Raw genomic sequence first — 55,800 nt, 5'->3', positions numbered from 1 at the left:
GAAGGTCTCGGCCGAGGCGCAGGTGAAAAAGACCCAGCCGTACGTGGCGAACACGCTGTCCTTGATCAGACCGGGCAAGGAGCGGCACGAGGTGGTCGCGCTGGCCGCGAACCGCGACTACGGCCAGAACCAGGACGAAGGCCAGACGACGTACGCACTGCCCACCGGCGTCTACAACACCGGTGGCGCGGGGTCGACGTACAAGATCTTCACGTCGGCCGCGGCGCTCGAAAAGGGCGTGGCGGGGATCTACTCTCCGGTGCAGGTGCCCGACTCCTACACCTCGCACGTTTTCCTCGGAGGTGCGAAGACCTGTCCGAAGGCCGGCAACTCGAACTGGTATTGCGTCGGGAACGCCGGTGACTACAGCCGGATCGCCCAGGGCGCAACCTTGCAGACCGCCCTGGCAACCTCGCCCAACACGGCGTTCGTGGAACTCGAGGACCGGCTGGGAAGCACGGCCCCCGGCATCGACATGGCCAAGCGGCTCGGCATGCGCGACACGATGGCGAGCAACATCGGCGGCGGCACGGTCGACCCGAAGTCGGACAAGGCGGAGAAGAGCCAGAGCCAGGCCGAGTACTACGGCCCGCGCCCGGGCTGGGCGGGCTTCGGCGCGTTCACCCTGGGCTTCAGCCCGCTGAGTGGCCTGGAGCTGGGCAACGTCGCCGCGACGATCCTGTCCGGCGGCGTCTGGTGCCCGCCGACGCCGATCGCGGGCGTGACCGACCGCAACGGCGCGCCGGTGCCGGTCAAGGAAGCTCCGTGCGAACAGGCGGTGCCCGAAGGCCTGGCGAACACCCTCGCCGTCGGCATGAGCAAGGACGACCAGCCCGGCGGCGGCACATCGGCCGGCGCGGCGAGCGCCGTCGGCTGGAACCGGCCGATCATCGGCAAGACGGGGACGACCCAGGGCAACGTCTCGGCGACGTTCGTCGGCGGCACCCCGCAGATGGCGGGAGCGGCGATGACGTTCAAGTTCGGCGGCGGCCAGGGTGGTATCTGCGACTACGGTCCCGGCAACGTCCGAGTTTGCGGCAGCGGCGGCAACATCTTCGGCGGCAAGGCGCCGGCGCGCACGTGGTTCGGGGCGATGAAGAACATCATGGACGCCAGTCAGCCGGTGTTGCCCCTGCCACAACCGGATCCCCAGTACATGGGTGGTCCCGGGCGCTAACGGTCATGACGTCGAAGGAGGGCCCGCGCGAAACGCGCGGGCCCTCCTTCGGTCAGTACCAGCCGGTGAGGATCTGCTGGCCGTTGTGGTAGCCGCCCGCCCGGAACACCCAGCTCGTGCTCGGGTTCGTCAGCTGCGCCGCGGAAGTGATGCTGGCCTTGTTCTTCGGGTTGCCGAAAGGACCGCACTGGAGCCAGGTCCGCCCACCGTCGCGTGACCAGTCCATCCACACCGTGCCGGTTACCGGTATGTCCCAGGTGCCGGTCCACAACTCGGCGTACCCGCGCGTCCGCCCGCCGAAGGTGCCGAAGAACAGGTTCACCCGGGTCCCGTCGGACCAATAGAGCTCGGGTCCGACCGGCCGGTAGTCGGCAGCCCCGTCGTCCGAAATGTCGACGAAACCGTTGGCGCCGCCGGCGCAGTCACCAGCACTCGCCGACGCCGTGCCGGCCGGCACGACCACGGCCGCCATCGCCGCGATCGCGGCAGCAAGAAAAGCAACTCTGACGGAGACGATTCCCATAAGTAGCCTCGATTCAACAATTGCTATACAATGCCGGAATTCGACCAAGGAGAGCACACCGAGCCACCTTTTATTCGAGGGTGACTCAACACCAGGGAATAGGAAGCACACTTCCTGGGTAGTCGATGTAGTAGCTGGCCATCCACCCGGTCGTCCACAGGCCGCTGCTGCCGGGGTAATAGACATCAACGGCGAGCCAATTCGGATTGCCGCCGACGGTCTGACCGGCCTTTTGACAGCGCGGCACCAAGCCCCAGTCCGGGTTGATCACCTGCTGGACCAGGTTGCAGTTCGTGGTCGACGGATACCGGTCGCAGTCCGCCCAGCGCACTTCATCGCCGTTGCGGACGTTCACGCCATACGCCCAGGTGTGATACCTGGCCGCGGCGGTCACCTTGACGGCCGGTTGTGCCGCGTCGGCCACAGGAACACCAACCACAGCAGCGGACGCCATCAGCACGCCGACGATTGACGAAGCTCGCAGGAACCCGAGGATCTTCATTCTCACCTCATCGGTTGTCGAAATACGGAAAATTTGGGCGATCAATACACCGCTCAGGCGAATGAGCAAAAAGAATGAAATACAGATCCGGTCAGCCGACACGGCAGTCGCAATCAATTCAGAATTTCGGGCAACCAGGCAAACGACTGTAGGGGACAGAAATTGCGGCGCCGGCCGTCGACAAGTCGAAGGCATAGCAGACTTGGTTCGAATCCTGGGGATTCAGCTGGACAGTCACGTTGATCCCAGCTTCGTCCCGCCCGATCCGCAACGCCGTCGCACCGGTGGCCATCACCGCACGGCGAATCGGGTCGTCGGTGGCTCGTTCGGCTTCGGTCAGCCCGCCGAGCCGCCCCGCGATCTTCGCGGGCTCGGAACCGTCCCCGGGCACCACCGGGAGATGGTCCTGCACGCTTTCCTCCGAACCGCCTGAAACTGCGGCGAAGAGGTACACGAATCCGACCACCCCGCCCACGACGACTGCGAAACCCAGCCAGAGAGCAGCGACCAGCAGCGGACTCATCGGCCGTCGAGGTGTGGTCACCGGATCAGCTCGGGTAGTGGATTTCGACAAACCGCTTCTCCATCAGGTGAGCATAGCCCGTCGTACCGTCCGAATTGGGGTGGAACATCTCGCGGCTCAGACAAGCTCCGGCGACCGCGATGCAGGCCTGCGAGGGCTTGTCGCCAACGTGGAAGTCTCCCTCCCCGTTGGGGCCCACGACGATCTTGTTGATCCATTCGGGGTCGTCGCACCCACTGTGCCCGACAAAATCGTTGATCGGATCGGCCGTGTCGACCGTGATGCTCTCCCCTCTCAGCTGGTTGACGACCTCGGCTTCCTTGTCTCGGACGTAGCTGGTCAACTCCGCGATCGCGTGGACCTCGGTCAGATCGAAGTACAGAGAACCGGCGCACTTGACCGTACGGCTGAGCGGTTCCGGGTACGCCACCAGCACGATGCGCGCGTTCGGAGCTTCGGTGTGGATGGCACGGATGGTGTCAGCGATCCGCGTCTTCGTCCGATCGAAGATCGTCTTGTACTTCGGCAGGTAACCGCTGTCATCGGCGCAGTTGCCGAGGCCGGCGCAATCCATGAGGGCGTTCGTGAACGCGCCTTCGTCGTTGCCGCCGATGGACAAGGTCACCAGGGTCGTTTCCGGGGTGAGAACACCGGACTTGACCTGGTTGATCTCGTGGAACTGACCCTCACCCGTCTCGTACTTCTCCGGCTGTTGCCAGGACGTCGGCACCGTCCCCGATCCGTTCCACCTCCCGGAGACGTTCCACGTCCAAGCCCCGGAACAAGCGACGAACCCGAGTTCGTTGTTCGTGTTCCACTGGTCCGCGAGAGTGCCCAGCGCGCCGCCCGAGCCGGGGATCACCATCTTGCGTGGCCAGGCGTTGGCGCTGCGGCGGCAGGCGTTCCACTCCGCGTTGCCGTGGTTGGCGTCGCTCTCCTTCGCGTAGTTGCCGGCGCCTTCCCCTGACGAGTAGGAGTCACCCAGCGCCGCGACGATGTTCGCCGGCTTGCCGGGCAGCGGCTGGAAAGCGATCGCGTCCCAGGCGACGTCCAGGTCGCCGGTGCCGTCCTCGGTCTGCGAGCTCATCGTGACGCTCGGCTGCCCGGCGAACGGGTATACCCCGACCGACACCCAGCCGTTGCGCTGGATCTGCTGGTTGACGTACCGGTGGCGGCTCTGCCCGTTGCCGAGGTTGATGTCGTAGCGCGCCTGCTGCGTCTGCGCGCCGACGTCCGGCAGGTGGACCATCAGCCTGGCCCACGCGTTCAGCGGGTTCGTGAGTGACCAGGTTCCGGTCGCCTTCAGCCTGCCGCCCTCGACCGCGGACGTGCGGGTGTGGCTGAAGTAGAAGTGGCCGCCGAATCCGCCGCCGAACTGGTGGGTGTCGACCTTCCCCGGGTAGTGCCCGGTGCCGTCGTCGGAATAGCTAAGCTGGAAACTGCCCGCGTTCGTCCAGTTCTGGGCACAGTTGTTCCGCACAGGTGGGGCGCCGTTGGCGTCGTCGATGATCAGCGCGTTCGACGGTAGGCCGGCAGTGCTGCAGTTCGGCGGATAGCTGTCGGCGTCGTCCTGGTAAGCGTAGCCGGGATCGAACCGCAGCACCTCGAAACCGCACGACGAGTTGCAGTCCGCCTTCCACGAGTTGGACTGGTGGTACCAGCACTTGAGGTCGAACTTCGTGCCCGTCTTGTGCGCACACGGGCCGGCCGGCTCGCCGACGACGTTGTCCGGGTCGTCCGGGCCGGTGCCGGCGTAGTCCGGCAGGTTCTTCTCACCCGGGTGGCAGTCGTTGCTGACGTCGCAGAACTGGTTCACCGGCGGCTTGACCGATGCCCGCAAGCTGTCGTTGAGCCACCACGAGGGCCGAAACCCGGCGACCATGGTGCCCGGTGTTTCGATCAGGTTGGGTGGGTGCCCGGCCCAGCCCAGCACCTTCTCCGGGTACGGCCAGTCCTGGGGGTGTGCCGCGTCGGCGTAGGTGGTCTCGAGAAACGGCTGCCTGCTGGCGGGGAAGTGCGGGTTCGCGGGGTTGTTGCCCCAGCCGAGGCCCCACGGCGCCGAACCCGACGCGGGGTGGAAGCCGGAGTTGTAGGCCCAGATGGCGAAGAACCAGTTCTCGATGTGGGAGACGTCGCCATTGTTGACGATCAGGTTCGCACCGCGGACCTCATTCCATTTGGCCGAGAGGATCTGGGCGCCCGCCGCAATGTTGGCGGCAAAGTCCAACGCCACGGCACGCTGCGTCTGGTACGGCCATGCGGTGTCGGCCGGCCCCTTCTCCCGGCCGGCCAGTCGCATGTGATCGGTCACCTGGGTGACGCCGTACCCGCAGTCGGCCTTCGCCCAGTCGATCGTCCAGTCGTCGGCCTCGGTGCCGTTGTAGTAGTTGATCCCGTAGTAGTTGCCGATCAGCGGATTGCCTGTGGTCCCCGGCACCGAGGACCGCGCAGCCTGCCACATGTTCGACTCCTGCGCCGTGATGCCCAGCATCACCTGCGCGGGCACGAACCCACCACCGGCCAGATCGACCTTCGGAAACAGGCCTTGAGGCGTGTAGGCCGGCATACCGAGGTTTTTCCAATTCGCCGGTCGCTGGACTGTCAAAGTGCCGTGGAGAGCCTGGTCGACAGCCCATTCGACCTGCCGGGGCTTCGGCTGCATCGCCTGGTTCCGCGGGTCGTTGCGGGGCACGCTGCAGTAACGATCAGCCAGATCGGACGGATCGGTGGGGCTGCCGTTGGTGGTCGCGCGAGCCGGCACCCCGGCACCGGGGCTGCTCTCCCGGCCGGCCGCGGGCGCGGCGCCCGTTTCGGCGGCGAGGGTGATCTGCTTGTTGTTCGCCAGCACCGTGGCGGTGATGTTGACGGCCTGGGCGGCCTCGGGGTCGGCCGGCGCCACCCGCGGATCAGGCACTCCCGGCCTGGCGACGTCGGTCACCGCCAGCCTGCCTTCGGTGGATACGGTCGCGTCCTTGGTGACGTCGAGCAGCGAGACGGCGGCGGGCAGCGTCGCCCCGGTCGCCTTCTTCTCGCCGGTCACGTAGACGCGTCCGCCGCGACCTGAGGTCACGCCCAGCGCCGTCCGCGCCCCGGTGGCGAGCGTCTGCGTGCGCACCGAACCGTCACCGCCGATCACGGCACGCCGCGCCTTCGCGTTCTCCGTCCCGTCGTGGTCGAGGTAGACGACACCGCCGTCGGCGTCGGCCGCCAGCGCGTAGGGCACGCCGGAAGCCGGCGCGACCCGTTGCAGCACACCCTGGTCGGTGACGCGGACGAGAGCGTCAGCAGTCGCGCCGATCAAGCCGTGCGTCGTGGGCACCGCCGAAGTCAGCTGTCCGGCGACGTCGACCGGCGCGGCGATCTTGCCGGAGGCCGCGTCCAAGCGCAGCAGCCTCGTCTTCCCGAGGTCTTCGTCGCCGGCCTGGGTGAGAACGGCCGTGTCGCCGACCCCGCACGACGGGTTGAAATAGGCGAGACTGGTCCGGATCGGCAGCTTCCGGACCGAGCCGGTGTCGAGGTCGACCACAGCGGTGAATGCACCGCGGTCGAAGAGTTCGGCCTTGTTGGTGAACGTGCGTGGCGCGTAGGCGACGACCGCGCGGTGGGCCGACCCGGTCACGCAGACGTTGCCGATCCACATGTCGGTGTCGAAGCCCGGCTCGGCGAGCGTGGCGACCGTTCGCCACTCGTAAGCCTTTGCTTCGTCGGCGATCAGGAGGTGGAAACCATCAGCGTCACCACTGGTCGTCCAGGCCCGGTCGGCGGAACGTTCCCAGCCGGCGGCAAGCGTGCCTGCCCGCTCGCTGGGCGCGACACTGCGAGCGGCAACCTTCGAAGGGGCCGCGACCTTGGTGTCGACGTCCGGGCCCGGCGTGTTCGGCGCGGCCGAGACCGGCCCGGCGGCGGCACCGGTGACCGAGAGCGCGACCGCGAGCGCGGCCGTCCATCTGAGTCGTGGCGAACGTGGGCGACTGAGTTTCACTGATCCCCCTATGCCGAGATACACCAACCAGGAAAGGACACAGCCGAATGGCGTCTGCTGGATTGTCAGCAGCAAGGATTGGTAACGGAAAACACACCCAAAAGGCCCGTTCGAGCGCTACAAAATAGCTACCGAAGAACATCGGCAGTCCATGATCCCCTCCTAGATGGTATTCAGCCAGTTCGCTGATCAACGTTCAATAGACCACCCGAGTGAGAGCAGCGTACGGACCAGCAGCGATGCTCCGATTGGCTCGCGAGGCCACGACTCGCGATGCCGCGAGCCAGGCTTCCCGGTGACCGGGATTCGAGGATCCGGCACGTCAGCTCTGCGGCATGTCCGACAGGATCTTGGTGTTCCACCACTGGTAGAGCTTGTCGAGCTCGTCGTTGTTCGTGACCTTTGTGGACAGCAGGGTGCCGGCGACCAACGTCGACTTCTCCGTCCACACCAGCTGGGCCGGGTCGCCCAGGAAGCACGTCAGGAACTCGCCCGGGATCGGGTTGCGGACCTCCGCGCGGTAGTACGTGCCCCAGATCTTCGGGTACGTCTTCGGGCGGCATGCGCCCTGGGCGTCGTTGCGGGTCAGGCCCTGGGTCTTCACGATGTTCTGGAAGAACGCGTCCATCGCCGCCGCGTCGGCGAAGCGTAGGAACTTCGCCCCGGTCGGCTGCTGGAACACGACGTTGCCGATCTTCACGTCGCCGACGTTCGAGTCCGTGCACTCGACCGCGGCCGCCGCGCCGGCCGGCACCGCCGCGTCTTGACACGTGTATTGCTTGTAGACGGCGGGAAGCGCGGCGTAGAGCTTCTCGTCGTGGGCCGGCTTCGTTTCCGAAGTGGACGGTGGTGGCGTCGACTTCTCCGTGCTCGTCCCGGGCGTCGACGACGTCGGCGGGTCGACGGTCACGGGCGTCGACGGGCCGCCGGTCTGCGTCGTCTTGTCCCTGGTCACCACGTACGTGATCACCAGCGCGACCACGACCACCCCGGCGAGCACGGCGCACAACGCGATCCACCGGTTCCGCTGGGACTTCGCCGCGCGAGGTGGCTGCCGCGGCGGGATCGGGGCGCTCCGCGGACCGGTGGGCGGACCGGCGTAGATCCCCGACGGCGGGCCGGCGTACGTCCCCGTCGGCGGGCCGGCGTACGTCCCCGTCGGCGGGCCGGCGTACGTCCCCGTCGGCGGGCCGCCGTAGGACGCGGTCGGCATCGGCGTGGCCCGCGGCGGGGTCGAGGGCGGGGACATGGGCGGGGTCATCGGTGCCGCGAGGGTGGGCGGGTTCACCGGCCCCGGCAGGGTCTTCTGCCACGTCGGGATCGGCGGTGCCGGCGCGGTCACCGCGGCCCGGACCGCGGCGGCGAACGCACCCGCTGTCGGGTACCGGTGGGCGGGGTCCTTCGCCATGCCGCGCGCCACCACCGCGTCCAGCGCCGGCGGGGTGCCCGGCCGCTCCTGCGAAAGCACCGGCGGCGGCGCGTTCAGGTGCGCGCCCATCTGCGCGGCCGCGCCCTCCGCCTGGAACGGGCGGTGCCCGGTGAGGCACTCGAAGAACACGCACGCGAGCGCGTAGACGTCGACGAGCCCGGTGATCGGCGCGTCGCCGAAGCGTTCCGGCGCCATGTAGTCGAGCGTGCCGATCACGTTGCCGGTGCCCGTGATCGACGTGCCCTCGGCCGTCATCGACCGCGCGATGCCGAAGTCCACGAGGTACACGAAGTCGCTGCTCGTCACTAGCACGTTGGACGGCTTGACGTCCCGGTGCACCAGGCCGTCCTCGTGGGCGGCGTCGAGCGCGCCCGCGACCTGCTCGACGAGCCCCACCGCCCGCTCGGGCGTCAGTGGGCCGTCCTCGAGCAGCTCCTTCAGGTCCTTGCCCTCGACGAGCCGCATGTCGAGGTACAGCTGCCCGTCGATTTCGCCGTACGCGTGGATCGGGATCACGTGCGGCTCGCGCAGCCGCGCGACGATCTGCGACTCGCGGCGGAACCGCGCGCGGAACGCCTCGTCGCCCGCGTTCGGCCCGGACAGCAGCTTCAGCGCGACGACCCGGTCGTGCGCCGTGTCGTACGCGCGGTGGACCTCGCCCATGCCCCCTCGGCCGAGCAGGCCCTCGATCCGGTACGGCCCGAACTGCTCCATCGTTCTCCCCAACCCCCCGGTTGGAAACCCTTCATCGGGCCGACGCAAATGCTAAGCCGCAGGTTCCCCGTAACGGCGGCGAAGTCACCCAACCGTTGAGCACGTATCCTGGACTCCGTGAGCACGCTCAGTAACAAATCCACGTCGGGGGTGAAGGCGGCCCGCCTCGCCGCGGGGACGCTGGCGCTCGGCGCCGCGACCCTCGGTTACGCCGTCGGCATCGAACGGCGCCACTGGACCCTGCGCACCGCCGAGCTCCCGGTGCTGGCGCCCGGGTCGCGGCCGTTCACCATCCTGCACGTCTCGGACCTGCACATGCTGCCGAGCCACCGCAGCAAGCAGCGCTGGGTCGCCGCGCTCGACGAGCTGAACCCCGACCTCGTCGTCAACACCGGCGACAACCTCTCGCACCGGCAGGCGGTCCCGTCCGTGCTGCGCGCGCTGGGCCCGCTGCTCGACCGTCCCGGGGTGTTCGTCTTCGGCAGCAACGACTACTACGCGCCGAAGCCCAAGAACCCAGCCCGCTACCTCATGCCGAAGGGCAAGAAGAAGCGCATCCACGGCGTCCAGCTGCCCTGGCGCGACCTGCGCGCGGCGTTCGTCGAGCACGGCTGGACCGACCTGACCCACGTCCGCCGGACGATCGACGTCGGCGGGCAGCCGGTGTTCGCGGCCGGCGTCGACGACCCCCACCTGCGCCGCGACCGCTACACCGACATCGCAGGCCCGGCCGACAGCGGCGCGGCGGTCCGCATCGGCGTCACGCACTCGCCGGAGCCCCGGGTGCTCGACACGTTCGCCACGGACGGTTACGACCTGGTGCTGGCGGGCCACACGCACGGCGGTCAGCTCCGGCTCCCGGGTTACGGCGCCTTGGTCACGAACTGTGAGCTGGATCGCACCCGCGCCCGCGGCGCCTCGCGCTGGGGCGCGCACATGTGGCTGCACGTTTCGGCCGGGCTGGGGACGTCGCCGTGGGCGCCGGCCCGGTTCGCGTGCCCGCCCGAGGCGAGCCTGTTGACCCTGGTCCCGCGCGGATCGGGCACGGCGAAACCCCGAAAGCTGGCCCCCCGGAAAGCCCGCGACACCGTCCGCTAGACTTCTCCACGACCCGTTAAGCAGTACCTCGGGGTGTGGCGCAGCTTGGTAGCGTGCCTCGTTCGGGTCGAGGAGGTCGTGGGTTCGAATCCCGCCACCCCGACGAGTAAGAGCCGGTGTCTTCGGACACCGGCTCTTCTGGTTTCAGCGCCGGTTCAGCGGGTCGCCGTCACTTCGACCCAGCATTGGCTGAAGTCGCCGTCGCCGCCGCGGGTCCAGACCCAGGCCGAGCGGGCCGCGCTCGCCAGCTGGTCCCGGTCGCGCCCCTCTTCCTTGAGCGCCGCCTCCAGCCGCGTCTCCACGTATCTCGCCAGGTCGCGGTAGCTCATGTCCGAGCGGTAGCGGGCTCTCGACACTATTTCCGTGAACCCCGCCGTCGCGCATTGCTCGGCGATCACGCGGCCCGCGAACGGGTTGCCGCCCGCCTGGCGGCGCAGCAGGTAATGGCCGCGAAGAGCCGCGTCGACGTTCGCCGTCTTCGGGCGCAACCGCGCTTTGCTCCAGTCCGAAGTGGACAACGCGAGCCGTCCGCCCGGCTTCAGGATCCGGTGCAGCTCGGCCAGCGCGTCCAAGGGTGCGGCCAGATGCTCGAACAAAGCGTGCGAGAACGCCACGTCCACGCTCGCGTCGGCGAAGGGCAGGTCGTACGCCGACGCCGCCACGAAGTCCACTGTGGACCTTCCGGCCCGGCGCGCGGCGGCCCGGGCGAGCGCGACCTGACCGGAGTCGAGGTCGATGCCCGTCACGCGCGACTCCGCCGCGAGACCGAGGGTGATCGAGCCGGGGCCGCAGCCGAGGTCGACCACCCACATTCCCGGCCCGAACAGCGGCTGGGCGAACGTCGCGCGCGCCGCCGCCGTGCGCGCGGACATCATCGAAACCGCGTCTCGCCCGTAGCCCGGCGCGTAACCCTCCAGCACCCCGCACACAGTACGGCCAGAAGGTGGCAGGATCGAGGGGTGAGCACGCAGTCAGCCAACCAATTCCCGCCCGCGGTGGTCCCGGACCGGCTGTTCGACGACGCCGAAGCCGAAGCCCGCTGGCGCGCCCGCTTCCACGCCCCCCGCATCTCCACGCCCGATTGGGCCCGCGACGCCCCCGATGCCAACATCTACGTCTCCAACTCCAGCGGTGTCTGGGAGGTCTACGCCTGGAACCGCGCGACCGGCGAGCACCGCCGCGTCACCGACCGGCCGAACGGCACGATGCACGCGACGCCGTCCCCGGACGGCCAGTGGCTCTGGTGGTTCGACGACACCGACGGCGACGAGTTCGGCTCCTGGGTGCGCGAGCCCTTCGCCGCGACCGAGGGCAGCGAGCCCGAGAAGGCCGTGCCGGACGTCCACGACGGCTACCCGGCCGGCCTCGAGATCGGCGCCGGGATCGTCGTGGTCGGCGTCTCGACCGACGACGGCAGCGAGCTGTTCGCCCGGGTCGGCGGCGAGACGCACCGCTTCTACAGCCATCCGGACGACGCCGGGATCGCGTCGATGTCCCGCGATGAGAGCCTGATCGCGATCTCCCACTCCGAGCACGGCGACTCGCGCCACCCCGCCCTGCGGGTGCTCGCGGCCGACGGGTTCGCCGCGGTCGCCGAGAAGTGGGACGGCGAAGGCAAGGGCCTGTCCGCCCTCGAGTTCTCCCCGCTGCCGGGTGACCAGCGCCTGCTGGTGCTGCACGAACGCCGCGGCCGCGAGGAGTTGCTCGTCTGGGACGTCCGGGACGACACCGAGGTCGAGCTCGAGCTCGACCTGCCCGGCGAGGTCGTCGCGGGCTGGTACCCGGACGCGCGCGCCCTGCTGGTCGTGCACTTCCACGAAGGCCGGAGCTCGTTGTACCGCTACGACCTCGACACGGCCGAACTGTCCTCCGTGGACACTCCGGCCGGCCGCATCGGCGGCGCCGGCGTCCGTCCGGACGGGACGGTCGAGTACTCGTGGTCCAGCGCCGCCGAGCCGGCCGCGGTCCGCGCGCGGACCACCGACGGCGCCGACTCGGTGCTGCTCGAACCGCCGGGCGAGCGCGCGCCGGGGTCGGAGCCGGTGACCGACGCGTTCGTCGAAGGCGTCGGCGGCCGGATCCACGCGCTGGTCTCGCGGCCCTCCGGTGCGCCCGAGGGGCCGCTGCCGACGGTGTTCTCGCTGCACGGCGGCCCGCACGCGGCGGACGAGGACCGGTTCTCCGCCTACCGCGCGACCTGGCTCGACGCCGGGTTCGCCGTCGTCGAGGTCAACTACCGCGGCTCGACCGGCTACGGCTCGGCCTGGCGTGACGCCATCGAGGGCCGGCCGGGGCTGACCGAGCTGGAAGACGTCGCGTCGGTGCACGACTGGGCCGTCCAAAGTGGACTCAGCGACCCGGCGAAGTGCGTCGTGAACGGTGCTTCGTGGGGCGGTTACCTGTCCCTGCTGGCGATCGGCACCCAGCCGACGCGGTGGGCGGCGGCCGTCGCCGGGGTGCCGGTGGCGGACTACGTCGCCGCGTACGAGGACGAGATGGAGCAGCTGCGCTCGTTCGACCGCGCGCTCTTCGGCGGTTCGCCGGAGGACGTCCCGGCGGTGTACGCGGAGTGCTCGCCGATCACGTACGTCGACGCCGTGACGGCGCCGGTGCTCGTGCTGGCGGGCGACAACGACCCGCGCTGCCCGATCCGCCAGATCGAGAACTACCTCGACCGGCTCGGCGGCCGCGACCTGCACCACGAGTTCTACCGCTACGACGCGGGCCACGGCTCGCTGGTGATCGCGGAGACGATCAAGCAGACGTCGATCGAGGTCAACTTCGCCCAGCGGGCCCTCGGCCTGCGCTGACGCACTCGCCGGGAGGCCGGACGGTCTCCCGGCGGGTCAGCGTTCGGAGCCGTACCTGTGGTCGAGTGGTCTCTTCTGCTAAGCCTTATGGTCTCTTTTGTCCCTAATGGGCACCTCACCCGGCGCAGCGCCTGTCTTCGTCGTCTTCGCCATGTTCCTGAAGGCCAGCATCACGGCAAACATGTTCACGGAAGCACGCATCCGACGACGCCAAGTTCGTATTAGCTTCGGTCTACGCGGACCGGCGGGGTAGATGTTCCACATCCGCCCACGCGCGTCTCTGATCAGGGCAACCGTGACGACTGCGCGGGCGAACTCCCACTTCCGTCCGGACCTCGCCAGTTCGGCGAAGAGGGCGGGAGCGGTGCGTTGGGTGAGAGTCATCGGCTCCGCATGGCTGCCGCCCGGTCCGACTACGCCATCTCGAATGCGCTGCCTGATCGGAACCGTGACTACTTTCAAGTCGAAAGCGCGAGTAAGGGTCCACGCGATCCCGTCTTCTGGCGCGAGCTCGATGTCGTACTCGACCTCGTCGACAATGACAGGAAGGTCGCTGGCATTCCTCAGGTGGACTATGACCTGGCACTTGACCGAGCCAGCCTCAGGATTCTCGTCATCGATCGGCTTCGCACACCAAACCCCGACTTGATCGACTTGCCTAGTGACGCGATCTCGTCGATCACGGCCGAAGATCACGAAGGCGAGGAGCAGCGAGCCGGCGGACGCCCAAGCGGGCACGGTGCCGTAATCCCAGTGTTGGACCCAAGTCCAGAAGGCCAATTGCCTTACCTCCGCGCGATGAAACGACGGAGGCTACCCGAATCGCGGACCTGTGATGAACCCGGACGGTCTCCCGGCGGGTCAGCGTTCGGAGTGCAGGACGCCGCCGGTGGCCCAGTGGTCGGCGCCGATCTCGACGAGCGTCACCTGGACGCCCTCGGGCTTGCCGCCGCAGGTGCGGATGAACGCGTCGGTCAGCTCCCGGACCAGTGCGCTCTTCTGGGCCGGCGTGCGGCCGGGGAACATGGCAACGCTGATCATCGGCATGGGCGGTCACTCCTGGGTGCGCGGGGTGGGACGCCGCGAAGTTAACACCGGAACCGCCGCGGCGAACTGCGGGACGAGCCGCGCGCCGAGCGTCGCTTTCATCTCCGTCATCTTCTTGCCGAACACCACCGACGCCCGTCCGTTCGCGATCGCCCAGCGCACCGCTTCGCCGTAGAAGTGGAAGTACAGGTTCGGCCGGCCGCCGTCGGCCGGGGGCAGCGCACCCCAGTGCCGGGCGATCGGCAGGTCCGGGTGGTCGAGCAGGGTCGCGAGCGCGATCAGCCGCCCGGTGCGGGTGTCGCGGTACTCGATCACCGAGACGTCCGGCTGCCGCAGCAGCGCCGCCAAGTAGCCGGTGAAGTGCGGCAGCGGGACGATCGGCACGTCGTGGTGCTTGCGCTCGTTGTGCCGCAGCACCTCGGCGACGGCGACCGGATCGGCCTCCTTGCCCGGCACGAACCGCACCTCGACGGCCGGGTCGGCGTCGACGGTCCGGAAGATCTTGCGCAGGTTCTGCTTCCGCTTGCGGGCCAGGGAGTTCATCCAGTCGTCGCGGGAGCCGAACGCGGCGACGTCGAGCACCGCGATGTCCTCGGTCCGCCGCACCAGCCGGAACCGGCCGTCGACGGCGGGCACGCCCGGCTCGCCGACCTGCCGCACCAGCATGCCGCGGAAGCCGCGGCCGAGCTCGGCCCGCATGGCCGGGACGTAGGTGTCCAGCAGCCGGCTGACGCCGCCGTCGCGGCCCGGGTCGGCGAACCACCAGCCCGGCTGCGAACCCGCACCGGGCCCGCGGACGTCGAGCCCGCCGAGCCGGCCCCGGCCCGGACCCGCGAACCGGTTCCGCCGCGTCCGGCCGGTGACCCACGCGGCGCTGACCACCCCGCACGGCTCGGTGCCCTCGCGCAGCACGGTCACCGGCTGCGGGGTCCGCGCGGCCCACGCCTGGGTGGCGAGCACCTCCCAGCTCCAGTCGGCCCGAAGCCCGGCTCGCTCGCGCAAGGCCGGCCAGCACGCCGGTTCCGCGTCGTGGCGCGGGTCGAGCACGTCGATCACCACCGCGTCACCGGCCTCGGCACGACGACGCCGGTCATCGGGCTCGGCGTGAACCCGAGTGACGCCTTGAGGTCGGTGACCCCGCGGCCCAGCGACAGGAACTTCCGGTTGTGGTCGATCATGTGCCGCACTCCCCGCACGACGACGTCGAAGTAGAGGTGTTTCGGCCGGCCGCCGTCGGGCGGCAGCGCGGCCCAGTGCTGGTGCAGGGGCATCACCGGGTGGTCGAGCAGGTCGGTGAAGGCGAGCAGGCGACCCTCGGCGTCGTGGTAGGTCGTGGTGACGACGTCGGGCCGGCGGACCAGCTCACCGAGGTACTCGGCGGTGACCGGGCCGCGCTGGTCGAACTTCACCGGCCCCTTGGTTTCGCGGTGGGCCCGCAGCATCGCCGCCAGTTCCGCGGGCTCGAGGTCGTCGCGGGCCGTGCCCTCCCGGACGACCACCGCCGGGTCGGCGGCGATCTTGCGGATCTGGCCGCGCAGGCTCGACCGGCGGTTGCGGCTCAGCGACGCGAGCCAGTCGTCGAGGTCGCCGAAGGTGTTCTCCAGCACCAGGGCCGGCTGGATCGCGCGGACGAGCCGGCCGCGCCCGGCCACCAGCCCGGCGGTGTCCGGGGTGGCCGCGCGGTAGACCACGCCGAGGCAGCCGGGTCCGGTGCGCCGGCAGGCGGCGCGCTCGAACCGGCGCAGGATCTCGCGGCGCGCGGCGGCGTCGAGCGCTTCGGCGAACAGCCACGCCGGGTAGCACGACAGCCAGGCGTGCTGGACCTCCAGCCAGCGCGGCGTCCACCGCGCGACGCCGTCCACGACGCCCGGCTCGGCCGAGCCGCAGGGGTGGCAGACCATGGCGAGCACGGCGGCGACGAGCTCGTCGCCGTCGCTGACGACGGTGAGCAGGTACGGGCTGCGCGAGAACCGCGACTCCGTGCACAACAGGCCGTAGTCCCAGGTCAGCGGGGCCTGCTGGGCTTCGAGGAAGGCGGCCCAGCCGGCCGGTTCGGGGTCGGTGCGCGGGTCGAGGACCCGGACGGTCCAGCTCATCGGCCCAGCACCGGCCTCGGGACGGCCACCGAGAACAGGCTCCGGGTGCCGAAGCCCAGCGCCTGTTTCTCCGGCAGCATCGCGCGGCCCGCGGTCAGCTCCGGCCGTCCCGCGGCGATCATGTGGGCGACGCAGCGGGCGTAGCAGTCGACATAGAGACCCTTCCGGCCACCTTCGGCGCTCGGGAGCGCGGCCCAGTGGTGCACCGCCGCGCCGTCCGGGTGGTCGATCATCGTGTTGAAGCCGAGCAGCCTGCCGTCGCCGTCGCGGTAGGTCCGGGTCACGACGTCGGGCCGCCGGACGAGCGCGTCGAGGTAGGCCGGCGCGATCGGGCTGCGGGTGTCCAGGTGCAGCCCGCCGACGCGCGAGCGCTGGCCGCCGGCCCACGCGCGGTCGTCCTGCCTCGCGCGGTGGGCGTTGAGCAGCACGGCCAGCTCGTGCGGATCGAGGTCGGTGCGCCCGGCCGCGGCTTCCGTGGCGACGTCCGGGTCCAGGTACCGGCGGACGTCCGGCGCGAGCGAGGCCGCCCATTCGTCCACAGTGGAATAGCGGTTGACGAGCACGGCGGCCGGGTCGATCTCGCGGCTGATCCGGGCCCGGCCGTCCAATGCCGGCACCAGTTCAGGGTTCATCGCCCGGTAGACGACGCCCAGCAGCCCGGGGCCGACGTACTCGCGCAGCGCCCGTTCGAACTGCCGGATCGCCGTGCGCCGGTCGGCGAAGTCGTCGTCGAACACGCACGCCGGATAGCCGCTCAGCAGCGGGAGGTAGACCTCGGCCCAGCGCGGCCGGAACCGGCCGCCGGAGAGCGGCCCGAAGCTGCCTCCACCCCAGCCCCGGCACACCATCACCGCCAACGCGCCGACGACCACCGAGCCCTGCCGGACGACGGCGAGCACCGGCGGGTTCTTCGCCAGCCACGCCTCGCGGCGCAGCAACTCGTAGTCCCACACCGGCGGCAGGCACCGGGCCCGGAACGCCGCCCAGCCCTCCGGCGGCGGATCGGTGCGGGGGTCGTGGACGTCCACTCGCGACACCGCGACGACGGTCTTCACCGGCCCAGCACCGGCCTCGGCACGGCGGCCGTGTAGACCGGCCGGGGCCGGAACCCCAGCTCCTGCTTCAGCTCGATCATGCCGCGGCCCGCGGACAGCTCCCGGGCTCCGCTCTTCGCGGTGAAGCGCACCGCGCGCACGTAGGAGTCGAAGTACAGCCACTTCTTCCCGCCCGCGCCCGGCGGCAACGCGGCCCAGTGCTGCAGGACGGGGGTGTCCGGGTGGTCGAGCATCGTCTGGACGGCGAGCAGCTTCCCGCCGGTGTCGGCGTAGGTCAGGGTGTGCACGTCCGCCCGCCGGACGAACCGGTCGAGGAAGCCGGCCGACGGCATCGTGCGGGTGTCCAGCGCCAGCCGGCCGTACCGCTCGCGGTGCGCTTGGATGAGCCCGGCCAGCTCGGCGCCGTCGAGGTCGGTGCGGCCCGGCCCGCCGCGGATCACCAGGGACGGGTCTTCGGCGAGCCGCCGCCGTTGCCGCCGCAGCCCCGCCCGCCGCGACTTCGACAGTGACGCGATCCAGTCCTCTTCGGACGTGAACCGGTTCTCCAGCACCGCGACGGGGTCCACGCGCTTGACGAGCCGGCCGCGGCCGCCGAGCCCGGTGGCGAGGTCCTCGCCGAGCGCGCGGTGGACGACGCCGAGCAGGCCGGGGCCGAGGTGGCGGCCCAGCTCCCGCTCGAGTGCCCGCACCAGCGCTACCCGGTCGGACGCCCCCGGCGCGAACGCGATCCCCGGGTAGCCGCTGAGCCACGGCTGGCAGACCTCGGCCCAGCACGGCCGCAGCAAGCGCTTCCCGGGCCGCGGCGCGAACCGCGGCGCCAGCCGGGGGCGGCAGACCAGGACGGACGCCGCGGCGACGAGCTCGTCGCCTTCGGCCGCGACGACCAGCAGCTGCGGGTTGCGGGCGCCCCAGGCTTCGAGGCCCATCACCTCGTAGTCCCACACCGGGTGCAGCCGCGCGGTCCGGGTGAACTCCGCCCACCCCGTGGGCGCCCGATCGACGCGGGGATCGTGGAACGCGAACCTCATGCGAGGACGACCGGGGTGCCGTGCCGGGGGCAGGCCGCGATTTCGCCGCGCACCCCGCCGGCCGGGATGACGTCGACGAACCGCGGGGAAGCCTGCCGCAGCAACGTGAACGCGAGCCCGCCGGCCGTCGCCCGCGCGTAGACGTGCGGCCAGTCGAGGTGCCAGCGCCCGCAGCCGCCCAGCGCGCCGAGGTACCCGAGCACAGGATCGTGCAGGACTCCGTAAGGACCGGCGTCCAGCGAATCGAGTTCGCGGTGCGGCACCGCTTCGACGCGGTGGTCCTCGGTGAACGCCGTGATCGCCTTGTCCTCACCGACCGCGAGCACGCGGTGGCCGCGGCTCAGCGCGGCCGCCACCTCGCGCAGCACCGACGCGCTCGGCGCGTCCGGGTCGGTGACGCAGCCCCGCACGCCTTTCGGCAGGTCGGCGGGGGGCCGCAGGCCGTCCGGGCCGAGCAGGACGACCAGGCTGCCGGGCCCGGGCCGGCGAGCCGTCCGCAGCACCCGGCCGAGCCCGCGAGCGGGCTCGGACCGCTGTGTGCCCCCCGCCAGCGGGACCAGGTCGACCAGCTTGTGCACCGCTTCCGCGAGGGGCGCCGCGCCGCCGTTCGTCCCGGTCCGCCCCGGCACCACGACCGGGTCCTCCCTGCCGTCGAGCGCCCAGCGCTCGCGGTAGAACGGCACCGTCGCGAACGCCGACCGCACCGCCCGGACGTACGCGGCGCGCCAGACGACCCCCGCCCCCAGATTCCACATGGCCGGGGAGTCTGCGTCATCGACGGCCCGCAGGGAAGAAGTTCACCCGAAGGACACTCCGAATGCCGGATGGGTCAATACTTTGGTCTGGGTCTGAACGGAGGAATTCGTAGCCCCGCCATCCCCAAACAACGATCCTTCTGCTTATAAATCCGCCACGCCGCAGATCGGCAAGCGGTCTTATCGGATCCATCTGGGGAATTCATGATCACTATTCACACCGTACGTGACCACGCGAACACAAAACCGCCGTCACTCCTCCGGCCCGGAAGATGACCACCCCGTTTCCGGGACCGGCCCACAGTGGACTCACCGTAGTCATCCCGTGCTTCAACGAAGTCGAGAACGTCGAACCGTCCTATCGGGAAATAACCAACGAACTGGGTCACTATTCACTGGAGCTGTTTTACGTCGATGACGGGAGCGTCGACGGAACGCTGGACAAGATCCGGGCGCTCGCGGCCGCCGACCCGCGCGTGCGGTATTTGTCCTTTTCCCGCAACTTCGGTTTCGAAGCCGCCTTCTCGGCCGGCTACCGCTACGCGACCAAGCCGTGGATCCTGCACGTCGACGCCGACCAGCAGTTCCCCGCCGCCGAGGCGGAGAAGCTCGTCGCGGCGGCCGAGCAGGGCAACGACGCGGTCTTCGGCGTCCGCACCAACCGCCAGGACCCGCGGTTGCGGCGGTGGGGCACCGCCGCGTTCCACTTCCTCGGCCGGCGGGTGCTGCGCATCGAGATCCCGCCGGGCGCCACGGCGTTCCGGCTGGTCCGCACGGAACTGGCCCGCAAGATCGTCGACCTGCGGCTCGGCACGCCGTACTTCCTGGCCACGGTCCCCCGGCTGACGAGCCGGTACACCTGCGTCCCGGTCGCGCACCGGGCCCGCGAGCGCGGCGAGTCCAAAGTGGGCTTCGGGTTCCTGGCCTCGCACGCCATCGAACTCTTCGTCGGGTTCACCCGGCGCCTGACGACGGCGGCGTCCGCGACGGCCTTGCTGGCCGGGGGGATCGCGGTGCTCGCCGGCGGCGCGGCGACGTTCGGCCTGCTCGGCCCGGACGCGACGGCCACGCTGCTGTTCGCGCTGCTCGCGGTGCTGCTCGTGGTGGCGGCGCTGACCGTGCGCTACCTCGTCGTGGTCGGCGCGGGCCAGCCGCGGCCGCGGCAGTTCTACGTCCGGGAAGCGAACGTCGTCGTCGACGCCGAAGACCGGCTCTTCACCCCGGCGGACCCGGCGGGTCCCCGGCTCATCGATGTGCAACTGGGGAAAGGCGTTTCAGCGTGACGAGTTCGAAGAAGGACCCCGCGAGAACCCTGGTGATCCTGGGAGGCGCGGACGGTTCGGTCAGCACCTACGAGCGCGCGCGGGAACTGGGGTTCCGCACGATCTGCGTGGACGTCCGCTCCAGCGCGCCGGCTCTGGCGTACGCGGACGAGTTCCTGCAGGTCAGCGTCCGGGCGCCGGAGCAGATCGCGGCGGCGCTGGAGGGCCGCCGCGATCTCGCCGGCGTGCTGTGCCCGGCCAGCGACGTCGGCCTGCCGGCGCTGGCGTGGCTCACCCGCCACTGGGGCATGCCCGATCCGCTGCCCGAGTACGCGGTGGCCGCGTCGACCGACAAATCGGTGTTCCGCGCGCTGTGCGACCACCTGGGGCTGCCGAGCTACCGCAGTGTCGACGGCAGGCCCGGCCCGGAACTGGTCCACGCGGCCCAGCAGCTGCGGTTCCCCGCGCTGGTCAAGCCGGTCGACTCGTCGGGCAGCCGCGGCGTCGTCTCCTGCGCCGGGCCGGGCCGGCTGACCAGCGCGTTCACCGAGTCGCTCGCCTTCTCCCCGTCCGGGCGGCTGGTCGTGGAGGAACACCTCGACGGCTCGCACCTCACCATCGAGGCCCTGGCCGTCGACGGCCGGATCGTCTTCCACGCCGTGACCGAGCGGGTGCTCACGCCGCCGCCGTTCTTCGTGACGTCGTCGCACCTGCTGCCCGCCGCGCTGCCCGCCGATGTCGAACTGAGCCTGATGGAGGCCCTCGACCGGATCTGCACCGAGCTCGGCTACCGGACCGGGCCCCTGACCCTGGACGCCGTCCTCGGCCGGGACGGGCAGCTCTACCTCATCGAGATGGGCGCCCGGATGGGCGGCAACGGCCTCGCGGAGGCGATCGCGCACTGCCACGGCGCCGACCTGATCGCCGCCGGGATCGCCGCGGCCACCGGCGACGAGGTGCGGCTGGACCTGCACGAACCGAAGCCGACGCTGGTGCACATCCTGGCGTCCGACCGCGGTGGTCACCTGTCCCGAGTGGACGGTGTGACCGACGTGCGGGCGCTGCCTGGGCTGGTCGGCCTGCACCTGTTCGCCGACGAGGGCTCGTTCGTCCGGCCCTACGAGCAGGCGGGGTACAAGCTCGGGTACGTGGTGCTGACCGCCGGTTCGGTGCCGGAGCTGCTCAGCGCGGAGAACGCCGTCCGCGGCACGCTGAAGTTCCTGCTGCACGACCAGGGCATGGCGGTACCCCTGCCGTGACGGGCTCGGTCACCACCGCACCGCCGGTGGCGCCGCCCCGGCCGGCGGTGGTGCTGCGGCTGCTCGCCGGCCGGGGTGTGTTCCGGCTGGCGGTGCAGGTGATGGGGCTGGTCCTGATCACGGCGTGGGGTGCTCGCGACTACGGGCGCTTCGCGAACGCGCTCGGCCTGATGACCTGGCTGAACTTCGTGCCGGCCGCGGCGGAGAAGTCGGCCCTGAAGAGCCTGCCGCGGCTGAACCGGACCCGGGACGCCGTCGCGGCGCTCGCCGTCCGGCTGGCCGCGGTGCCGGTGCTGGCGGTGCTGGTGGCGACGGCCGTCGCGCTGGCGGTGGCGCCGCGCTCGGACGCGGCGCTGTACCTGACGGCGGCGGCGTGGTCGATCTCCGGCGGGTTGCTGATGACGGTGTCCGGCCTGCACCGGCTGCGCGAGAAGTCCACTTTGGACGCTCTCGCGTTCGCGGCGGGCTCGGTCGTGGTCGGCGTGGTGACGTGCGTGACGTGGGCGGTGCGCTGGTCCCCCGAGACGCACCTGGCGTTGCTGCTCGGCGGAATCCTCGTCATCCTCGCCGCTTCGGTGGCCCTGCTGCCGAAGCCGTGGCTCCGGGGCGGCGGCGTGCCGGGGCACCGGCTGCTGCCCGCGTTCGGCCGCAGCACCGTCCTGCTCGGCCTGACCGAACTGCTCGACGTCATCTCGACGTCGGTCGTGTTCGCGGTGCTCGCGCTGTCCGGCCGGACCACCGACAGCGGCCCGTTCTACCTGGCGCTGCTGGTCTCCAGCGCGTTCTGCTCGCTGCTGTACTACCAGCTCAAGCTGCACCAGCCGGCGGCGTCGCGGCGGATGCGCGGCACCGGCGCGGCGGCCGGCCGGGCTCGCGCCGCGGGGCTGCTGAAGCTGGTCGAACAGGCGGGCCTCGCGGTCGTCGTGCTGCTGGGCGCGGGTCTCGCCATCCCCGGGACCCGCGCTCTGCTCACGGCCGAAGACGCGTACGTCGTCCTCGGGGTGCTCGTGCTCGTCGAGACGGTGTTGTACGCGACCGGCCTGTACGCGGGCTTCCTCCTCGAAAACACCAACAGCAAGGTGCTGACGCTGACGTCCGGCACCGCCGTCGTCTCGCTCGTCGCCACCGCCGTCGCCGCCGCGCTGCTCGTCCCCGTCCTCGGGCCGGTCGGCGGGTTCGCCGCGCTCGTCCTCGCGCTCGCGGTGAAGGCGGCCGTCCTGCGGCGCCTGGTCCGCCGATTCTGAACCACTGGGAGCAATCATGTACGTACTGGGCATCAGCCGGGTGCACGATTCGGCGGCGGCACTCGTGCGCGACGGCGAGATCATCGCCTTCGCCGAGGAGGAACGCTTCACGCGCGTGAAGCACGACGGCGGCTTCCCCGCCGAGGCCATCAAGTTCTGCCTGGACCGCGCCGGGATCACCCTGGCCGACGTCGACCACGTCGCCTACTACTGGCAGCGCTGGAAGGAAGGCATCCACGCGGCCAAGGTGTTCGCGCGCTACTTCCCCGGCACCTTGGACGTCTTCCGCAACGCCAACGGCGACGAGGGCGGCAGGTCCGCGGGCATGGTCGACACCTTCCGGACCGGCGGCGGGAAGGGCCACGACGACTACCACGTCGGCGGCGCGGTCCTCGCGCACGTCAAGCGGTCCTACACGCTGGCGGACGACGTCAAGGCGGCCGTCGGCTGGACCGGGCCGGCGAAGTTCAAGACCCACCTCGTCGACCACCACCGCGCGCACGCCGCCAGCGCGTACTTCATCTCGCCGTGGGACGAGTCGGCCGTGCTCACCTTCGACGGCATCGGCAGCGACGGCACCGCGACCTACCTCGCGCACGGCCGCGGGAACAAGATCGTCGACCTGCGGCGGATCAAGTTCCCGCACTCCCTCGGCGCGATGTACGCGGGCGTCACCGGCTACCTCGGCTTCTACCCGACCCGCGACGAAGGCAAGATCATGGGCCTCGCGCCGCTGGGCGAGGACACCTACGTCGACGCGTTCAAGCAGCTCATCCACCTCGACGACGACGGCGGGTTCGAGCTGGACCTGAGCTGGTTCGGCCACCACCGCACCGGCAAGCACGTGATGGCGAAGAAGTTCACCGACGCTTTCGGCCCGGCGCGGCCGAAGACCCGCGTCACGGCTTCGAACCCCGTTCCCCAGCACTACTGCGACATCGCCTACGCCCTGCAGGTGACGCTCGAAGAGGCGGGCCTGCACCTGGCGCGGTGGCTGCAGCGCGAGACGGGCTCGAAGCGGCTGTGCGTGGCCGGCGGGGTCGCGCTGAACAGCGTCATGAACGGGCGGATCCTGCTGGAGACGCCGTTCGAGGACTTCTTCGCCCAGCCCGCGGCGGCCGACGACGGCTGTGCGCTCGGCGCGGCCCTCGACGTCTCGGTCGCCAAGTACGGCAAGCCGCGCCCGCGCGACGGCTACACCTACACCGGCCCCGACTACACCGAGGCCGAGATGGAGCTGGCGTTGCAGGACGCCGGCGTCGAGTACGAACGCGTCGACGACATCGCCGCACACACCGCCGCCAAGATCGCCGACGGCAAGATCGTCGGCTGGGTGCAGGGCCGGATGGAGTGCGGCCCGCGGGCGCTGGGCAACCGGTCGCTCGTCGCCGATCCGCGCGATCCGGAGTCCAAGACGCGGATGAACGAGAAGGTGAAGCACCGCGAGGCGTTCCGGCCGTTCGCGCCGTCGTGCCTGGAGGAGCGGGCGGGCGAGTACTTCGTCAGCGACTACCCGTCGCCGGTGATGCTGCTGGTGTTCGACGTCCTGCCGGACAAGCGCGCCGAGGTTCCGGCGATCACGCACGTCGACGGGACCGCGCGCGTGCAGACTGTCAGCCGTACCGACAACCCGCTGTACTACCGGATGATCGGCGAGTTCGAGAAGCTGACCGGGGTGCCGATGGTCGTCAACACCTCGTTCAACGACAACAACGAGCCGATCGTGGCCAGCCCGGCCGACGCGATCGCGTGCTACCTGAAGACCGACGTCGACGCGCTGGCCCTCGGACCGTTCTGGGTGGAGAAGGAACTGTGACGCTCTTGGAATCGCCCGGCCTGGTCGCCGCCCTGTACCGGCGGCGGCAGTGGCTGTGGCTGGTGGCCGCCGTCCCGGCGGTGGTCACCACGCTGCTGATCATGGTCGTGCTGCCGCCCGACCAGACGCTGGACAACCTCGGCGACTGGGCGTTCAAGCTGTGCCCGTTCGTCTTCGCGGTGCTGACCGTTTCGCTGTTCCCGCGCGGGCGGTTCGGGCCGGCGCTGATCGTGTTCGCCGTGTTCGTCTACATGTCCTATTTGGACACCGAGCTGGTGATGCGGGTGCAGGACTTCGCGCGCTCACCCGACCAGGACTTCCAGCCGGTGTACCAGTTCGAGCTGTTCGTGACGACGTTCATCGTGCTGTTCGCGCTGCTGGCCTACCGCCTCGGCGGCGGCCGGACGGCGAACGTGCTGAAGGCCGGGATCGCGTCGATCCTGGTGGTCATCTCGGGCGTGAACGACCTGACGTTCTGGGCGCTCAACGACGTCTGGGCGGCGGGCACGAAGCCGACCGAGCTGAAGTGGGCGTCGCACATGATCGTGTTCCTCGGCGGGCCGCCGAGCGTGCCTGCCGCGGTCGCGTTCATGGCCGTGCACCTGGTGCTGGCCGCGATCGTCGTCGCGCTGCCGGTGGGGCGCTGGGTGTCAGTCAGAGTCCACGGTTCACGGCCTGGAGCTTCGTGACGGCGGCGGCGTCGCCCTCGAAGTCGAGGTGGACGGCGTCGCGGCCGAAGACGAACAGCAGCAGGTCCACCGGCTCGCCGACCACCGTGACCGGGTCGGGCCCGGTCTTCACGGCGGCTTCGCGGCCGTCTTTCGTGCGAAGCGTCACGCCGACCGGCGCCTTGCGCAGGTTGAGCTTCGCGGCGCCCTTGGCCGAGCGCCACGCGGCGGCGTCCCGGGTGGCGTCGGCGGGCCGCGGCTCCCAGCCCGGCTGCGCGCGCCGGACGTCCTCGTGGTGGACGAGGAACTCGGCGGCGTTGGTCAGCTCGTCGAGCGGGCCGATCGCGGTCGGCCAGAACTTCGACGGACCCCGGCGCACCTGCTCGACCAGGCCGTCCCACGGCTTCGCCGCGTAGCGGTCCTGGACCTTCTGCGTGTACCCGGCGAGCGCGGGCACCATGATCCCGGGCGCGGCGTCCGGCCGGTGCTCGCGCACGACGAGGTGCGCGGCGAGATCCCGCGTCGTCCAGCCTTCGCACAGCGTGGGCGCGTCGGGCCCGAGGTCTTGGAAGAGCGAGCTCAACGCCTGGCGTTCGTCAGCAGCGACACCCATGTGGTCGACGTTACTCGTCGGTACCCGCCCTGGCGACGGGAAGAGACGCCGGGCACGTGTCGTTGATCCTCTTGTGAGCCGACTCTTCAGCCCGATCACCGTCCGCGGCCTGACCCTGCCGAACCGCGCGTGGGTGTCGCCGATGTGCCAGTACTCCGCGACCGACGGTGTCCCGGACGACTGGCACCTCGTCCACCTCGGCCAGTTCGCCACCGGCGGCGCCGGGCTCGTCATGACCGAAGCGACCGCCGTCGTGCCCGAAGGGCGGATCAGCCCGCAGGACACCGGCATCTGGAACGACGTCCAGGCCGAGGCGTGGCGGAAGATCGCGGGTTTCGTGCACAAGCAGGGCACGGCGATCGGGATGCAGCTGGGCCACGCCGGCCGCAAGGGCTCGACGCGGCGGCCGTGGGACGGGACGGGCAGCGTCCCCGCGTCGGAAGGCGGCTGGCCGAGCGTCGGCCCTTCCGCGACGGCGTTCGGCGAGTACGCCACCCCGCGCGAGCTGACCACGGACGAGGTGAGTGCACTACCGGAGGCGTTCGCCGCGGCCGCCCGCCGAGCGGTCGACGCCGGGTTCGACCTGCTCGAACTGCACTTCGCGCACGGCTACCTGGTGCACCAGTTCCTCTCACCGCTGTCGAACACCCGCACCGACCGCTACGGCGGCGACTTCGAGGGCCGCACCCGGCCGGCCCTGGAGATCGCCGACGCGGTCCGCGCGACGACCGGCGTCCCCCTGTTCGCCCGGCTGTCGGCGACGGACTGGACGGACGACGGCTGGATCCTCGACGAGTCCGTCCGGCTGGCGAAGCTCCTGGCCGAGCGCGGCATCGACCTGATCGACACCTCCAGCGGCGGCAACACCCCGAACCCGGACATCCCGGTCGGCCCGGGCTACCAGGTCCCGTTCGCCGAGCGCATCCGCACGGAGACCGGCCTCCCGACCGGCGCGGTCGGCATGATCACGAACCCCCAGCAGGCGGAGGACATCATCGCCGACGGCGAAGCGGACGCGGTGTTCCTGGCCCGGGCCCTGCTGAGGGACCCGCACTGGCCGCTCCGAGCGGCGAACACGCTCGGCGCGGAGGTGCGGTGGCCGGACCAGTACGCCCGCGCCAAGTCCTGGCACTAGTGGTGGAAGGCGGTCGCCTTCGAGGGGTCCTTCGGGCGGCCGCCCTCCTTCTCCAGCTCCGGCAGCGCGCGCTTCAGGTCGGCCAGCAGCAGGTCCGCGAGGTCGTGCGTGAAGCCGTTGCGGACCACGATGCGCAGCACCGCCAGGTCCGTCCGGTTCTCCGGGAACGTGTACGCCGGCACCAGCCAGCCGCGCTCGCGCAGGCGGCGGGACACGTCGAACACGTCGAACCCCGCCTTGGAACGCGTCGTGAACGCGAACACCGGCAGCTGATCCCCGCGGGTCAACAACGAGAAAGGCCCCAGCGCCTCGATCCCGGACGACAGGTGCTGCGCGACGTCACGCGAAGCCTGCTGCACTTCGCGGAATCCTTCACGGCCGAGCCGCACGAACGTGTAGTACTGCGCCGCGACCTCGGCACCCGGCCGCGAAAAGTTGAGCGCGAACGTCGGCATGTCGCCGCCCAGGTAGTTCACGTTGAACACCAGCTCCGAGGGCAGCGCGGCCTGGTCGCGCCAGACCACCCAGCCGACGCCCGGGTACACGAGCCCGTACTTGTGGCCCGACGTGTTGATCGACGCCACGCGCGGCAGCCGGAAGTCCCACACCAGGTCCGGGTCGAGGAACGGCGCGATCATCGCGCCCGACGCGCCGTCGACGTGCACCGGGATGTCCCAGCCGGTGCGCTCCTGGAGGGCGTCCAGTGCCGCGGCGATCTCCGCGACCGGCTCGTAGCTGCCGTCGAACGTCGAGCCCAGGATCGCGACCACGCCGATCGTGTTCTCGTCACAGCGGGCGACAGCCTCTTCGGGCGAGAGGTGGTACCGGTCGCCGTCCATCGGCACGAGCCGCGGCTCGACCTCCCAGTACTCGCAGAACTTCTCCCAGCAGACCTGGACGTTGACGCCCATCACCAGGTTCGGCTTCCCGGTGCGCCCGAGCTTGGACCAGCGGCGCTTCAACGCCATTCCGGCGAGCATGCAGGCTTCGGACGAACCAGTCGTCGAACAGCCCATGATGTCCGTGGGATCGGGCGCGTGCCACAGGTCGGCGAGGATGTTCACGCAGCGCCGCTCCAGCTCGGCCGTCTGCGGGTACTCGTCCTTGTCGATCATGTTCTTGTCGACGCACTCGGCCATCAGCTCCCGCGCCTGCGGCTCCATCCACGTCGTGACGAACGTGGCGAGGTTGAGCCGCGCGTTGCCGTCGAGCATCAGCTCGTCGCGCACGAGCTGGAGCGCGGTGTCCGGCGGGAGCGGGTCGTCGCGCAGCTTGTCGTGCGGCATGACGAACCTCGCCGCCAGCGCCGGGTTCACCCCGGCGTAGAGCGGGTTCGTCCCGCCGGCGCGGTCCGGGCTGTCGGCTGTCCCCTGATGCAAGACCATGCCACCGAACGTACTGAGCCCGGCAATGCGAAAGGGGCCGTCCCGTCCGGAACGACCCCTTTCGCGCGAAAAATCAAGCCTGCTGGGCCTGCCACATCCAGTGCGCCTCTTCGAGCGCGCGGGTGATCTCGATCAGCAGGTCCTGCGTCACGAGGTCGCTCTTGTCGGTCTCGTCGATGCGGGCGCGCAGCCGCTCGATGAGCGCGGCGAGGATGTCGACGATCGCGGCGACCGTGGACTCCACGGACTGCCAGTTGTCGGGGTACTCGGGCACGCCCGAGCTCTCGACGACGGTCTTCGCCTTGCCGTTCGGCGAGACGCCGATGGCGTTGGCGCGCTCGGCGACCTCGTCGACGTACTGCCGCGCGGTGGCGACGAGCTCGTCGAGCTGCAGGTGCGCGCTGCGGAAGTTCGAGCCGACGACGTTCCAGTGCGCCTGCTTGGCGATGAGCGAAAGGTCGACCAGGTCCACCAGCGTCGCCTGCAGGGCGTTGCCGGTGATCTCCTTGTCGGCCTCGGAAAGCGGGCTCTTGATCGGAGACTTGCTCATCTCTGGTGTTCCTTCCTTCATGCTGGAAAAGGGGTCAGACGGTGGCAGAGAGAGCCACCTCGATGTTGCCGCGGGTCGCGTTGGAGTAGGGGCAGACCTGGTGGGCCTGCTCGACCAGCTGGTCGGCCTGGGCCTGCTCGAGGCCCGGCAGCGAGACGTTCAGCGCGACGCCGAGGCCGAAGCCGACGTCCTGCTTGAGCACGCTGACCTCGGCGGTCACCGTGGAGTCGCCCAGCGACACCTTCGCCTGGCGGGCCACCAGCTGCAGGGCGCTGTGGAAGCAGGCCGAATAGCCGGCGGCGAAGAGCTGCTCGGGGTTGGTCTTGTCCCCGCCGGGGCCACCCATCTCCTTCGGGATGGCCAGGGACTCGTCGATGACTCCGTCCGACGAGGTCACTTCGCCGTTGCGGCCGTCGCCGCGCGCCGTCGCCACCGCGGTGTAGATCGCCTGACCCATGCTCAGCCTGCCTTCTGTCGCGGACGCTCCACAGTGAGCGTCTCACCGGACACAACATCCCGCACCCGCGGAACAGTGCCCCCACATGGCAGGCATCACGTCGATCGATTACCCGGCGGCCTCCGGGCGAAACGTCATGCGGCGCGCGTCACCGCGAACTCCGCGACCTGGCGGCCGATCAGGCGGAGGGTGCGGACGCTCTTCTCGTCGGACGCGCCGCCACCCTCGTCGAACTTGGTCTCGGCGGAGTTGATCGAACCACCCAGCGGGGTGGCCCAGCCGCGCAGCGCGTGCGTGATCGTGCGCAGCTGCTCGAGCGTCGTCACCGCGGCCTGCCAGCCGTACGCGACGGCGGCCAGGCCGACCGCGCGGCCGTCGAGGTAGGGACGCTGGTCGTCGCGCAGGTCCTCGACGTAGTCCAGGGCGTTCTTGACCAGGCCGGACAGCGCGCCGTGGTAGCCCGGTGACACGACGATGAGCCCGTCCGCCTGGCGCACGGCTTCGATGAGTGTCTTGGCGCGTTCGTCGCGGTCCGGCACGCCGGCGTCGTAGAACGGCAGGATCAGCTCCGGACCGGAGAGCATCCGGATCCGGACCCCGACTTCGGCCGCGCCGGAGAGCGCGATCTGCAGGGCGCGTTCGGACTGGGAGCCCTCACGCAGCGAGCCGCCGATCCCGAGCACGTTGACTGTCCTGGCTGAAGTCACGCTTTCCAGGCTAACCCCTCCACTTAAGTGGATATCCAGACTTTGGGACCGAGGGCCGCGTCACAGCTGGACCTGCTACCTACTGACGAGTAACATCCCGGACGGCACCGACGCTCAGGAGGCAAAGATGGCGATCCCGCTCCCGGTCCGCGTCCAGGCCGCGGCGTCCCAGCTCGCGTTCTGGCTGCCCAGGCCGCTGCGGCGGGCGTTCGCGGGCCGCCCGGTGCGCCTCGACGGCCAGGACCTCGCCCTCGACGCCCAGCTGCTGCTCCGGCTGCAGAAGCTCGCGGGCGCCGAACTGGTGCAGGGCTCGGTGGAGCGGTCGCGCGCCCTGCTCGACGTCGGGCGGCACCTGGTCAGCGGCAAGCCGATCGAGCCGGTTTCGGTGCGGGAGATCGCGGTACCGACGCCGGACGGCGACCTTCCCGCGACGCTCTACACGCCGGTCGGGCTGCCCGAGAAGTCCCCGCTGCTGGTGTTCTTCCACGGCGGCGGCTGGGTGATCGGGACACGCGCGAGCCACGACAACGCCGTCCGGTTCCTGGCCAAGCACGCCGGGGTGCGCGTGCTGTCGATCGAATACCGGCTCGCGCCGGAGTTCCCGTTCCCGGCGGCCGCCGAGGACGCGCTGGCGGCGTTCGAGTACGCGGTGTCGAAGGCGGGCGACCTCGGCGCCGACCCCGCGCGGATCGCCGTCGGCGGCGACAGCGCAGGCGGCAACCTGGCCGCCGTGACGGCCCAGCAGGCCGTGCTCCGCGGTGGCCCGGTGCCGGCGTTCCAGCTGCTGATCTACCCGGCGACGGACTTCGCGCGGCGCTACCGCTCGCAGGACCTGTTCGCCGAAAACCTGTTCCTGACCGACGTGCACATGAAGTGGTTCGAGGGCCACTACGTGCCGGAGGGCGCGGACCTGACCGACCCGCGGCTTTCCCCGCTGCGCGCGGACGACCTGAGCGGCCTGCCGCCGGCCCTGGTCGTCACGGCGGGCTTCGACCCGCTGCGCGACGAGGGCGAGGCGTACGCGGAGAAGCTGCGTGAGGCGGGCGTCGAGGTGGCGTTGCGCCGGCACGACGACCTGATCCACGGGTTCATCAACTTCACGGGCGTGGGCACCCGGTTCCGCGAGGCGCTGGCCGAGATGGCGGGCGCGCTGCGGCAGGGTCTGTCCATACGGGACTGAGTTCCCCGGCCGGAACGAACCCGGAGCCCGGCGCGGAGAAATGTCCGCGGCCGGGCTCCGGGCCCCCCTGTTTTCAGTGGTTCCGGCTCAGCCCGCCGGTGCGGGCAGCGGCGGCACCGGCAGCGGCGGCACCGGGAGGCCGCCGAGCAGACCGCCGAGGATGCCGGTGACGGCACCCAGCAGGGCCTTGACCAGGTCGCTGACGATCTTCAGCGGACCGGGCAGGTCCGGCAGCGACGGGATCGGCAGCGGCAACGGCGGCAGCTGGCGGGCCTTGGCCGTCGGGTCGGTCAGGAGCCGGTTGGACTCGTCCGCGCGCCCCTTCGCGAGGCCGGCGAGCTGCTCGGTGTCGGTCTGGACGGTGTAGCGCTTACCGGCGGCGATGTCCGCGAGGACCGGGCTCATCTGTCCCAGGTCGGCCCGCGTGGCACCGACGTTGCCCGCGTAAGCCACCTTGGTCAGGTCGTCACGCATCTGGAGCACCTGTGCGGCGAGGGCCTGGGTGCTGGAGGAACCCTTGCCCCCCTCCGGGCTCGCCGAGGCGATCCCCGCCATTCCGACCGCCAGCAGACTGCTCGCGGCTACGAGGGCGATGGACCGCCCGAACTTGCCTTTCATTTCCTACCTCCTGGCCTCGGGAGACCTGACGGGTTAAAGCGATACTCGCCGTATCGGAGATAAGCCACCCGATCACCGGTTAGAGACGTTTTCTAACCCTTACGTGCCGAATGCGGGAGCGGCGAACTCGACCGCAATTGATTAACGTCGAAACCTTGCCCATCCCCCCGAAGATCATCCTGATCGATTCTCTCCGTTACTGCTGGTAGCGAACGTCCACTGTAGAGCGGTTCGGTCACTCACGCGGGTGTAAACGGTGATCTTTTAGCTTCATCACTCCGTCGGACCGCGTGTCGGGACTGCTCCAGTCGGGGCTTCTCCGATGCGGGTTTCGCCACCCACAAGGTTCTCCCCTGGTCGGGGGCGGAATGCGAAATCTATTCCTAAAACGGGCGGCGGGTGGCTGGGGAGAGACCGCTTTCCGGCGCACCGGGAGGGCTAGCTGGCCGACCGATCGGGGTGGTGCGGGACGCGGCTTCGGCGCGCCGACCACGGCACCGCGGGCGGCGGGTCGGTCGCCGACGGTCAGCCGCGGCAGGGCACCCTCGCGAGCCAGGCGGCCGGCCGCGGACCCCGGGCGAGGTGAGCCGCCGGGTGGACGGCACTCGCGAGCCCAGCACACCCAGCGAGCCGCGGCGGGGCGGCGCTCGCGAGCCCAGGCGGGCCAGCACACCCGGCGAGGCGGCACTCGCGAGCCCAGCCTGGCCAGCACACTCGGCGAGCCGCGGCGGGGCGGCACTCGCAAGCCCAGGCAGGCCACCGCACCCCGCGAGCCGCGGCGGGGCGGCACTCGCCAACCCAGGCAGGCCACCGCACCCCGCGAGCCGCAGCGGGGCGGCACTCGCCAACCCAGGCAGGCCACCGCACCCCGCGAGCCGCGGCGGGAGCGGCAATCGCAAAGCACCGAGCCGGCCACGAACCCCAGTCGGGCCGGCGCACCCGAGCCGAGCCGCCGCGAGCCGAGCCAGGCGTCAGACCGGCAAGCCCGCCTCCAGGTGGACCAGCGCCTTGTCGAGGTCCACCAGATAGTCGGCCCCCGGGTCGCTCGCCGCCTGGACGAACACCGACAGCAGGACCCCCACCACCGCTCCCGCCCAGTTGCGGGCCTCGAAGTCGTCCGGGGTGCGGCCCGTGCGTTGGGCCGCCACTCCCGCTATCAGGTCGATGCCCTCGGCGAACTGGTCCATGATCGCGCCGCGCAGCTCGGGCTCGCGGAACACCAGCAGCTGGCGCTCGCGGACGTCCGCCATCTCCTCCTCGGACAGCTGCTCGAGGACGGTGCGCACGGCTCCCCTCATCGCCGCGATCAGGCCGAGCTCGGCCGGCTGGCCGATCGCCGCTTCGATGAACACCGGGTCGATGGGGTCGTAAAGAGCCGTCGCCTCCTTCGTCGCGAAGTACCGGAAGAAGGTGCTGGGCGAGATCTCCGCCGCCGCGGCGATCTGGTCGACCGTCGTCGCGGCGTAGCCCTGCTCCCGGAACAGCCGCAACGCGTGCCGCTGGATCGCGGCCCGCGTCTTGGCCTTCTTCCGTTCCCGCAGCCCCATGGGCTCAGATCGCGACGACGTCATGCTCCGATTCTCGCCGCTGGGTCCCGACGTCCGCCCGCCTGGGCAGGAACAGCACCGCGAGCAGCGCGCCGGCCATGGCCAGCCCGGCGCAGACCCACAGCGTCGCCGCCATGCCGTCGGTGAACGCGACCCGCGCGGAGTCGGCGAGCGCGGGCAGGTGGAGCTTCGCCGCGACGGCGACCGCGCCCGACGCGCTGCCTCGCACCGCTTCGGCGACCGGCGCGGGCAGGCCGTCCACGGCGACGCCGGCCCGGTAAACGCTGTTGAGCACCGTGCCCAGCACCGCGACGCCGATCGTGCCGCCGACCTGGCGCAGCACCTGGATCAGGGCCGAGCCGGCGCCCGAACGCCCCTCGGTGAGCGCGCCCATCGCCATCGTCATCAACGGTGTCAGCGTGCACCCCGTGCCGAAGCCGATCACGAGCTCCCAGCCGACCGTGAAGCCGTAGCCGTCCGACGGCGACGTCGTCGAACCCCGGGCCAGCCCGGTCGCGAGCAGCGCGAACCCGGCGATCACGACCACCCGCACCCCCACCGCGGCGACCAGCTTCTCGGCGATCTTCGCCGACACCAGCATCCCGCCGATCAGCGGCAGCAGCCGCACGCCGGTCTCCAGCGCGTCGGCCCCCTGCACCGCCTGGAACAGCTGCGGCAGCACGAACAGCAGGCCCATCAGCGCGAACGACGCCATCGTCGCGAGCACCGCACCCCAGACGAACCGCGGCTCGCGCAACAACCCGAGGTCGGCCAGCGGCGTCGCCGTCCGCGTCTGCAGCCGGCAGAACACCGCGAGAACCGCCACGCCAAGCGCGAGCAGGCCGTACGTCGCCGGGTCGGCCCAGCCGTGCTCGCCGGCGAAGACGAAGCCGTACGTCAGCGCGACCAGCCCGGCCGCCGAGAGCGCGATGCCCGTGAAGTCGATCGCGCCCCGGCCCGACCCGGGCGTCAGCGGCACCAGGAACAGCACCGCGACCAGGCCGACGACGGTCAGCGGGACGTTGATCAGGAACACCGAGCCCCACGCGAAGTGGTCGAGCAGCCAGCCGCCGAGCAGCGGGCCGAGCGGGATGCCGACGAACGTCGCCATCACCCACGTCGTCAGCGCCTTCGCCCGCTCCTCCGGCGGGAACAGGATGTTCAGCAGCGAAAGCGAGAGCGGGATGAGGAACGCGGCGCCGACGCCGAGCACGACGCGGGCCGCGATCAGCTGGCCGGGCGAATCGGCGTACGCGCACCCCAGCGAGGCCAGCCCGAACAGCGCGAGCGCGCCGAGCAGCAGCTTCTTCGGGCCGAACCGGTCGCCCAGCAGGCCGGCCGGCAGCAGCAGCGCGGCCAGCGCCAGCGTGTAGGCGTTGCCGAACCACTGCAGCTGCGTGGTCGTGGCGCCGAGGTCGACGGCGAGCGTCGGCACGGCGACGTTCAACACGGTCAGGTCGAGTCCGACGGTCAGCAGGCTCACGGCGAGCGCGCCGAGCGCCCACCACCTGCGCGGATAGAGCTGAGTCACAGGAACCCCCATTTGGTAGTCACTACCAAATGATAGTAACTCTCAAAATCTTCCGTCGCCAATCCCTGAGTGACGGGAAATAAGTTGCACGCGCGTACCACCTTGGGTTCTCATCGAGGGCGTGCCTCTGCAGCCCTACCGCCGGGTGCTCTCCGTCCCCCGCGTCCCCTCGACGATGGCCCTGATGTTCCTGGCGCGGCTGCCGATGACCATGAACGGCGTCCTGATGACGCTGTACATCGTCACCGGACTCGGCCGCGGCTACGGCGCCGCCGGGCTGGTCGGCGCCGGCGTCACCCTCGGCATGGCGCTCGGCGCGCCGCTGCTGGGACGCTGCTTCGACCGCTACGGCCTGCGTCCGATCGTCGCCGTCTGCGGGATCGGCACGACGGTGTTCTGGATCGCCTCGCCGCACCTGCCGTACGAGGTGCTCGCCGCCGTCGCGATCCCGGCCGGGATGCTCTCGGTGCCGGCGGGCTCGCTCGCGCGGCAGGTACTGGCCACGCTCGTCCCGGCCGAAGAGCGCCGCGCGGCGTACTCGCTCGACACGATCTCGATCGAGGCGACGTTCATGATCGGTCCCGCGATGGGCATCGCGGCGATCACGACGCTCTCCCCGACCTTCACGCTCACCGCGCTCGGCGTGCTCTTCGGCGGCACGGCCTTCCTGATCTGGCTGGTCAACCCGCCCATCCGCGAAAGCATGGAGCCCGGCGCGTCCACCACCCGGCCGCCGCTGCGGAGCTGGCTCACCGGCCGGCTCGTGGCGACGCTGCTGATCGCCGCCGGCGCGCTGTTCGTGCTCGTCGGCACCGAGCTGGCGACGCTGGCGGCCCTGCGCGCGAACGGCGACATCGGCGTGACCGGGCTGGTGATCGCGGTGATGTGCGCGGCGTCGATCATCGGCGGCATCGTGCACGGCGCGGTCAAGAAGTCGCTGCCGCAAGGCGTTCTGATGCTGCTGCTCGCGCTGCTGGTGGTGCCGGTCGGGCTCGCGGACCAGCCGTGGTGGCTGCTGATGCTGGTGCTGATCCCGACGAACCTGGTCTGCGCGCCGACGCTCGCGGCGACCACCGAGACGGTCAGCCGGATCGCCCCGCCGCAGGTTCGCGGCGAGGCGATGGGGCTGCAGGACGCGTCGACGCGGCTCGGCCTGGCGCTGGGCAGCCCGGTGGTCGGCTTCGCGATCGACCACTCGAGCCCGGCGTGGGGCTTCGCCGCGGCGGGCCTGGGCGGCCTGGTGATCGCCGCGGCCGGCCTGCTCCACCGCCGGACGCCGGAACCCGCGGCGGAGCCGGTCCCGGCGCTGGCCGAGGGCTAGCTAGCCGCCGCAGGCCAGGCGGAGCGCGTCGAGCTTCTTGACGTTGCGCTGCACCCACTGGGCCACGACGCCGGCGTCTTCGATGCGTTCCTTCTGCACCTCGACGTACGAACCGGCCATGCCGAGCAACGCGTTCTTGACGTCCTGGTCCTGGACGTTCCCCGCGAGCTCCCGCAGCCGCTTCTCCTTGTCCGCGGCGCGGGCCTTCAGCTTGTCCGGGTCGACCAGCGGGTTCAGGTCCGCCAGCCCGAGGGCTTCGGTGCACGCGCCCACCTTGTCCGCGGTCTTCGACCCCTCGTCGACCGCGTTGCCGACCTGGTCGCACCCGCTCAGCAGCAGTGCGATCCCGGCCAGCAGCGCGGCCGTCGTTCCACCCCTCGTCATGGCGCCAAGGTACCGCTCAGCCCTTGACGCAGACCACCTGCTTGAGGTGCGCCACGACCTCGACCAGGTCCGTCTGGGCCCGGATCACCGAATCGATGTCCTTGTACGCCGCCGGGATCTCGTCGACGACGCCCGAGTCCTTGCGGCACTCGACGCCCGCCGTCTGCGCCGCGAGGTCGTCGGCCGTGAACATCTTCTTGGCCTTGGTGCGCGACATCCGGCGGCCGGCGCCGTGCGACGCCGACTGGAACGACGAGTCGTTCCCGAGGCCGCGGACGATGTACGAACCCGTCCCCATGCTGCCCGGGATGATCCCGAGGTCACCCGATCCGGCACGGATCGCGCCCTTGCGGGTGACGAGCAGCTCGACACCGTCGTACGTCTCTTCCGAGACGTAGTTGTGGTGGCAGGAGATGGCGTCGTCGAACGTCGTGCCGGGCACGACCTCCGCCAGCGCCAGCTTCACGAGCGCGACCATCGTGGCGCGGTTGCGCGCCGCGTAGTCCTGCGCCCAGAACAGGTCACGCCGGTAAGCCGCCATTTCTGGCGTGCCGGCGACGAACACCGCGAGGTCGCGATCCGGCAGGTCCGCGTTGTGCGGCAGCTTGCGCGCGACGGCCATGTGCCGCTCCGCGAGCTCCTTGCCGATGTTGCGCGAACCCGAGTGCAGCATCAGCCAGACCCGGCCGTCGGGCTCGTCGAGGCAGACCTCGATGAAGTGGTTCCCGCCGCCGAGGCTGCCGATCTGGCGCGCGGCCCGGTCGTGCAGCTCCTGGACCCCGGTGTGCAGCTGGCCGAAGCCCTTCCAGAAGGTGTCCCAGCCGCCGACGCCGTGCACCTTCGCGGGGTTCACGGGCGTCTTGTGCAGCCCGAACCCGACCGGCACGGCGCTTTCGATGCGGCGGCGCAGCTTCCCGAGGTCGTCCGGCAGGTCGCTCGCGCTGAGCGACGTCCGGACGGCGCTCATGCCGCACCCGATGTCCACGCCGACCGCGGCCGGCGAAACGGCGTCGCGCATGGCGATGACGCTGCCGACGGTCGCGCCCTTGCCGTAGTGCACGTCGGGCATCACGGCGAGACCGTGCACCCACGGCAGGTTGGCGACGTTCCGCAGCTGCCGCATGGCCTGGTCTTCGACCGACGCGGGGTCCGCCCACATCCGGATCGGGACGCGGGCGCCTTCGACAGCGGTGTACATGGTTTCCTCCCCTGGAAATGGTTTCGCGGTGCCAAGGATCTCCCGGGCACCGCGAAACGCCAAGCGAGTTTCAGTCGTCCACTGTGGTCACTGCTGGGCGATCAGCTCCGCGATCTGCACGGCGTTGAGCGCGGCACCCTTGCGCAGGTTGTCGTTGGCGATGAACAGCGCCAGGCCGCGGCCGCCCTCGACGCCCTGGTCGGCGCGGATGCGGCCGACGTAGCTCGGGTCGTTGCCCGCCGCCTGCAGCGGGGTCGGGACCTCCGACAGCTCGACGCCCGGCGCGTGGGCCAGCAGCTCCGTCGCGCGCTCGACCGTCAGCGGCTGCGAGAACTCCGCGTTCACCGAGATCGAGTGCCCCGAGAACACCGGCACGCGCACGCACGTGCACGACACGCCGAGACCCGGGATGCTCAGGATCTTGCGGCTCTCGTTGCGGAACTTCTTCTCCTCGTCCGTCTCGAGCTCACCGTCGTCCACAATGGACCCGGCCATCGGCAGGACGTTGAACGCGATCGGGCGCACGTACTTGTTCGGCGCCGGGAACTCGATCGCCGCGCCGTCGTGCGTCAGCAGCGCCGCGTGTTCCGCGCCCGCCTTGACCTGACCGGCCAGCTCGTCGACGCCGGCCAGCCCGCTGCCGGACACCGCCTGGTACGTCGACGCGACCAGCCGGACCAGCCCGGCTTCGTCGTGCAGCGGCTTGAGCACCGGCATCGCGGCCATGGTGGTGCAGTTGGGGTTCGCGATGATCCCCTTGCGCGCTTCCTTGATGGTCGCCGGGTTGACCTCGCTGACGACCAGCGGCACGTCCGGGTCCATCCGGAACGCCGAGGAGTTGTCGATCACCGTGACGCCGGCCGCGGCGAACCGCGGTGCCTGCGCCTTCGACGTCGACCCGCCCGCGGAGAACAGCGCGATGTCCAAACCGGACGGATCCGCGACGGACGCGTCTTCGATCGTGATCTCGCCGTCACGCCACGGCAGCGTCGAACCCGCCGAGCGCGCCGAAGCGAAGTACCTCAGCTCGGCGATCGGGAACTCCCGCTCCGCCAGCAGCTTGCGCATCACCGCGCCGACCTGGCCGGTCGCGCCGACCACCCCGACCCGCAACCCTTCCGCCATCAGCGACCACTCCCCGCGTAGACCACGGCTTCCTCGTCGCCGCCGAGCTCGAACGCGTCGTGGATCGCGCGCACGGCGTCGTCCAGCTGAGCGTCGCGGATCAGCACGGAGATCCGGATTTCCGAGGTGTTGATGATTTCGATGTTGACGCCGGCGTTGGCCAGCGCTTCGCAGAACGTCGCCGTGACACCCGGGTGCGAGCGCATCCCGGCGCCGACCAGCGAGACCTTGCCGACGTGGTCGTCGTAGAGCACCGACTCGAAGCCGATCTCCGCCTTGACCTTCTCCAGCTCCTTGACGCCCGCGGCACCGTTGGCCTTCGACAGCGTGAACGTGATGTCGGTGCGGCCGGAGACGGTGCTGGAAACGTTCTGCAGCACCATGTCGATGTCGATCTCGGCGTCGGCGATCACGCGGAAGATCCGGGCCGCGGCACCGGCGTGGTCCGGTACCCCGGTGACCGTGATCTTGGCTTCGGAGCGGTCGTGCGCCACACCGGTGATCAGGGCTTGTTCCACGGGGATCTCCTCGATAGAACCGGTCACCGTCGTGCCCGGCTTGTCACTGTAGGAAGAACGGACACGGATCGGGACGCCGTAGCGGCGCGCGTACTCGACCGACCGCAGGTGCAGGATCTTCGAGCCGCTGGCGGCGAGCTCCAGCATCTCCTCGTAGGTGACGGTGTCGAGCTTCTTCGCGTCCGGCACCACCCGCGGGTCGGCCGTGTACACACCGTCCACATCGGAGTAGATCTCGCAGACGTCGGCGTTGAGCGCGGCGGCCAGCGCGACGGCGGTGGTGTCCGAGCCGCCGCGGCCGAGCGTGGTGATGTCCTTCGTGTCCTGCGCGACGCCCTGGAAGCCCGCCACCAGCGCGACGTAGCCCTGCTCGAGGGCTTCGGTGACGCGGCTCGGCGTGACGTCGATGATGCGCGCGTTCCCGTGCACGGACGTCGTGACGACGCCGGCCTGCGACCCGGTGAACGACCACGCTTCCGCGCCCTGGGCCGCGATGGCCATGGCGACCAGCGAGTTCGAGATGCGCTCACCGGCGGTGAGCAGCATGTCCATCTCCCGCTCCGGCGGCGCGGGGTTGACCTGCTGCGCCAGGTCGAGCAGCTCGTCGGTGGTGTCACCCATCGCCGAGCAGACCACGACGACGTCGTTGCCCGCCTTCTTGGTGGCGACGATCCGCTCGGCCACGCGCTTGATCCGGTCGGCACTTTCCAGCGACGATCCGCCGTACTTCTGGACCACGAGGGCCACGCCCGAACCTCCTCGACGGGCCGGGTCTGCTCCCTGGTGGGCACCGAGGAGCCCCCGCGTCCCATGTTTGAGTGGAGCCTACCGGGGCTCAAGCGGCCCGCCACCCTCTTGACGTGGGGCGGACCCTTCGTGCGGGCGCCTCGGAAGTAAATCTTCCGTAACACCAAGGAAATACGCGGAGCCCTTCCTCCCGAGTGATGCAGCGCACTAGGTGGGTACGTCCTCCCATGCCCCCACCGCCACCCTCAACGGAGACGCTTCGCGTCGCTGTACCTTCCCAATCATGCGGAAACCGGCTGTGACGAGCGTCCCGATCGCGTCCGTGCTGGCCGAGCGGTGGAGCCCACGGGCTCTCGACGCGTCTGCTTCGGTGAGTCCGGAGCAAGTGAGGGCGCTCCTGGAGGCGGCCCGCTGGGCCCCGTCGTTCGGCAACACCCAGCCGGCCCGCTACCTGGTGGGTCTCCGCGGCACCCCGTCGTTCGACGCGATCCTGGCGACGCTGAACTCGGGCAACCGAGCGTGGGCGCACCGGGCGGGGTTGCTGCTGATCGGCGTGATGGTGACGACGAACGAGAAGGGGCCGGTGCCGTACGCCGAGTACGGGCTGGGGCTGGCTTCGGAGAACCTCGTGCTGCAGGCGGTGGAGCTGGGGCTGGTCGCCCACCAGATGGCGGGGTTTTCGGCTGCCGAGGTCAGCGAGTCTTTCGGTCTCCCTGACGACGCTGTCCCTCGCGTGGCGATCGCGGTGGGGTCGCCGGCAGCGGCGGAGGTGTTGGAGGAGGACTGGCGGGTGGAGCGGGAGAAGGCGGAGCGGAAGCGGGTGCCGCTGGCGGAGTTCGCGTTCACCGGCCAGTGGGGCACGCCGGCTTTGTGATCGCGGCTACCGGCCGGGCGCAGCGCGAGATCTCAAGGCTTTGGCCGAAACCTTGCATTTCAACCCGGCGATTGCAAGAACCCCTCAGATCTCAGCGACGAAACTAAAGCTTCATGCGCTAAGCTTTAAAAGTGCAGGTAGAGTCGTTCAAGGAGTCCCCGGTCGGCCACTTGGCGCCGATCAGCGGTGTCGACGGCCGGACCAAACAGCCGTACAACCACTTCGCCTTCGTGCCAGCTCCACTGCCGAGCGTAGTCGACCTCTCGCCGGGAACGTACAAGCTCATCAGCGAGGCCGACCGGGCCCTGGGCTCGCTGGACGCCCTGGCCGACCGGCTGCCCAATCCCGGGCTGCTGGTGCGACCGTCCCTGACCAGGGAAGCCGTCAGCACCTCGGCGCTCGAAGGAACCTTTGCGCCCTACGCCGACGTACTCGAAGCCCAGTACGTCGAAAGTCATCAGCCGACGGCGGAGGTGCGTGAAGTAAAGAACTACGTTCAAGCGGCTTTCGCCGGCCTCGATCTCATCGAGAGACTGCCGATCTGCCTGCAGGTGGTGTCGAAACTCCAGCAGATTCTCGTGGCGGGAACGCGTGGCGACGCCTACGACGCGGGCAGGCTCCGCGAGCAGCTTGTCTGCATCGGAGACCGCGGCAGGGGAATCGAACGATCGAGGTTCGTTCCGCCGCCCAACGGCGACCCGCTCCGCGACGGCGTGAGCGATTGGGAAAAGTGGATCAACGCCGACCAGGAGATGCCGGTACTGGTGAAAGTGGCGCTCGGTCACTACCAGTTCGAAACGCTGCACCCGTTCAGCGACGGGAACGGCCGGATCGGCCGGCTGGTCATCACCCTGCAGCTCATCGAAGAACAAGTGCTCAAGCACCCTGTCCTGAACCTGTCCCCGTGGCTGGAGCCTCGCCGCGAGGCCTACATCGACCACCTGCTCGCCGTGAGCATGACCGGGGACTTCGATCCGTGGGTGCGATTCTTCGCCGAAGCGGTGAAAGCACGAGCACTGGCGGCCGCGGCGACCATCCGAAGCCTGATGACGTTTTCCCAGGAAGTCATCGAAACGATGAAGGGTGCGGGCGCCCGGGGCAGCGTCCATGAATTGGCGGTGAACATCATCGGTTACCCGATGACGACCGTCCCGCAGGTCCAGGCGAACCTGGGCGTCTCGTACCCGACCGCCGCCAACGCCATCAAGAAACTGGAGGAGGCCGGCTTCCTCCGCGAGGTCACCGGTGGGAACTACGGGCGCCGGTACATCTGCGATCGGGTGTTCGACGAACTCGCCGAGAGCTAGGCGAAATCAGGAAGCCCCGCCCACCCGCCGGATCACCTTCGCCAGGATTCCCGACACCACGAGCCAGAAGATCGCCGCGATGCCGTAGTTCACCAGCACCCGCAGCTTCTCGTCACTCGGCGTGAACAGGTCGCTGAACCCCAGCGCCAGGCTGTCCGCCCAGGACTTCACGAACGAGACGATCCCGTTGTCCGGGTTGGCCGAACCGACCGTGAAGATCACGTGGATCACCAGCAGGGCCGCGAAGATCAGACCCACCCAGCGGACGATCGACGCCACGATGGAGGCGACCCGGCCTCCCGTCGCGCGCCAGTCGACCGGGGCCCGGCGGGATACCCGGGTCTCCGTCTCCTCCGACGACGATGCCGAAGACGACTCCGCGTGCTCACCCATGTCCGCAGTTTCGCACGGCGACCGTCCGATTGCTACCCACAGGTAACCCACGGCGGGAGAACAGCCCGGCTTTCCTCACCCCGCGTTCCGTGGTTATGGTGGGGGCGTGGCGCGTACTCTCCTGCTTCGCTGCCGCGACGGGGCCTGACCGGACCGGCTCCTCGTCGCGGGGCTTCGTGGTGCCGGTCGCACCCGTCTAGCTGGAGAACCCCGAATTCGCATGAGCAAGATTCGCAAGCCTTCGCGTCCCGCCCCCGCTGACCAGCCCGCTTGGAACACCCAGCGCGGCACGTCCATGCCGGTGCACCGCTACCGCCCCTGGTACGACCTCGTCGAGAACATCGACCTGCCGGACCGCACCTGGCCGACGAAGCGCATCGACCGCGCGCCGCTGTGGTGTGCCGTCGACCTGCGGGACGGCAACCAGGCGCTGATCGACCCGATGTCGCCCGCGCGCAAGCGGAAGTTCTTCGACCTGCTCGTACGCATGGGCTACAAGGAGATCGAGGTCGGCTTCCCGGCCGCGAGCCAGACCGACTTCGACTTCGTCCGCGAGATCATCGAAGAGCACGCCATCCCGGACGACGTCAGCATCCAGGTGCTGACCCAGTGCCGTCCCGAGCTGATCGAGCGGACCTTCAAGTCGCTCGAAGGCGCGCCGCGGGCGATCGTCCACATCTACAACTCGACGTCGATCCTGCAGCGCCGCGTCGTGTTCCGCGAGGAGCGCGAGGGCATCAAGAAGATCGCGACGCAGGCCGCGGAAATGGTCGTCGAGCTGGCCGCGAAGCAGCCGGACACCGACTTCCGCTTCCAGTACTCGCCGGAGTCCTACACCGGCACTGAGCTGTCCTACGCGCTCGAGGTCTGCAACGCCGTCACCGAGATCTGGAAGCCGACGCCGGAGAAGCCGGTGATCCTGAACCTGCCGGCGACCGTCGAGATGGCGACGCCGAACGTCTACGCCGACTCGATCGAGTGGATGTCCCGCAACCTGGAGCGCCGCGACTCGGTGATCCTGTCGCTGCACCCGCACAACGACCGCGGCACCGGCATCGCCGCCGCCGAGCTGGGGTACCAGGCCGGCGCGGACCGGATCGAAGGCTGCCTGTTCGGCAACGGCGAGCGCACCGGCAACGTCGACCTGGTCGCGCTGGGCATGAACCTCTACAGCCAGGGCATCGACCCGCAGATCGACTTCTCCGACATGGACGAGATCAAGCGGACCGTCGAGTACTGCAACCAGCTGCCGGTCCCCGAGCGCTCGCCGTGGGGCGGCGACCTGGTGTTCACCGCCTTCTCGGGCAGCCACCAGGACGCGATCAACAAGGGCCTCGACGCGCTGAAGGACGCCGCCGACAAGCAGGGCGTGCCGCTCGACGAGTACCCGTGGGAGGTCCCGTACCTGCCGATCGACCCGAAGGACGTCGGCCGCACGTACGAGGCCGTCATCCGAGTGAACTCGCAGTCCGGCAAGGGCGGCGTCGCCTACATCATGAAGGCCGAGCACCAGCTCGACCTGCCGCGGCGCCTGCAGATCGAGTTCTCGAAGGTCATCCAGCGCTACACCGACTCCGAGGGCGGCGAGGTCGACCCGACGACGATGTACAACGCCTTCTCGGCCGAGTACCTGGAGCTGAAGACGCCGCTGGAGCTGATCCGCCAGCACGTCACCGACAACGGCGACGGTGAATACGACATCACCGCGACCGTCAAGGTGGAGGGTGACGAGCACGAGGTCACCGGCCGCGGCAACGGCCCGATCGCGGCGTTCTTCGACGCGCTGTCGACCGTCGGCTTCGACCTGCGCCTCCTGGACTACTCCGAGCACACGCTCTCGCCGGGTGACGACGCGCGCGCCGCGTCCTACATCGAGTGCGCGATCTCGGACCGGGTGTTCTGGGGCATCGGGATCGACGCGTCGATCGTCACGGCGTCGCTGCGCGCGGTCGTCTCGGCCGTGAACCGCGCCAACCGCTGAACCTGTGGGCCGGCTGTCGGGTTCCTGTGAGTCCCCGGTGATCGGGACTCATCGGGCCCCGGCAGGCGGTTAATGGAGATGTGGACACGACTACGGCGGGACTGCTGGTGCTGTTCGTCGTCTCGCTCGTGCCCCTGCTGCCCACCGAGGTGACGCTCCTCGGCATGGGTGTCGCGGCGGCACAGGGCGGGACGTCGCTGGCGCTGGTGATCGCCGTGTCGAGTGCCGGGTGCCTGGTGTCCGACCAGGCGCTCTACGCCCTCGGCCGGTTCGGTGGCCGGGCGGCGCTGGACCGGCTGAGCCGGCGGAAGAAGCTCGCCGCCGGCATCGGCTGGCTCGACGGACGCCTGCAGCGCCACCCCCGGCCGGTGCTGGTGGCCGCCCGCTGGCTGCCGTCGGGCGGGACGGTCGGCGCCCTGCTCGCCGGCTCGCTCCGGTGGCCGATGGCGGAGTTCTTCACCGCGTCGGCCGTCGGCGTCACGCTCTGGACGTCGTACGTGGCCTTCCTGGGCTACGCGGGCGGCCAGATCATCACCGAACCCGGGATCAGCATGCTGCTCTCCCTCGGCGTCGCCCTGGTCCTGGGTTCGGTGATCACCTACGGCGTGAAGCGCGGCGCTAAAGCGATTTGAGGATGTCCGCGGGCTCGGTCCGCGTGACGAAGTCCGGGTGGACGTCGACGAACTTCAGCACCCGGTCCCGATCGACCACGACGACGGCCGGGTGGACCAGCTCCCAGGTGCCGTTGACCTGCTCGAGGTCCGTGCCGAGGGTCTCCATGGCCTCGCGCACCGGCGCGGAAACCGGGTAGCTCAGCCCGAGTCCGCGGGCGACGGTGCTGCCGACGTCCGACAGCACCGGGAACTCCAGGTCCGGGAGCGGGCCGTCCGGCTTCTGCGGGCTGATCGCCGCCAGCGTCGCGCCGAGCTTCGCCAGCTCGGGCCGGAGCTCCTGCTGGTAGGTGCGCAAGGTCAGGTTGCAGTACGGGCACCACTGGCCGCGGTAGAACACGAGCACCGCGGGCCCGTTCGCGACGAGGTCGCCCAAGCTCACCGGTGTGCCATCGGCTCCCGGCAGCGTGAAGTCCTCGATCTCGGCTCCCACCTCGGCGAACTTCGTCCCGGCGGCGCGGCGGCGGTCCGCTTCGAGCACCTCGAAGATCTCCGGCGGCAAGGCGCCGCGCAAGTGGTCGTTCAGCCCGGTCAGCGCGTTGTCGAGCGTCATGGATCCCCCTAGCGGTTGTACTGATCGGTACAGTGGGTCGAACTGTACTATTCAGTACATGGAGACGCAAGCGGCAGCCTCGACCCCGCGCGGCAAGCGCACGCGGGAGGCGATCGTGGACGCGGCGGCGGGCCTGATGTACGTCGACGGCGTCGCGGGCACGAGCGTCGACAAGGTGCTCGCCGCGAGCGGGGCCGGGAAATCGCAGATGTACCACTACTTCAAGAACAAGGAACAGCTGGTCGAAGCCGTGATCGACCGGTACCTCGCGCAGATTCTGGCCAACCAGCCGGCGATCTTCACGCTGGCTTCCTGGGCCGACCTCGAGACGTGGACCGAGCAACTGCTGGACGTGCACCGCCGGGCGGGCAAGCCGATCGCGTGCCCGCTGGGCAACCTCGCCGGCGAAGTGGGCGACAACCCGAAGCTCGCACCACTGGTCGACAACGCCTACCGGGAGTGGGAGTCACACCTGACGCGTGGGCTGACCACGTTGCGGGACAAGGGAGAACTGGCTCCGGGCGCCGATCCGGCGCGGCTGGCGCAGGCGGCGATGACGTCCGTCCAAGGTGGACTGCTGCTCGCCCACATCCGGCACGACCTCACGGCGTTGGAGGACGCGCTGGGGATCGCGCTCGCGTACCTGCGCGGCTTCAAGCGGTGAGCTGGGCGATCTCCGCGCGCAGTTCTTCGATCACCTGGGCCACGGCCGGGCGCTGCAGCGCGCCGGTGCGGCAGACCGCCTCCACCAGCCGGGCCGCGCGGATGCCCGCCAGCGGCCTGCTGACCAGACCGCTGCCGCGACGCGTGTCGATCGTGTAGCGCGGGACCAGCGCGATCCCGTGGCCCGCCGCGACCAGCCGCTCGGTGATCCGGAAGTCATTGATCCGCTGCACCACCACCGGCCGCACGCCGGTGCGGACGGTCAGCGAGCGCAGCACGTCGTCCACTGGGAAGCCGTGGTCGACGCCGATCCAGCGTTCGTCGGCCAGTTCCGCCAGGTCCACTCGCCGCTTGGCCGCCAGCCGGTGCCCGACCGGTAGCGCGACGTCGAGCGGCTCTCGCAGCAGCGGCACGACGTCGAGGCGGTCGTGGTCGAACTCCGGCGCGTGCTCGTCGCGGTGCGCGACGACCACGTCGTAGTCGGCGACCAGGCCCGGCACCTCCGGCGGTGTCATGTCGACGTCCCGAACGTCGACGTGCAGGCCCTCGTACGCCGCGACGCGGGTCAGCAGGCCGGGCAGCAGCATCAGCCCGGCCGACTGGAAGATCGCGATCCGCACGCGGCCGCGCGGCGCGCTGCGGTAGGTGTCCAGTTCGGACTCGGCCCGATCGAGCGCGGCCAGCACCTCATCGGCACGGGCGACCAGCGCGCGGCCGGCATCGGTCAGCCGCAGTCCCCGCCCGGCCGGCTCGGTGAGCGGCAGGCCGACCTCGCCCTGCAAGGCCCGCAGCTGCTGCGAAACGGCGGACGGCGTGCAGTGCAGCGCCCGCGCGGCGGCCGTCACGCTCCCGCGGTCGGCGAACTCCCGCAAGGTGCGCAAACGACCCAGGTCCATGCCGCCAGCGTAGATGAAGCACGGCTACACAGTCCCTGCAGATATTCTCGCTGGTCCTTCACGGTCACCGTTGTCACAGTGGAGGTATGCCCACCCGTGACCGCCTGCTCGCCGTGCTCGTCGCCGTCCTCTGGGGCCTGAACTTCCTCGCCATCCACGCCACGCTCGGCCAGTTCCCGCCGGTGTTCGCGGGCGCGCTGCGGTTCGCGGTGATCGCCGTGCCGACGATCCTGTTCGTGCCGTGGCCGAAGGTGAAGGTGCGGTACCTGCTCGGCTTCGGCCTCGGGTTCGGCACCGGGCAGTTCGCGTTCCTGTTCATCGCGATGGACACCGGGATGCCGACCGGGCTCGCGTCGCTGGTCCTGCAGGCCTCGGCGCCGTTCACGGTGCTGCTCGGCGCCGTCTTCCTGCGCGAACGCGTCACGCCGCACCAGCTGGCCGGGATCGCGCTGGCCGTCGCCGGGATGGCCGCGATCGCGTGGCAGCAGTCCGGGCACGCGGCCCTGCTGCCGATGGTCCTGACGCTGCTGGCCGCGCTGAGCTGGGCGCTCGGCAACCTCAGCTCGCGCAAGGCCGAGCCGGACAACCCGCTGCACTTCACGCTGTGGATGTCGGTGGTGCCGCCGCTGCCGATGTTCGCGCTCTCGCTGGTCATGGAGGGGCCTGCCGCGCAGTGGCGGTCGCTGACGACGCTCGGGACGCCGACCGGGCTGACCGCACTGGGCGGGCTGACCTACGTCGTGCTGATCGGCACGATCGTCGGCTCGGGTGTGTGGACGACGCTGATGCGGCGCAACCCGGCGAGCGTCGTCTCGCCGTTCTCGCTGCTCGTGCCGGTGGTCGGGCTGACGGCGTCGTTCCTGCTGCTCGGCGAGCGGCCGACGACGCTGGAGATCGTCGCGGCGCTGGTCGTGATCGGCGGCGTCCTGCTCGGGTCCCTGCGGCCGGCGCCGAAACCCGAGCTCGTCGCGGTCTAGGCGGTCGGCTCGCTGACTTCCTGCTTCTCGTCTTCCGGGTGCTTCTTGCCGAGCCGCTTCTTCATCACGAGGAAGACGACGACACCGATGACGATGGCGGCCACCAGGCCGTACTTGGAGAAGTTGCCGAGCCACTTTTCGGCGACGACGCCGAGGTAGTAGACGAGCGCGGTGGTGCCGCCCGCCCACACGATGCCGCCGGCCGCGTTCGCGATCAGGAACTTCGGGTAGTGCATCTTGAGCGACCCGGCGAGCGGGCCGGCGAGGATGCGCAGGAACGCGATGAAACGGCCGAGGAAGACGGCCCACACGCCGCGTTTGTCGAAGATCCGTTCGGCGTTGGCGAGGTGCGTCGGGCCGAAGTGCTTCGGGAATTTCCGGCCCGCCCAGGCGAACAGCCGTTGGCCACCGGTCTTTCCGATCAGGTACCCGATGCTGTCGCCGATGATGGCGCCGGCGCTGGCCAGGATGCCGATCCACAGGGGACTCAGGTTGCTGTGCTGCGAAGCCAGCAATGCCGCGCTGACCAGCACGATCTCGCCGGGCAGTGGGATGCCGAGGCTTTCGATCATGATCACCGCGCCGACGATCAGGTACACCGAGAGCGGCGGGATCGCCTCCAGCCATTGGTCGATGTGCACTGCCCGTACCCCCTGCTGTTCGCCGAAATCCGCTTTCCGCAGAGTACCGGGGACCATGCGCTGGGGACGGCCTACTCAGGTATTGCCAGGGGTACGACTTAAGTGGGGGTCACTCGAGTGTGGCAAGGGCGGGGGCCACCGGGAAGTCCCCGGAAACGACGTCGAACCCGCGATTTTCGGTGAGCGGCTCACCGAGGACGCCGACGATCACCGCGGCGACGTCCCGCCGGGTGATCCGCCCGGGTTCGAGGTGGCCGGCGATCTTGACGCGGCCGGTGGCGGGCCCGTCGGTGAGCGTCCCGGGCCGGACGATGGTCCAGGTCAGCGCGGACTTCTTCAGGACGCTGTCGGAGATCTGCTTGGCGAGCAGGATCGACCGCACGAGCCGGTCGCCCTGGTCGGGCGAGTCGGCGAACTGGGCGGAGAGCTGGATGAACCGCGACACACCGGCGACTTCGGCGGCGCGGATGGCGGCGATCGCCCCGTCCCGGTCGACGAGGTTCACCGATTCGGGTTCGGGATCGGGGGCGCCGATGGTGTTGATGACGACATCGGAGTCCTTGAGGGCTTCGACGAGGTCGTCTCGATCGGCCGTGACGTCGGCGACGACGGGTTTCGCGTTTTCGTCTCTGAGCACGTCGGCTCGTTGACGGCTTCTGAGGCCGGCCCGGACGGTGTGACCCCGGGCGGCGAGCAGGCGGACCACGTGGATCCCGGTTCGTCCTGACGCCCCCAGCACGGTGACCTGCATGGGTCCGATCTTCCCGCAGGCGGGCGGGATTCGCTGGCCGCCGGAGTTGTCCACAGGGTTCACCCCCATGTGGACAACTTCGCGGCCCGTAACCGCAGGTACTCCTGCTCCGGCAGGCTCAACGTCCGCCGAGCCGCCGCCAGGTACGCCTCCCGCGCCCCGGCCACATCCCCGGCCAGCTCCAGCAAGTGCCCCCGCACCGCATCCACCCGGTGGTGCTCCGGCAGCTCCGCCGCCGCCAGTTCCGCCAGACCCGCCTCCGGCCCGTTGACCTGCGCGAACGCCACCACCCGGTTCACCGTCACCATCGGCCCCGGCGCCACCACCCGGAGCAGGTCGTACAGCGTCAGGATCTGCGCCCAATCCGTCTCGGCGGCCGTCGGGGCCTCGGCGTGGACCGCCGCGATCGCCGCCTGGAGCTGGTACGGCCCGATCGGCGCCTTCGCCAGGGCGTCCGTGATCAGCGCGGTCCCTTCCGCGATGAACGGCTGGTTCCAGCGGGTCCGGTCCTGGTCGGCCAGGGGCACCAGGGCGCCGGTGGGGTCGACGCGGGCCGGGCGCCGGGCCTCGGTCAGGAGCATCAACGCCAGCAGGCCCGCCACCTCGCCGTCGTCCGGGAGCTCCGCGCGCAGCTGACGGACCAGGCGGATCGCCTCGGTCGTCAGCTCGACGCGGTTCAGCTCGTCGCCCGAGCTGGCCGTGTGGCCCTCCGTGTAGATCAGGTACAGCACCTGCAGCACCGCCGCCAGCCGCTCCGGACCGCCCTCACGCGTGAGACTCGAGCCGCGCAGCGATTTCTTCGCCCGGCTGATCCGCTGGCCGATCGTGGCCTCCGGGACGAGGAACGTGCGCGCGATCTCCGCCGTCGTCAGGCCGCCGACCGCACGCAGCGTCAACGCCACCTGCGCCGGCCGCGAAAGCCCCGGGTGGCAGCACAACAGCAGCAAGGTCAGCGTGTCGTCGACGCCGACCGGCTCCGGTTCCGGCGGCGAAGCCAGCGCCACCGCCTCCTCACGCCGCTGCCGGGCCGTCTCGCTGCGCCACTGCTCGATGCGCCGCCGGGACGCCGTCGTGATCAGCCACCCCTTCGGGTTGTCCGGCAGACCCGACGACGGCCACTGTGAGAAGGCCGCCAGCAGCGCCTCCTGGACAGCGTCCTCGCACGCCTCGAAGTCGCCGTACCGGCGGACCAGCGCCGCCAGAACCTGAGGTGCGAGCGAACGCAGCAGCTCGGGGTTCACCGCAGCCCCATCACCGGCCGCACTTCGACCACGCCGAACGCGGCTTCGGGGATCCGCGCGGCGATCTCGACGGCGCGTTCGCGGCTCTCGCAGTCGAGCAGGAAGAACCCGGCGAGGAACTCCTTGGCCTCGGCGAACGGCCCGTCGGTCGTCGTCGTGCCGTGGTCGCCGACGCTGACGCGCGTGGCGAGCTCCGGGAAGGCGAGCCGCTCCGAGACGACGCGCTCGCCGGACGCGTCGAGGTCGTCGCTGAGCTGCTGGTAGTAGGCGAGCCCGGCCGCCTGCTGCTCGTCGCTCATGCCCTCCCAGGCCGCGCGGGACCCGGGGTTGCCGTAGATCAGGACCACGTATTTCACGAACGCCTCCCGGTCGGTGTCGAAATCCGCGTGGCGGCGCCTACGTCCCCTCCGAACGGCACCACACCTCAGGAGGATGGCATGACGGACAAGCGGATTCGCGAACTCATGACGGCCCGCGCGGCGGCGATGACCGCACGTGACGCCGCGACGCTGGCCGCGCAGTACGCGCCGGAGGCCGTGGCGTTCACGCTGGCCCCGCCGCTGGTGCACCACGGGGAGGACGTCGCGGCCCGGGAAGCGTGGTTCGCGTCGTTCGACGGCCCGATCGAGTACTCGACCCGGGACCTCGAGATCACCGTCGGCGAGGACCTCGCGTACTGCCACGCGCTCACGTACCTGTCGGCGACGCCGCAGGGGATGCCGGGGAAGTTCGAGCTGTGGTTCCGCTCGACCGTGTGCTTCCGGCGGCAGGACGGCGACTGGCGGATCACCCACGTGCACGACTCGACGCCGTTCCACATGGACGGCACCTTCCGCGCGGCGCTGGACCTGAAGCCGTGAAAAAAGGTGGCCGGCCGGGACGAATCCCGGCCGGCCACCCGGAAGAGAACCTCAGAGGATCTCGGCGGAGGTGCCGATGTCCGGCGGGCCCAGGTCGGGGTTCAGCGCCCCGGTGAGCTCGATCAGCTCCGGCTCCACCTCGTGCGGCTGGATGCGCCCGTCGCGGATGTCCTCCGCGTAGTGGCACGCGACCCGGTGACCGCCGCCGATCTCCCGCAGCTGCGGGCGGTCGGTGTCGCACAGGCTCGCCTGCTTCCACGGGCAGCGCGTGTGGAACCGGCAGCCCGACGGCGGGTTCGCCGGCGAGGGCAGGTCACCGGCGAGCAGGATCTGCTCGCGGGTGTCCTCCACCTGCGGGTCCGGCACCGGGATCGCCGACAGCAGCGCCCGCGTGTACGGGTGCAGCGGTTCCCGGTACAGCGAGTCCGCGTCGGTCTCCTCGACCAGCGCGCCCAGGTACATCACGCCGATGCGGTCGGAGATGTGGCGCACCACCGCGAGGTCGTGCGCGATCACCACGTACGTCAGGCCGAGCTGGTCCTGCAGGTCCTCCAGGAGGTTGACCACCTGGGCCTGCACCGAGACGTCCAGTGCGGACACCGGCTCGTCGGCGACGATCAGGTCCGGCTCCACAGCCAGCGCCCGCGCGATGCCGATGCGCTGGCGCTGCCCGCCCGAGAACTCGTGCGGGTACTTCCGCAACGACGTCTCCGGCAGGCCGACCGCCGAGAGCAGCTGGCGGAGCCGCCGCTGGGTGGCGTCCTTGTCCTTGTCGAGGCCGTGCGCGCGCATGCCCTCGAGCAGGATGGACTCGACCGACTGGCGCGGGTCCAAACTGGACAGCGGGTCCTGGAAGATCATCTGCATCCGGCGCCGGGCCTTCCGCAGCTCCTCACCCTTGAGCTTCGCGACGTCGGTGCCGTCGAACACCACCGAACCGGCGGTCGGCTCGCTGAGCCGCAGGATCGCCCGGCCCAGCGTGGACTTGCCACAGCCGGACTCGCCCACCAGGCCGTAGGTCTCCCCACGGCGGATGGCCAGGTCGACGCCGTCGACCGCGTACACGTGCCCGACCGTCCGGTCGATCACGACGCCGCGCTTGATCGGGAAGTGCACCTTGAGGTCGGTGACCTCGAGCAGCACGTCACCAGCAGGACGGGTCATCGGGTTCCTCCTCCCGCCGCGACCGCCGGCCGCACGGGGTTGTGACAGCGCAGCAGCCCGCCGTGGTCGGGCACCAGCTGCGGCGAGACCTCGCGGCAGACCGGCAGCGCGTTGGGGCAGCGGGGCGCGAACGCGCAGCCGCCGTCCCACGGGATGTTGTCGGCCACCGACCCCCGGATGGGGACCAGCTTTTCGCCGCGGCCCGCGTCGAGGCGCGGGATCGAGGCCAGCAGGCCGTGCGTGTACGGGTGCCGGGGCTCGGCGAACAGCTGGTGCCGCTGCGCGCGCTCGACGATCTTGCCGCCGTAGAGCACGTTGACCTCGTCGCACAGCCCGGCGACCACGCCGAGGTCGTGCGTGATCATGATCAGCGCGGTTCCGGTGTCCTGCACCAGTTCCCGCAGCAGCGCCAGGATCTGCGCCTGGATGGTGACGTCCAGCGCGGTGGTCGGCTCGTCGGCGATGAGCAGCCGCGGCCGGCACGCCAGCGCGATCGCGATCAGCGCGCGCTGCCGCATCCCGCCGGAAAGCTGGTGCGGGTACTCGGAAAGCCGTCGTGACGGGTCCGGGATGCCGACCTTGGCCAGCAGGTCGGTCGCTTCGACGGACGCCGCCTTGCGTGACATCCCGCGGTGGCGTTCCAGCACCTCGGTGATCTGCAGCCCGATCGGGATGACCGGGTTCAGCGAGGACAGCGGGTCCTGGAACACCATGCCCAGGTCGCGGCCGCGGCGGTCGCGCATGTCCTTGTCGGACAGCTTGAGCAGGTCGGTGCCTTCGAAGCGCACCGAACCGCTGACCTTGTTGCCGCGCCGGGCCAGCAGCCGCATGATCGCCAGCGACGTCACGGACTTGCCGCAGCCGGACTCGCCGACCAGGCCGACCGTCTGGCCGGGCTCGACGTCGAAACTGACCCCGTCGACGGCGGCGAACGGCCGCTCGCCACGGCGGACGAAGTTGACCGTCAGGTCACGGACTTCAAGGAGTGCCATGGGTTCTCACCGCCTGTTCTTCGGGTCGAGGGCTTCACGGAGGGACTCGCCGACCAGCGTGAACCCGAGCGCCACGATGATGATCGCGATCGCCGGGTAGTACGCCAGCTCGGGACGGACGTCGAGGAACTGGTGCGAGGCCTTGCCCAGCATCAGTCCCCACTCCGCCCGCGACGGGTCCGGGTCGCCCAGACCGAGGAACGACAGCGCCGCGGCCTCCAGGATCGAGGTGGCCAGCGTGAGGGTCGCCTGCACGATGACCGGGCCGAGCGAGTTCGGCAGCATGTGCCGGAACACGATCGTCCCGCGCTTGACGCCCAAGGACGTCGCCGCCAGTACGTGGTCGGCGTCCCGCTGCGTCAACATGGAACCGCGCAGCAGCCGGGCGAAGATCGGCACGCCGATCATCGACACGGCCAGGATGACCGTCCACTGGCTCGGCTTCGCGAACAGCGCCGCGATCGAAATGGCCAGCAGCAGCGACGGGAACGACAGCATGACGTCGACCAGTCGCATGAGGACGGTGTCGACCCAGCCGCCGAACGCGCCCGCCAGGCCACCGATGATCACGCCGATCAGCACGCCGACGAGCGTGGCGAGCACACCGACGATCAGCGTCTGCTGGGCGCCGGCGATCAGCCGCGACAGGAAGTCGCGGCCGAAGTCGTCCACGCCGAGCGGGAACCCGGACTGCGCGCCCGGGATGAAGTTCGGCCGGATCTGGTCGCCGAGGTAATGGACGTCCGGGTCCTTCGGCTCCAGCAGGGGCGCGAAGATCGCGACGATGAGGAACACACCGGTGATGACGCCACCGGTGATCGCGACCGGGCTGCGCAGCATCCGGCGGAGGGCGTCCCCGCCGAGGCTGTGGCCACTCGCCGCGGCGAGCTTGTCGATCGGTTCCTTCTTCTTGTTCAGCAGAGTGTTCATCGCACACGCACCCTCGGGTCGATGATCCCGTACGAGATGTCGACCAGCATGTTCACCAGGACGTAGACCACGGCCCCGAACAGCAGGAGTGCCTGCAGCCGGGGGTAGTCACGCCGTTCGATGCCTTCGGCCAGCAGGAAGCCGAGGCCGCGGAAGTTGAACACCCGCTCGGTCAGCACGGCGCCGCCGAGCAGCGCGCCGGTCTGCAGGCCGATGGTCGTGACCACCGGCAGCAGGCCGTTGCGCAGGACGTGCCGGGTGCGCACCACCTGCTGGGTCAGGCCCTTGGAGTTGGCCGTGCGGATGAAGTCCTCGTTGAGGACGTCCAGCACCGACGCGCGGGTGATCCGGGTGATCACGGCGAGCGGGATGGTGGCGAGGGCGAACGCGGGCAGGATCAGGTGCTTGATCGCGTCCCAGACGGCGTCCCACTCGCTCGTCATGATGCCGTCGAGGATGGCGAAGTTCGTGATCGCCGTGGCGTCGAGGCCCGCGGCCTGCCTGCCCTGCGACGGCAGGCCCAGCGGTGCGGCCAGGATGTCCTGCATCATGTAGCCGAGGAAGAACACCGGCACCGCGACGCCGATCAGGCTCAGCACGATGACCACGTTGTCGACCGCTCCGCCGCGGTAGCGCGCGGACAGGTAGCCGGCCGGGATGCCGATGATGACCGCGATGATCATCGCGGAGAGACCGAGCTCGATGGTCGCCGGCAGGAAGGTGACGATCTCGCCCATCACGGGCTGGGTCGACACCAGGGAGTTGCCGAAGTCGCCGGTGAGAGCCCGGCCGAGGAAGCCGAAGTACTGCACGAAGATCGGCTGGTCGAGGCCGAGCACGTGGTTGAGGTTGGCGATCTTCTCCGGCGTCGCCTTGTCGCCCAGCAGGGCGGCGGCGGGGCC

The 55,800-nt window shown here is 70.3% G+C and carries 54 protein-coding genes and 1 tRNA gene (2 of these 55 running past the window's edge); 19 read left to right on the top strand and 36 right to left on the bottom strand.

Features of this window, described 5'->3' with window-relative positions; genetic code table 11:
* Nucleotides 1-1,177, top strand: the 3' portion of a protein-coding gene (locus ACZ7PG_RS20770) for a transglycosylase domain-containing protein (RefSeq protein ID WP_470240638.1). 995 nt of this gene lie to the left of the window's left edge; 1,177 of the gene's 2,172 nt are visible here — the last part of the coding sequence; its start codon lies beyond the left edge, outside the window; its stop codon occupies nt 1,175-1,177.
* 52 nt (nt 1,178-1,229) lie between these two features.
* Here the strand turns inward: ACZ7PG_RS20770 and ACZ7PG_RS20765 are convergent, their stop codons facing one another.
* From ACZ7PG_RS20765 to ACZ7PG_RS20745, 5 genes are all read right to left on the bottom strand, one after another.
* Complete coding sequence (locus ACZ7PG_RS20765; RefSeq protein WP_470240637.1) at nt 1,230-1,757, bottom strand: hypothetical protein; 528 nt, start codon at nt 1,755-1,757, stop codon at nt 1,230-1,232.
* A gap of 28 nt (nt 1,758-1,785) precedes the next feature.
* Nucleotides 1,786-2,304 carry a hypothetical protein gene (locus ACZ7PG_RS20760; protein WP_470240636.1) on the bottom strand — a complete coding sequence of 173 codons (519 nt, stop codon included), beginning with the start codon at nt 2,302-2,304 and terminating at the stop codon, nt 1,786-1,788.
* A 16-nt stretch (nt 2,305-2,320) separates the two neighbouring features.
* Complete coding sequence (locus ACZ7PG_RS20755) at nt 2,321-2,725, bottom strand: hypothetical protein (protein ID WP_470240635.1); 405 nt, start codon at nt 2,723-2,725, stop codon at nt 2,321-2,323.
* A 25-nt stretch (nt 2,726-2,750) separates the two neighbouring features.
* Complete coding sequence (locus tag ACZ7PG_RS20750; protein ID WP_470240634.1) at nt 2,751-6,707, bottom strand: golvesin C-terminal-like domain-containing protein; 3,957 nt, start codon at nt 6,705-6,707, stop codon at nt 2,751-2,753.
* A gap of 322 nt (nt 6,708-7,029) precedes the next feature.
* Nucleotides 7,030-8,850, bottom strand: a complete 1,821-nt coding sequence (locus ACZ7PG_RS20745; RefSeq protein WP_470240633.1) for a serine/threonine-protein kinase — start codon at nt 8,848-8,850, stop codon at nt 7,030-7,032.
* 117 nt (nt 8,851-8,967) lie between these two features.
* On the opposite strand from ACZ7PG_RS20745, the gene ACZ7PG_RS20740 reads away from it, so the two are divergent.
* A complete protein-coding gene (locus tag ACZ7PG_RS20740) occupies nt 8,968-9,948 on the top strand; it encodes a metallophosphoesterase (RefSeq protein ID WP_470240632.1) in 981 nt (326 codons plus the stop codon).
* Between the two features lie 29 nt (nt 9,949-9,977).
* A tRNA-Pro gene (locus ACZ7PG_RS20735) sits at nt 9,978-10,051 on the top strand.
* Between the two features lie 52 nt (nt 10,052-10,103).
* On the opposite strand, the gene ACZ7PG_RS20730 is transcribed toward ACZ7PG_RS20735, so the two are convergent.
* Nucleotides 10,104-10,868 carry a class I SAM-dependent methyltransferase gene (locus ACZ7PG_RS20730; RefSeq protein WP_470240631.1) on the bottom strand — a complete coding sequence of 255 codons (765 nt, stop codon included), beginning with the start codon at nt 10,866-10,868 and terminating at the stop codon, nt 10,104-10,106.
* A 39-nt stretch (nt 10,869-10,907) separates the two neighbouring features.
* On the opposite strand from ACZ7PG_RS20730, the gene ACZ7PG_RS20725 reads away from it, so the two are divergent.
* The gene (locus ACZ7PG_RS20725) at nt 10,908-12,758 is read left to right on the top strand and encodes a S9 family peptidase (RefSeq protein ID WP_470240630.1); all 1,851 of its coding nucleotides are present in this window, start codon (nt 10,908-10,910) and stop codon (nt 12,756-12,758) included.
* Between the two features lie 78 nt (nt 12,759-12,836).
* On the opposite strand, the gene ACZ7PG_RS20720 is transcribed toward ACZ7PG_RS20725, so the two are convergent.
* From ACZ7PG_RS20720 to ACZ7PG_RS20690, 7 genes are all read right to left on the bottom strand, one after another.
* Nucleotides 12,837-13,538 carry a hypothetical protein gene (locus ACZ7PG_RS20720; RefSeq protein ID WP_470240629.1) on the bottom strand — a complete coding sequence of 234 codons (702 nt, stop codon included), beginning with the start codon at nt 13,536-13,538 and terminating at the stop codon, nt 12,837-12,839.
* Nucleotides 13,539-13,619: 81 nt separating this feature from the next.
* Nucleotides 13,620-13,805, bottom strand: coding sequence for a tautomerase family protein (locus tag ACZ7PG_RS20715; RefSeq protein WP_176174273.1), 186 nt, complete (start codon nt 13,803-13,805; stop codon nt 13,620-13,622).
* 6 nt (nt 13,806-13,811) lie between these two features.
* Nucleotides 13,812-14,864 (bottom strand): GNAT family N-acetyltransferase, encoded by a 1,053-nt coding sequence (locus ACZ7PG_RS20710; protein WP_470240628.1) that lies wholly within the window; start codon nt 14,862-14,864, stop codon nt 13,812-13,814.
* Nucleotides 14,858-15,901 carry a GNAT family N-acetyltransferase gene (locus ACZ7PG_RS20705; RefSeq protein ID WP_470240627.1) on the bottom strand — a complete coding sequence of 348 codons (1,044 nt, stop codon included), beginning with the start codon at nt 15,899-15,901 and terminating at the stop codon, nt 14,858-14,860. Before ACZ7PG_RS20705 ends, ACZ7PG_RS20710 begins: the two co-directional genes overlap by 7 nt.
* A complete protein-coding gene (locus tag ACZ7PG_RS20700; RefSeq protein WP_470240822.1) occupies nt 15,898-16,929 on the bottom strand; it encodes a hypothetical protein in 1,032 nt (343 codons plus the stop codon). Before ACZ7PG_RS20700 ends, ACZ7PG_RS20705 begins: the two co-directional genes overlap by 4 nt.
* A 23-nt stretch (nt 16,930-16,952) precedes the next feature.
* Complete coding sequence (locus tag ACZ7PG_RS20695) at nt 16,953-17,984, bottom strand: GNAT family N-acetyltransferase (protein WP_470240626.1); 1,032 nt, start codon at nt 17,982-17,984, stop codon at nt 16,953-16,955.
* Nucleotides 17,981-18,688: a hypothetical protein gene (locus tag ACZ7PG_RS20690; protein WP_470240821.1), complete on the bottom strand. Its 708-nt coding sequence runs from the start codon at nt 18,686-18,688 to the stop codon at nt 17,981-17,983. Before ACZ7PG_RS20690 ends, ACZ7PG_RS20695 begins: the two co-directional genes overlap by 4 nt.
* A gap of 323 nt (nt 18,689-19,011) precedes the next feature.
* Here ACZ7PG_RS20690 and ACZ7PG_RS20685 point away from each other — a divergent pair, with 323 nt between their 5' ends.
* From ACZ7PG_RS20685 to ACZ7PG_RS20665, 5 genes are read left to right on the top strand one after another with little or no spacing between them, the layout of a single operon-like run.
* Nucleotides 19,012-20,022 carry a glycosyltransferase family 2 protein gene (locus ACZ7PG_RS20685; RefSeq protein WP_470240625.1) on the top strand — a complete coding sequence of 337 codons (1,011 nt, stop codon included), beginning with the start codon at nt 19,012-19,014 and terminating at the stop codon, nt 20,020-20,022.
* Nucleotides 20,019-21,260: an ATP-grasp domain-containing protein gene (locus ACZ7PG_RS20680; protein ID WP_470240624.1), complete on the top strand. Its 1,242-nt coding sequence runs from the start codon at nt 20,019-20,021 to the stop codon at nt 21,258-21,260. The genes ACZ7PG_RS20685 and ACZ7PG_RS20680 overlap by 4 nt, the downstream gene beginning before the upstream one ends.
* Nucleotides 21,257-22,504, top strand: a complete 1,248-nt coding sequence (locus tag ACZ7PG_RS20675) for a hypothetical protein (protein WP_470240623.1) — start codon at nt 21,257-21,259, stop codon at nt 22,502-22,504. The genes ACZ7PG_RS20680 and ACZ7PG_RS20675 overlap by 4 nt, the downstream gene beginning before the upstream one ends.
* 16 nt (nt 22,505-22,520) lie before the next feature.
* Nucleotides 22,521-24,320 carry a carbamoyltransferase family protein gene (locus ACZ7PG_RS20670; protein ID WP_470240622.1) on the top strand — a complete coding sequence of 600 codons (1,800 nt, stop codon included), beginning with the start codon at nt 22,521-22,523 and terminating at the stop codon, nt 24,318-24,320.
* Nucleotides 24,317-25,009, top strand: a complete 693-nt coding sequence (locus ACZ7PG_RS20665; RefSeq protein WP_470240621.1) for a hypothetical protein — start codon at nt 24,317-24,319, stop codon at nt 25,007-25,009. The genes ACZ7PG_RS20670 and ACZ7PG_RS20665 overlap by 4 nt, the downstream gene beginning before the upstream one ends.
* Here ACZ7PG_RS20665 and ACZ7PG_RS20660 read toward each other — a convergent pair.
* On the bottom strand, nt 24,975-25,601 hold the full coding sequence (locus ACZ7PG_RS20660) for a TIGR03085 family metal-binding protein (RefSeq protein WP_470240620.1): 627 nt from the start codon (nt 25,599-25,601) through the stop codon (nt 24,975-24,977). The genes ACZ7PG_RS20665 and ACZ7PG_RS20660 overlap by 35 nt on opposite strands.
* 73 nt (nt 25,602-25,674) lie before the next feature.
* Here ACZ7PG_RS20660 and ACZ7PG_RS20655 point away from each other — a divergent pair, with 73 nt between their 5' ends.
* Nucleotides 25,675-26,736 (top strand): NADH:flavin oxidoreductase/NADH oxidase, encoded by a 1,062-nt coding sequence (locus ACZ7PG_RS20655; protein WP_470240619.1) that lies wholly within the window; start codon nt 25,675-25,677, stop codon nt 26,734-26,736.
* Here the strand turns inward: ACZ7PG_RS20655 and ACZ7PG_RS20650 are convergent.
* From ACZ7PG_RS20650 to ACZ7PG_RS20635, 4 genes are all read right to left on the bottom strand, one after another.
* The gene (locus ACZ7PG_RS20650; protein ID WP_470240618.1) at nt 26,733-28,121 is read right to left on the bottom strand and encodes a glutamate decarboxylase; all 1,389 of its coding nucleotides are present in this window, start codon (nt 28,119-28,121) and stop codon (nt 26,733-26,735) included. The genes ACZ7PG_RS20655 and ACZ7PG_RS20650 overlap by 4 nt on opposite strands.
* Nucleotides 28,122-28,194: 73 nt before the next feature.
* Nucleotides 28,195-28,671 (bottom strand): Dps family protein, encoded by a 477-nt coding sequence (locus ACZ7PG_RS20645; RefSeq protein ID WP_470240617.1) that lies wholly within the window; start codon nt 28,669-28,671, stop codon nt 28,195-28,197.
* 34 nt (nt 28,672-28,705) lie between these two features.
* On the bottom strand, nt 28,706-29,128 hold the full coding sequence (locus ACZ7PG_RS20640) for an organic hydroperoxide resistance protein (protein ID WP_257917998.1): 423 nt from the start codon (nt 29,126-29,128) through the stop codon (nt 28,706-28,708).
* Nucleotides 29,129-29,262: 134 nt separating this feature from the next.
* Complete coding sequence (locus tag ACZ7PG_RS20635) at nt 29,263-29,835, bottom strand: NADPH-dependent FMN reductase (RefSeq protein ID WP_470240616.1); 573 nt, start codon at nt 29,833-29,835, stop codon at nt 29,263-29,265.
* A 127-nt stretch (nt 29,836-29,962) separates the two neighbouring features.
* Between ACZ7PG_RS20635 and ACZ7PG_RS20630 the strand changes: the two genes are divergently transcribed.
* On the top strand, nt 29,963-31,015 hold the full coding sequence (locus ACZ7PG_RS20630; protein WP_470240615.1) for an alpha/beta hydrolase: 1,053 nt from the start codon (nt 29,963-29,965) through the stop codon (nt 31,013-31,015).
* Nucleotides 31,016-31,102: 87 nt separating this feature from the next.
* On the opposite strand, the gene ACZ7PG_RS20625 is transcribed toward ACZ7PG_RS20630, so the two are convergent.
* The 3 genes from ACZ7PG_RS20625 to ACZ7PG_RS20615 all read right to left on the bottom strand — a co-directional run bounded on the left by ACZ7PG_RS20625 (nt 31,103) and on the right by ACZ7PG_RS20615 (nt 34,711).
* Entirely contained in the window at nt 31,103-31,633 is a 531-nt protein-coding gene (locus ACZ7PG_RS20625; protein ID WP_470240614.1) for a hypothetical protein, read from the bottom strand.
* Between the two features lie 971 nt (nt 31,634-32,604).
* On the bottom strand, nt 32,605-33,204 hold the full coding sequence (locus ACZ7PG_RS20620; protein ID WP_470240613.1) for an acyl-CoA-like ligand-binding transcription factor: 600 nt from the start codon (nt 33,202-33,204) through the stop codon (nt 32,605-32,607).
* On the bottom strand, nt 33,185-34,711 hold the full coding sequence (locus ACZ7PG_RS20615) for a DHA2 family efflux MFS transporter permease subunit (RefSeq protein ID WP_470240612.1): 1,527 nt from the start codon (nt 34,709-34,711) through the stop codon (nt 33,185-33,187). Before ACZ7PG_RS20615 ends, ACZ7PG_RS20620 begins: the two co-directional genes overlap by 20 nt.
* Before the next feature lie 184 nt (nt 34,712-34,895).
* On the opposite strand from ACZ7PG_RS20615, the gene ACZ7PG_RS20610 reads away from it, so the two are divergent.
* Nucleotides 34,896-36,032: an MFS transporter gene (locus tag ACZ7PG_RS20610; protein ID WP_470240820.1), complete on the top strand. Its 1,137-nt coding sequence runs from the start codon at nt 34,896-34,898 to the stop codon at nt 36,030-36,032.
* Here ACZ7PG_RS20610 and ACZ7PG_RS20605 read toward each other — a convergent pair whose 3' ends face one another.
* From ACZ7PG_RS20605 to ACZ7PG_RS20590, 4 genes are all read right to left on the bottom strand, one after another.
* The gene (locus tag ACZ7PG_RS20605; RefSeq protein ID WP_470240611.1) at nt 36,033-36,416 is read right to left on the bottom strand and encodes a hypothetical protein; all 384 of its coding nucleotides are present in this window, start codon (nt 36,414-36,416) and stop codon (nt 36,033-36,035) included.
* A 16-nt stretch (nt 36,417-36,432) separates the two neighbouring features.
* Complete coding sequence (locus ACZ7PG_RS20600; protein ID WP_470240610.1) at nt 36,433-37,614, bottom strand: RtcB family protein; 1,182 nt, start codon at nt 37,612-37,614, stop codon at nt 36,433-36,435.
* 87 nt (nt 37,615-37,701) lie between these two features.
* On the bottom strand, nt 37,702-38,739 hold the full coding sequence (locus ACZ7PG_RS20595; protein ID WP_470240609.1) for an aspartate-semialdehyde dehydrogenase: 1,038 nt from the start codon (nt 38,737-38,739) through the stop codon (nt 37,702-37,704).
* Entirely contained in the window at nt 38,739-40,004 is a 1,266-nt protein-coding gene (locus tag ACZ7PG_RS20590; RefSeq protein ID WP_155547864.1) for an aspartate kinase, read from the bottom strand. The genes ACZ7PG_RS20595 and ACZ7PG_RS20590 overlap by 1 nt, the downstream gene beginning before the upstream one ends.
* 283 nt (nt 40,005-40,287) lie before the next feature.
* Between ACZ7PG_RS20590 and ACZ7PG_RS20585 the strand changes: the two genes are divergently transcribed.
* Both ACZ7PG_RS20585 and ACZ7PG_RS20580 read left to right on the top strand, forming a co-directional pair.
* The gene (locus ACZ7PG_RS20585; RefSeq protein WP_470240608.1) at nt 40,288-40,878 is read left to right on the top strand and encodes a nitroreductase family protein; all 591 of its coding nucleotides are present in this window, start codon (nt 40,288-40,290) and stop codon (nt 40,876-40,878) included.
* A gap of 131 nt (nt 40,879-41,009) precedes the next feature.
* Entirely contained in the window at nt 41,010-42,185 is a 1,176-nt protein-coding gene (locus ACZ7PG_RS20580; protein ID WP_470240607.1) for a Fic family protein, read from the top strand.
* 6 nt (nt 42,186-42,191) lie between these two features.
* On the opposite strand, the gene ACZ7PG_RS20575 is transcribed toward ACZ7PG_RS20580, so the two are convergent.
* Nucleotides 42,192-42,578 carry a hypothetical protein gene (locus ACZ7PG_RS20575; protein ID WP_470240606.1) on the bottom strand — a complete coding sequence of 129 codons (387 nt, stop codon included), beginning with the start codon at nt 42,576-42,578 and terminating at the stop codon, nt 42,192-42,194.
* 220 nt (nt 42,579-42,798) lie between these two features.
* On the opposite strand from ACZ7PG_RS20575, the gene leuA reads away from it, so the two are divergent.
* A complete protein-coding gene (gene leuA / locus ACZ7PG_RS20570) occupies nt 42,799-44,559 on the top strand; it encodes a 2-isopropylmalate synthase (protein WP_470240605.1) in 1,761 nt (586 codons plus the stop codon).
* 80 nt (nt 44,560-44,639) lie between these two features.
* A complete protein-coding gene (locus tag ACZ7PG_RS20565) occupies nt 44,640-45,191 on the top strand; it encodes a DedA family protein (RefSeq protein ID WP_470240604.1) in 552 nt (183 codons plus the stop codon).
* Here the strand turns inward: ACZ7PG_RS20565 and ACZ7PG_RS20560 are convergent.
* On the bottom strand, nt 45,178-45,783 hold the full coding sequence (locus ACZ7PG_RS20560; protein WP_470240603.1) for a peroxiredoxin-like family protein: 606 nt from the start codon (nt 45,781-45,783) through the stop codon (nt 45,178-45,180). The two genes, ACZ7PG_RS20565 and ACZ7PG_RS20560, sit on opposite strands and share 14 nt — an antisense overlap.
* 58 nt (nt 45,784-45,841) lie before the next feature.
* Here ACZ7PG_RS20560 and ACZ7PG_RS20555 point away from each other — a divergent pair, with 58 nt between their 5' ends.
* The gene (locus ACZ7PG_RS20555) at nt 45,842-46,447 is read left to right on the top strand and encodes a TetR/AcrR family transcriptional regulator (RefSeq protein WP_470240602.1); all 606 of its coding nucleotides are present in this window, start codon (nt 45,842-45,844) and stop codon (nt 46,445-46,447) included.
* Here ACZ7PG_RS20555 and ACZ7PG_RS20550 read toward each other — a convergent pair.
* A complete protein-coding gene (locus ACZ7PG_RS20550) occupies nt 46,437-47,342 on the bottom strand; it encodes a LysR family transcriptional regulator (protein WP_470240601.1) in 906 nt (301 codons plus the stop codon). The two genes, ACZ7PG_RS20555 and ACZ7PG_RS20550, sit on opposite strands and share 11 nt — an antisense overlap.
* 86 nt (nt 47,343-47,428) lie before the next feature.
* Here ACZ7PG_RS20550 and ACZ7PG_RS20545 point away from each other — a divergent pair, with 86 nt between their 5' ends.
* Nucleotides 47,429-48,319, top strand: coding sequence for an EamA family transporter (locus ACZ7PG_RS20545; protein ID WP_470240600.1), 891 nt, complete (start codon nt 47,429-47,431; stop codon nt 48,317-48,319).
* On the opposite strand, the gene ACZ7PG_RS20540 is transcribed toward ACZ7PG_RS20545, so the two are convergent.
* From ACZ7PG_RS20540 to ACZ7PG_RS20525, 4 genes are all read right to left on the bottom strand, one after another.
* Nucleotides 48,316-48,960 (bottom strand): DedA family protein, encoded by a 645-nt coding sequence (locus tag ACZ7PG_RS20540; RefSeq protein WP_470240599.1) that lies wholly within the window; start codon nt 48,958-48,960, stop codon nt 48,316-48,318. The genes ACZ7PG_RS20545 and ACZ7PG_RS20540 overlap by 4 nt on opposite strands.
* A 109-nt stretch (nt 48,961-49,069) precedes the next feature.
* On the bottom strand, nt 49,070-49,711 hold the full coding sequence (locus ACZ7PG_RS20535) for an SDR family oxidoreductase (RefSeq protein WP_470240819.1): 642 nt from the start codon (nt 49,709-49,711) through the stop codon (nt 49,070-49,072).
* A 59-nt stretch (nt 49,712-49,770) separates the two neighbouring features.
* Nucleotides 49,771-50,952, bottom strand: a complete 1,182-nt coding sequence (locus tag ACZ7PG_RS20530; protein ID WP_470240598.1) for an RNA polymerase sigma factor — start codon at nt 50,950-50,952, stop codon at nt 49,771-49,773.
* Nucleotides 50,949-51,308: a YciI family protein gene (locus ACZ7PG_RS20525; RefSeq protein ID WP_470240597.1), complete on the bottom strand. Its 360-nt coding sequence runs from the start codon at nt 51,306-51,308 to the stop codon at nt 50,949-50,951. Before ACZ7PG_RS20525 ends, ACZ7PG_RS20530 begins: the two co-directional genes overlap by 4 nt.
* Before the next feature lie 81 nt (nt 51,309-51,389).
* Here ACZ7PG_RS20525 and ACZ7PG_RS20520 point away from each other — a divergent pair, with 81 nt between their 5' ends.
* Entirely contained in the window at nt 51,390-51,812 is a 423-nt protein-coding gene (locus ACZ7PG_RS20520; protein ID WP_470240596.1) for a YybH family protein, read from the top strand.
* Between the two features lie 51 nt (nt 51,813-51,863).
* Here ACZ7PG_RS20520 and ACZ7PG_RS20515 read toward each other — a convergent pair whose 3' ends face one another.
* The 4 genes in view from ACZ7PG_RS20515 to ACZ7PG_RS20500 are tightly spaced (at most 6 nt apart) and all read right to left on the bottom strand, a layout consistent with a single transcriptional unit that may run on beyond the window.
* On the bottom strand, nt 51,864-52,976 hold the full coding sequence (locus tag ACZ7PG_RS20515; RefSeq protein WP_470240595.1) for an ABC transporter ATP-binding protein: 1,113 nt from the start codon (nt 52,974-52,976) through the stop codon (nt 51,864-51,866).
* Nucleotides 52,973-53,968 (bottom strand): ABC transporter ATP-binding protein, encoded by a 996-nt coding sequence (locus tag ACZ7PG_RS20510; protein ID WP_470240594.1) that lies wholly within the window; start codon nt 53,966-53,968, stop codon nt 52,973-52,975. The genes ACZ7PG_RS20515 and ACZ7PG_RS20510 overlap by 4 nt, the downstream gene beginning before the upstream one ends.
* A 6-nt stretch (nt 53,969-53,974) precedes the next feature.
* Complete coding sequence (locus ACZ7PG_RS20505) at nt 53,975-54,898, bottom strand: ABC transporter permease (protein WP_470240593.1); 924 nt, start codon at nt 54,896-54,898, stop codon at nt 53,975-53,977.
* On the bottom strand, nt 54,895-55,800 hold the 3' portion of the coding sequence (locus ACZ7PG_RS20500) for an ABC transporter permease (protein ID WP_470240592.1). It continues 96 nt past the right edge of the window; 906 of the gene's 1,002 nt are visible here — the last part of the coding sequence; its start codon lies beyond the right edge, outside the window — the gene reads right to left on this strand; its stop codon occupies nt 54,895-54,897. Before ACZ7PG_RS20500 ends, ACZ7PG_RS20505 begins: the two co-directional genes overlap by 4 nt.

The sequence above is a fragment of the Amycolatopsis sp. NPDC114504 genome, assembly GCF_055633595.1.
This window is presented reverse-complemented; position numbering and strand designations above follow the sequence as displayed.

Excerpts from the sequence above, each read along its gene's own strand:
- ACZ7PG_RS20755 (WP_470240635.1), bottom strand. The coding sequence starts at position 2,725 with ATGAGTCCGCTGCTGGTCGCTGCTCTCTGGCTGGGTTTCGCAGTCGTC.
- ACZ7PG_RS20745 (WP_470240633.1), bottom strand. The coding sequence starts at position 8,850 with ATGGAGCAGTTCGGGCCGTACCGGATCGAGGGCCTGCTCGGCCGAGGG.
- ACZ7PG_RS20715 (WP_176174273.1), bottom strand. The coding sequence starts at position 13,805 with ATGCCGATGATCAGCGTTGCCATGTTCCCCGGCCGCACGCCGGCCCAG.
- ACZ7PG_RS20705 (WP_470240627.1), bottom strand. The coding sequence starts at position 15,901 with ATGAGCTGGACCGTCCGGGTCCTCGACCCGCGCACCGACCCCGAACCG.
- ACZ7PG_RS20695 (WP_470240626.1), bottom strand. The coding sequence starts at position 17,984 with ATGAGGTTCGCGTTCCACGATCCCCGCGTCGATCGGGCGCCCACGGGG.
- ACZ7PG_RS20685 (WP_470240625.1), top strand. The coding sequence starts at position 19,012 with ATGACCACCCCGTTTCCGGGACCGGCCCACAGTGGACTCACCGTAGTC.
- ACZ7PG_RS20670 (WP_470240622.1), top strand. The coding sequence starts at position 22,521 with ATGTACGTACTGGGCATCAGCCGGGTGCACGATTCGGCGGCGGCACTC.
- ACZ7PG_RS20660 (WP_470240620.1), bottom strand. The coding sequence starts at position 25,601 with ATGGGTGTCGCTGCTGACGAACGCCAGGCGTTGAGCTCGCTCTTCCAA.
- ACZ7PG_RS20650 (WP_470240618.1), bottom strand. The coding sequence starts at position 28,121 with ATGGTCTTGCATCAGGGGACAGCCGACAGCCCGGACCGCGCCGGCGGG.
- ACZ7PG_RS20645 (WP_470240617.1), bottom strand. The coding sequence starts at position 28,671 with ATGAGCAAGTCTCCGATCAAGAGCCCGCTTTCCGAGGCCGACAAGGAG.
- ACZ7PG_RS20640 (WP_257917998.1), bottom strand. The coding sequence starts at position 29,128 with ATGGGTCAGGCGATCTACACCGCGGTGGCGACGGCGCGCGGCGACGGC.
- ACZ7PG_RS20630 (WP_470240615.1), top strand. The coding sequence starts at position 29,963 with ATGGCGATCCCGCTCCCGGTCCGCGTCCAGGCCGCGGCGTCCCAGCTC.
- ACZ7PG_RS20625 (WP_470240614.1), bottom strand. The coding sequence starts at position 31,633 with ATGAAAGGCAAGTTCGGGCGGTCCATCGCCCTCGTAGCCGCGAGCAGT.
- ACZ7PG_RS20620 (WP_470240613.1), bottom strand. The coding sequence starts at position 33,204 with ATGACGTCGTCGCGATCTGAGCCCATGGGGCTGCGGGAACGGAAGAAG.
- ACZ7PG_RS20610 (WP_470240820.1), top strand. The coding sequence starts at position 34,896 with ATGTTCCTGGCGCGGCTGCCGATGACCATGAACGGCGTCCTGATGACG.
- ACZ7PG_RS20605 (WP_470240611.1), bottom strand. The coding sequence starts at position 36,416 with ATGACGAGGGGTGGAACGACGGCCGCGCTGCTGGCCGGGATCGCACTG.
- ACZ7PG_RS20600 (WP_470240610.1), bottom strand. The coding sequence starts at position 37,614 with ATGTACACCGCTGTCGAAGGCGCCCGCGTCCCGATCCGGATGTGGGCG.
- ACZ7PG_RS20595 (WP_470240609.1), bottom strand. The coding sequence starts at position 38,739 with ATGGCGGAAGGGTTGCGGGTCGGGGTGGTCGGCGCGACCGGCCAGGTC.
- ACZ7PG_RS20585 (WP_470240608.1), top strand. The coding sequence starts at position 40,288 with ATGCGGAAACCGGCTGTGACGAGCGTCCCGATCGCGTCCGTGCTGGCC.
- ACZ7PG_RS20575 (WP_470240606.1), bottom strand. The coding sequence starts at position 42,578 with ATGGGTGAGCACGCGGAGTCGTCTTCGGCATCGTCGTCGGAGGAGACG.
- leuA (WP_470240605.1), top strand. The coding sequence starts at position 42,799 with ATGAGCAAGATTCGCAAGCCTTCGCGTCCCGCCCCCGCTGACCAGCCC.
- ACZ7PG_RS20560 (WP_470240603.1), bottom strand. The coding sequence starts at position 45,783 with ATGACGCTCGACAACGCGCTGACCGGGCTGAACGACCACTTGCGCGGC.
- ACZ7PG_RS20555 (WP_470240602.1), top strand. The coding sequence starts at position 45,842 with ATGGAGACGCAAGCGGCAGCCTCGACCCCGCGCGGCAAGCGCACGCGG.
- ACZ7PG_RS20550 (WP_470240601.1), bottom strand. The coding sequence starts at position 47,342 with ATGGACCTGGGTCGTTTGCGCACCTTGCGGGAGTTCGCCGACCGCGGG.
- ACZ7PG_RS20545 (WP_470240600.1), top strand. The coding sequence starts at position 47,429 with ATGCCCACCCGTGACCGCCTGCTCGCCGTGCTCGTCGCCGTCCTCTGG.
- ACZ7PG_RS20535 (WP_470240819.1), bottom strand. The coding sequence starts at position 49,711 with ATGCAGGTCACCGTGCTGGGGGCGTCAGGACGAACCGGGATCCACGTG.
- ACZ7PG_RS20520 (WP_470240596.1), top strand. The coding sequence starts at position 51,390 with ATGACGGACAAGCGGATTCGCGAACTCATGACGGCCCGCGCGGCGGCG.
- ACZ7PG_RS20515 (WP_470240595.1), bottom strand. The coding sequence starts at position 52,976 with ATGACCCGTCCTGCTGGTGACGTGCTGCTCGAGGTCACCGACCTCAAG.
- ACZ7PG_RS20510 (WP_470240594.1), bottom strand. The coding sequence starts at position 53,968 with ATGGCACTCCTTGAAGTCCGTGACCTGACGGTCAACTTCGTCCGCCGT.
- ACZ7PG_RS20505 (WP_470240593.1), bottom strand. The coding sequence starts at position 54,898 with ATGAACACTCTGCTGAACAAGAAGAAGGAACCGATCGACAAGCTCGCC.